Source organism: Hungatella sp., from assembly GCF_046966825.1.
The window spans coordinates 1-57,671 of record NZ_JBKVCZ010000001.1 but is presented as its reverse complement, the minus strand read 5'-3'; the positions used below and the strand labels follow the sequence as shown (position 1 = coordinate 57,671).

55 protein-coding genes and 1 pseudogene (1 of these 56 running past the window's edge) are annotated in these 57,671 nt (G+C 47.5%); 11 read left to right on the top strand and 45 right to left on the bottom strand.

Going from position 1 to position 57,671, the window contains the following annotated elements:
• The 20 genes from ACLTD4_RS00280 to ACLTD4_RS00185 form a co-directional block, all read right to left on the bottom strand.
• Positions 1–63: the 5' portion of a phage holin family protein gene (locus tag ACLTD4_RS00280; RefSeq protein WP_117621905.1), read on the bottom strand. Its footprint begins 426 nt before the window's first position; 63 of the gene's 489 nt are visible here — the first part of the coding sequence; the start codon lies at positions 61–63; its stop codon lies beyond the left edge, outside the window.
• A 51-nt stretch (positions 64–114) separates the two neighbouring features.
• Positions 115–1,173, bottom strand: a complete 1,059-nt coding sequence (locus ACLTD4_RS00275; protein ID WP_117621904.1) for a hypothetical protein — start codon at positions 1,171–1,173, stop codon at positions 115–117.
• A gap of 305 nt (positions 1,174–1,478) precedes the next feature.
• A complete protein-coding gene (locus ACLTD4_RS00270; protein ID WP_117621903.1) occupies positions 1,479–1,859 on the bottom strand; it encodes a hypothetical protein in 381 nt (126 codons plus the stop codon).
• 14 nt (positions 1,860–1,873) lie between these two features.
• Positions 1,874–2,857 carry a hypothetical protein gene (locus ACLTD4_RS00265; RefSeq protein WP_117621902.1) on the bottom strand — a complete coding sequence of 328 codons (984 nt, stop codon included), beginning with the start codon at positions 2,855–2,857 and terminating at the stop codon, positions 1,874–1,876.
• Between the two features lie 4 nt (positions 2,858–2,861).
• Entirely contained in the window at positions 2,862–3,248 is a 387-nt protein-coding gene (locus tag ACLTD4_RS00260; RefSeq protein WP_117621901.1) for a hypothetical protein, read from the bottom strand.
• Between the two features lie 2 nt (positions 3,249–3,250).
• A complete protein-coding gene (locus ACLTD4_RS00255; RefSeq protein WP_117621900.1) occupies positions 3,251–3,865 on the bottom strand; it encodes a putative phage tail protein in 615 nt (204 codons plus the stop codon).
• 48 nt (positions 3,866–3,913) lie between these two features.
• Entirely contained in the window at positions 3,914–6,265 is a 2,352-nt protein-coding gene (locus ACLTD4_RS00250; protein ID WP_412331072.1) for a hypothetical protein, read from the bottom strand.
• A 404-nt stretch (positions 6,266–6,669) separates the two neighbouring features.
• Positions 6,670–7,695, bottom strand: a complete 1,026-nt coding sequence (locus ACLTD4_RS00245) for a baseplate J/gp47 family protein (RefSeq protein ID WP_117621899.1) — start codon at positions 7,693–7,695, stop codon at positions 6,670–6,672.
• Positions 7,695–8,126, bottom strand: a complete 432-nt coding sequence (locus tag ACLTD4_RS00240; protein WP_117621898.1) for a DUF2634 domain-containing protein — start codon at positions 8,124–8,126, stop codon at positions 7,695–7,697. The genes ACLTD4_RS00245 and ACLTD4_RS00240 overlap by 1 nt, the downstream gene beginning before the upstream one ends.
• Position 8,127: 1 nt before the next feature.
• Positions 8,128–8,454: a DUF2577 domain-containing protein gene (locus tag ACLTD4_RS00235; RefSeq protein ID WP_117621897.1), complete on the bottom strand. Its 327-nt coding sequence runs from the start codon at positions 8,452–8,454 to the stop codon at positions 8,128–8,130.
• Positions 8,447–9,403 (bottom strand): hydrolase, encoded by a 957-nt coding sequence (locus tag ACLTD4_RS00230; RefSeq protein WP_117621896.1) that lies wholly within the window; start codon positions 9,401–9,403, stop codon positions 8,447–8,449. Before ACLTD4_RS00230 ends, ACLTD4_RS00235 begins: the two co-directional genes overlap by 8 nt.
• 15 nt (positions 9,404–9,418) lie before the next feature.
• The gene (locus ACLTD4_RS00225; protein ID WP_117621895.1) at positions 9,419–10,090 is read right to left on the bottom strand and encodes a LysM peptidoglycan-binding domain-containing protein; all 672 of its coding nucleotides are present in this window, start codon (positions 10,088–10,090) and stop codon (positions 9,419–9,421) included.
• Positions 10,090–12,531, bottom strand: coding sequence for a tape measure protein (locus ACLTD4_RS00220; protein ID WP_117621894.1), 2,442 nt, complete (start codon positions 12,529–12,531; stop codon positions 10,090–10,092). The genes ACLTD4_RS00225 and ACLTD4_RS00220 overlap by 1 nt, the downstream gene beginning before the upstream one ends.
• A gap of 47 nt (positions 12,532–12,578) precedes the next feature.
• Positions 12,579–12,743 carry a hypothetical protein gene (locus tag ACLTD4_RS00215; RefSeq protein ID WP_181988638.1) on the bottom strand — a complete coding sequence of 55 codons (165 nt, stop codon included), beginning with the start codon at positions 12,741–12,743 and terminating at the stop codon, positions 12,579–12,581.
• A gap of 14 nt (positions 12,744–12,757) precedes the next feature.
• On the bottom strand, positions 12,758–13,186 hold the full coding sequence (locus ACLTD4_RS00210; protein ID WP_117621893.1) for a phage tail assembly chaperone: 429 nt from the start codon (positions 13,184–13,186) through the stop codon (positions 12,758–12,760).
• A 24-nt stretch (positions 13,187–13,210) separates the two neighbouring features.
• Positions 13,211–13,684 (bottom strand): phage tail tube protein, encoded by a 474-nt coding sequence (locus ACLTD4_RS00205; protein WP_117621892.1) that lies wholly within the window; start codon positions 13,682–13,684, stop codon positions 13,211–13,213.
• A 16-nt stretch (positions 13,685–13,700) separates the two neighbouring features.
• A complete protein-coding gene (locus ACLTD4_RS00200) occupies positions 13,701–14,945 on the bottom strand; it encodes a phage tail sheath family protein (protein ID WP_333490848.1) in 1,245 nt (414 codons plus the stop codon).
• Between the two features lie 106 nt (positions 14,946–15,051).
• On the bottom strand, positions 15,052–15,486 hold the full coding sequence (locus tag ACLTD4_RS00195) for a DUF6838 family protein (RefSeq protein WP_117621891.1): 435 nt from the start codon (positions 15,484–15,486) through the stop codon (positions 15,052–15,054).
• Between the two features lie 21 nt (positions 15,487–15,507).
• The gene (locus ACLTD4_RS00190) at positions 15,508–16,440 is read right to left on the bottom strand and encodes a sigma-70 family RNA polymerase sigma factor (RefSeq protein ID WP_117621890.1); all 933 of its coding nucleotides are present in this window, start codon (positions 16,438–16,440) and stop codon (positions 15,508–15,510) included.
• Between the two features lie 176 nt (positions 16,441–16,616).
• Positions 16,617–16,982, bottom strand: a complete 366-nt coding sequence (locus ACLTD4_RS00185; RefSeq protein ID WP_117621889.1) for an RNA polymerase subunit sigma-70 — start codon at positions 16,980–16,982, stop codon at positions 16,617–16,619.
• Between the two features lie 364 nt (positions 16,983–17,346).
• Here ACLTD4_RS00185 and ACLTD4_RS00180 point away from each other — a divergent pair, with 364 nt between their 5' ends.
• Both ACLTD4_RS00180 and ACLTD4_RS00175 read left to right on the top strand, forming a co-directional pair.
• Entirely contained in the window at positions 17,347–17,691 is a 345-nt protein-coding gene (locus tag ACLTD4_RS00180; protein WP_117621888.1) for a helix-turn-helix domain-containing protein, read from the top strand.
• A 2-nt stretch (positions 17,692–17,693) separates the two neighbouring features.
• Positions 17,694–18,362, top strand: coding sequence for an ImmA/IrrE family metallo-endopeptidase (locus tag ACLTD4_RS00175; protein WP_117621887.1), 669 nt, complete (start codon positions 17,694–17,696; stop codon positions 18,360–18,362).
• A 41-nt stretch (positions 18,363–18,403) separates the two neighbouring features.
• Here ACLTD4_RS00175 and ACLTD4_RS00170 read toward each other — a convergent pair whose 3' ends face one another.
• The 8 genes from ACLTD4_RS00170 to ACLTD4_RS00135 all read right to left on the bottom strand — a co-directional run bounded on the left by ACLTD4_RS00170 (position 18,404) and on the right by ACLTD4_RS00135 (position 29,118).
• Positions 18,404–19,549, bottom strand: a complete 1,146-nt coding sequence (locus ACLTD4_RS00170; protein WP_117621886.1) for a glycosyl hydrolase family 18 protein — start codon at positions 19,547–19,549, stop codon at positions 18,404–18,406.
• A 166-nt stretch (positions 19,550–19,715) separates the two neighbouring features.
• The gene (locus ACLTD4_RS00165) at positions 19,716–20,696 is read right to left on the bottom strand and encodes a Gfo/Idh/MocA family protein (RefSeq protein ID WP_117621885.1); all 981 of its coding nucleotides are present in this window, start codon (positions 20,694–20,696) and stop codon (positions 19,716–19,718) included.
• A 6-nt stretch (positions 20,697–20,702) separates the two neighbouring features.
• Positions 20,703–22,763 (bottom strand): beta-galactosidase, encoded by a 2,061-nt coding sequence (locus ACLTD4_RS00160; RefSeq protein ID WP_117621884.1) that lies wholly within the window; start codon positions 22,761–22,763, stop codon positions 20,703–20,705.
• A gap of 55 nt (positions 22,764–22,818) precedes the next feature.
• Positions 22,819–23,640 (bottom strand): carbohydrate ABC transporter permease, encoded by an 822-nt coding sequence (locus ACLTD4_RS00155; RefSeq protein ID WP_110322726.1) that lies wholly within the window; start codon positions 23,638–23,640, stop codon positions 22,819–22,821.
• Positions 23,640–24,554, bottom strand: coding sequence for a carbohydrate ABC transporter permease (locus ACLTD4_RS00150; RefSeq protein WP_025531745.1), 915 nt, complete (start codon positions 24,552–24,554; stop codon positions 23,640–23,642). Before ACLTD4_RS00150 ends, ACLTD4_RS00155 begins: the two co-directional genes overlap by 1 nt.
• Before the next feature lie 29 nt (positions 24,555–24,583).
• Positions 24,584–25,906, bottom strand: coding sequence for an ABC transporter substrate-binding protein (locus ACLTD4_RS00145; protein ID WP_117621883.1), 1,323 nt, complete (start codon positions 25,904–25,906; stop codon positions 24,584–24,586).
• Between the two features lie 31 nt (positions 25,907–25,937).
• Positions 25,938–26,876 carry a glycyl-radical enzyme activating protein gene (locus tag ACLTD4_RS00140; RefSeq protein ID WP_181988639.1) on the bottom strand — a complete coding sequence of 313 codons (939 nt, stop codon included), beginning with the start codon at positions 26,874–26,876 and terminating at the stop codon, positions 25,938–25,940.
• Positions 26,857–29,118 (bottom strand): pyruvate formate lyase family protein, encoded by a 2,262-nt coding sequence (locus ACLTD4_RS00135; protein ID WP_117621881.1) that lies wholly within the window; start codon positions 29,116–29,118, stop codon positions 26,857–26,859. Before ACLTD4_RS00135 ends, ACLTD4_RS00140 begins: the two co-directional genes overlap by 20 nt.
• Positions 29,119–29,562: 444 nt before the next feature.
• Between ACLTD4_RS00135 and ACLTD4_RS00130 the strand changes: the two genes are divergently transcribed.
• On the top strand, positions 29,563–30,426 hold the full coding sequence (locus ACLTD4_RS00130) for a helix-turn-helix domain-containing protein (RefSeq protein WP_055660031.1): 864 nt from the start codon (positions 29,563–29,565) through the stop codon (positions 30,424–30,426).
• Between the two features lie 13 nt (positions 30,427–30,439).
• Here ACLTD4_RS00130 and ACLTD4_RS00125 read toward each other — a convergent pair whose 3' ends face one another.
• Positions 30,440–30,787, bottom strand: a complete 348-nt coding sequence (locus ACLTD4_RS00125) for a helix-turn-helix domain-containing protein (protein WP_002605316.1) — start codon at positions 30,785–30,787, stop codon at positions 30,440–30,442.
• Between the two features lie 166 nt (positions 30,788–30,953).
• On the opposite strand from ACLTD4_RS00125, the gene ACLTD4_RS00120 reads away from it, so the two are divergent.
• Both ACLTD4_RS00120 and ACLTD4_RS00115 read left to right on the top strand, forming a co-directional pair.
• A complete protein-coding gene (locus tag ACLTD4_RS00120) occupies positions 30,954–31,649 on the top strand; it encodes a response regulator transcription factor (protein ID WP_002605317.1) in 696 nt (231 codons plus the stop codon).
• An 8-nt stretch (positions 31,650–31,657) separates the two neighbouring features.
• Positions 31,658–33,937, top strand: coding sequence for a sensor histidine kinase (locus tag ACLTD4_RS00115; protein WP_117621880.1), 2,280 nt, complete (start codon positions 31,658–31,660; stop codon positions 33,935–33,937).
• Positions 33,938–34,052: 115 nt separating this feature from the next.
• Here ACLTD4_RS00115 and ACLTD4_RS00110 read toward each other — a convergent pair whose 3' ends face one another.
• Both ACLTD4_RS00110 and ACLTD4_RS00105 read right to left on the bottom strand, forming a co-directional pair.
• Positions 34,053–35,432: an MATE family efflux transporter gene (locus ACLTD4_RS00110; protein WP_029467027.1), complete on the bottom strand. Its 1,380-nt coding sequence runs from the start codon at positions 35,430–35,432 to the stop codon at positions 34,053–34,055.
• 2 nt (positions 35,433–35,434) lie between these two features.
• On the bottom strand, positions 35,435–36,976 hold the full coding sequence (locus tag ACLTD4_RS00105; protein WP_117621879.1) for a peptidoglycan-binding protein: 1,542 nt from the start codon (positions 36,974–36,976) through the stop codon (positions 35,435–35,437).
• Positions 36,977–37,185: 209 nt separating this feature from the next.
• On the opposite strand from ACLTD4_RS00105, the gene ACLTD4_RS00100 reads away from it, so the two are divergent.
• Together ACLTD4_RS00100 and ACLTD4_RS00095 are read left to right on the top strand one after the other, a co-directional pair.
• Positions 37,186–37,995: a ZIP family metal transporter gene (locus ACLTD4_RS00100; RefSeq protein WP_117621878.1), complete on the top strand. Its 810-nt coding sequence runs from the start codon at positions 37,186–37,188 to the stop codon at positions 37,993–37,995.
• Positions 37,996–38,196: 201 nt separating this feature from the next.
• Positions 38,197–39,012, top strand: coding sequence for a GNAT family N-acetyltransferase (locus ACLTD4_RS00095; RefSeq protein ID WP_117621877.1), 816 nt, complete (start codon positions 38,197–38,199; stop codon positions 39,010–39,012).
• A 119-nt stretch (positions 39,013–39,131) separates the two neighbouring features.
• Here the strand turns inward: ACLTD4_RS00095 and atpC are convergent, their stop codons facing one another.
• From atpC to ACLTD4_RS00045, 10 genes and pseudogenes are all read right to left on the bottom strand, one after another.
• Positions 39,132–39,548, bottom strand: a complete 417-nt coding sequence (gene atpC, locus ACLTD4_RS00090) for an ATP synthase F1 subunit epsilon (protein WP_002605329.1) — start codon at positions 39,546–39,548, stop codon at positions 39,132–39,134.
• A gap of 12 nt (positions 39,549–39,560) precedes the next feature.
• Positions 39,561–40,889, bottom strand: a pseudogene (locus ACLTD4_RS00085) (hypothetical protein).
• Positions 40,890–41,001: 112 nt separating this feature from the next.
• Positions 41,002–41,901 carry an ATP synthase F1 subunit gamma gene (gene atpG / locus ACLTD4_RS00080; RefSeq protein ID WP_055660055.1) on the bottom strand — a complete coding sequence of 300 codons (900 nt, stop codon included), beginning with the start codon at positions 41,899–41,901 and terminating at the stop codon, positions 41,002–41,004.
• 58 nt (positions 41,902–41,959) lie between these two features.
• Positions 41,960–43,477: a F0F1 ATP synthase subunit alpha gene (gene atpA / locus ACLTD4_RS00075; RefSeq protein WP_055660057.1), complete on the bottom strand. Its 1,518-nt coding sequence runs from the start codon at positions 43,475–43,477 to the stop codon at positions 41,960–41,962.
• A gap of 5 nt (positions 43,478–43,482) precedes the next feature.
• Positions 43,483–43,986, bottom strand: a complete 504-nt coding sequence (gene atpH, locus ACLTD4_RS00070; protein WP_002605333.1) for an ATP synthase F1 subunit delta — start codon at positions 43,984–43,986, stop codon at positions 43,483–43,485.
• A complete protein-coding gene (atpF, locus tag ACLTD4_RS00065) occupies positions 43,967–44,467 on the bottom strand; it encodes a F0F1 ATP synthase subunit B (protein ID WP_055660058.1) in 501 nt (166 codons plus the stop codon). Before atpF ends, atpH begins: the two co-directional genes overlap by 20 nt.
• Before the next feature lie 51 nt (positions 44,468–44,518).
• The gene (gene atpE / locus ACLTD4_RS00060; RefSeq protein WP_002605335.1) at positions 44,519–44,737 is read right to left on the bottom strand and encodes an ATP synthase F0 subunit C; all 219 of its coding nucleotides are present in this window, start codon (positions 44,735–44,737) and stop codon (positions 44,519–44,521) included.
• 53 nt (positions 44,738–44,790) lie between these two features.
• A complete protein-coding gene (locus ACLTD4_RS00055) occupies positions 44,791–45,453 on the bottom strand; it encodes a F0F1 ATP synthase subunit A (protein ID WP_002605336.1) in 663 nt (220 codons plus the stop codon).
• 512 nt (positions 45,454–45,965) lie between these two features.
• The gene (locus ACLTD4_RS00050) at positions 45,966–47,174 is read right to left on the bottom strand and encodes an RtcB family protein (protein ID WP_117621876.1); all 1,209 of its coding nucleotides are present in this window, start codon (positions 47,172–47,174) and stop codon (positions 45,966–45,968) included.
• A gap of 9 nt (positions 47,175–47,183) precedes the next feature.
• Positions 47,184–47,351, bottom strand: coding sequence for a hypothetical protein (locus ACLTD4_RS00045; protein ID WP_002605338.1), 168 nt, complete (start codon positions 47,349–47,351; stop codon positions 47,184–47,186).
• 879 nt (positions 47,352–48,230) lie between these two features.
• Between ACLTD4_RS00045 and ACLTD4_RS00040 the strand changes: the two genes are divergently transcribed.
• Positions 48,231–49,034, top strand: a complete 804-nt coding sequence (locus ACLTD4_RS00040) for an alpha/beta hydrolase (protein WP_117621875.1) — start codon at positions 48,231–48,233, stop codon at positions 49,032–49,034.
• 88 nt (positions 49,035–49,122) lie between these two features.
• Here ACLTD4_RS00040 and ACLTD4_RS00035 read toward each other — a convergent pair whose 3' ends face one another.
• Entirely contained in the window at positions 49,123–50,379 is a 1,257-nt protein-coding gene (locus ACLTD4_RS00035) for a metal-dependent hydrolase family protein (protein ID WP_055660065.1), read from the bottom strand.
• Between the two features lie 29 nt (positions 50,380–50,408).
• Complete coding sequence (locus tag ACLTD4_RS00030; RefSeq protein ID WP_055660067.1) at positions 50,409–51,833, bottom strand: APC family permease; 1,425 nt, start codon at positions 51,831–51,833, stop codon at positions 50,409–50,411.
• Positions 51,834–52,012: 179 nt separating this feature from the next.
• Here ACLTD4_RS00030 and ACLTD4_RS00025 point away from each other — a divergent pair, with 179 nt between their 5' ends.
• Both ACLTD4_RS00025 and ACLTD4_RS00020 read left to right on the top strand, forming a co-directional pair.
• Positions 52,013–52,726 (top strand): LytR/AlgR family response regulator transcription factor, encoded by a 714-nt coding sequence (locus ACLTD4_RS00025; RefSeq protein ID WP_117621874.1) that lies wholly within the window; start codon positions 52,013–52,015, stop codon positions 52,724–52,726.
• A complete protein-coding gene (locus ACLTD4_RS00020; protein WP_055660069.1) occupies positions 52,723–54,033 on the top strand; it encodes a sensor histidine kinase in 1,311 nt (436 codons plus the stop codon). The genes ACLTD4_RS00025 and ACLTD4_RS00020 overlap by 4 nt, the downstream gene beginning before the upstream one ends.
• 102 nt (positions 54,034–54,135) lie before the next feature.
• On the opposite strand, the gene ACLTD4_RS00015 is transcribed toward ACLTD4_RS00020, so the two are convergent.
• Together ACLTD4_RS00015 and ACLTD4_RS00010 are read right to left on the bottom strand one after the other, a co-directional pair.
• Positions 54,136–55,383 carry an Nramp family divalent metal transporter gene (locus ACLTD4_RS00015; RefSeq protein ID WP_055660071.1) on the bottom strand — a complete coding sequence of 416 codons (1,248 nt, stop codon included), beginning with the start codon at positions 55,381–55,383 and terminating at the stop codon, positions 54,136–54,138.
• A gap of 127 nt (positions 55,384–55,510) precedes the next feature.
• On the bottom strand, positions 55,511–56,482 hold the full coding sequence (locus ACLTD4_RS00010) for a dihydrodipicolinate synthase family protein (protein ID WP_055660073.1): 972 nt from the start codon (positions 56,480–56,482) through the stop codon (positions 55,511–55,513).
• A gap of 502 nt (positions 56,483–56,984) precedes the next feature.
• On the opposite strand from ACLTD4_RS00010, the gene ACLTD4_RS00005 reads away from it, so the two are divergent.
• Positions 56,985–57,671, top strand: a 687-nt coding sequence (locus tag ACLTD4_RS00005) for a LacI family DNA-binding transcriptional regulator (protein WP_412331071.1), incomplete at its 3' end; no start/stop codon positions are given.

The following is a 57,671-nucleotide window of genomic DNA, read 5'->3' as shown; positions in this document are numbered from 1 at the left end:
GGAAAACCAGGCACCCACAAAAGCCGAGATCCCCTGGACTGCAATTATATATTCCTTTTTCATAGTGATTCCTTTCTATTGAAATAAAATAAGCCGCTTTTGAGCGGCGGTATATTAAGTTAAAAATTCTATTTTTCTTAATGAAATTATATTTGTTTTATAATTTTTTGTATTTATCGAGCCTTGTATGCCAAAAAACCAAAAATCATTTTTATAATTTGGTGAGATGTTTAATTCATATACATAAACTCCGTTCTTATTCCATTCACTATAATGATCGAAATATGGTGAAAATGATGGACGCCCTGTGTTTGAAGCACTATCAAGAATCTGATAGCCATTGTAATAACATGTTTTGGGAAGAAAGCCGCAAATAATTTCAAACCATGAATACGATTCTGATTTATAAAATTTAGGCGAAAATTCTATTCGTACTTTGCTAAAGGGGCCTAAATGAATGGATTTCTTCGATAACATCATGTAATTTTCAGAAGCAGTTTTATAAGCTCTTATATCTATGCTGCCATCATTATAATTTTGTATTGTATACTGTGCCCAGAACCCATTCGCCAATACACCCGAATAAGTTCCCATATTAAAAGACGTTTGCCCTGAGGCCAAATAAGAATAATCCGCCATTGTCCCAACTAAGCCGCCTATATTTGTGCCCTGTCTAATATTTCCTGGCTGTAATCCCGGTAAGTCAGCCTGTATCCAGTTAACACCATTAAGGTAATGTCCATTTCTCACCCCCAAATTGATACAACCACCCCAGGCGCTGATTCCTGTTGCATATGCTCGATCCGTACCAGATACATCTGCATTCTGAAATGCAATATTCGGACCACTTACTTTGCCTCTACCATTGTGGTATCCCTCTGGAACAGCAATTTGGGCATTCAGTCCTACGGAGCCGTTCCAAGCCCCACGCTGTGTTACCGCAGGGCCTGTAACTTTACCCGCACCATTATGGTGACCATCAGGTATAGCAATTGATTCATTCATACCGACATTAGCCGCCCAAGAACCTCTCTCCGGCATACTTCCGGGCGCTGGATCGTCTTCCCCTCGTACCCCTGCAGTATAACCTGACAATACCTGTGCTCTTCCTGCAGTGCAATCTTCCTGATCAATCCCTCCAACACCACCTAATGCTATAATAACTTTTCCCACGTTCTACTCCTTTCTCCTCATAATCAGAATTATAGGTAAGTAAAACTAGAAATTAGAGTTAAAATATCAAAATATTAAACCTTATTTTTGTATTATAAATTAAAATTACTTACTACGATTAGATACTGTAAAGAAAGTTTAAAAATTAAAACCTATAATTCTGATTATCAGAATCTAATATTTTGAGTATCTCCACCTTTTCATCTTTGGACAAATTTCTATATGTATCCAGTATTTTTGCTGAATCCTCGCCGCGTTCCTTTCTTATACGCAAAGCCTCTATAATTATATTTTTTGCAATATTACTAAGCATTGTACACCCCCCCAATCACGTCTGCCATGACGCAGGTAAGATCATCAATTTGTGACTGAATCTGATTTTTTTCCTGAATCTGTTGTAAGCGCTGATGGCTAACAAGAGAATACCATGTCCAACCGTTTTGTATGCGTTCACCTTTTAAGTCTTTTTTATAAATGGGGTCACCTGCTTCATTTAAAACAATATTACCGTTTCGGTCTAGCAAGAACTCATATGTTGGCTCATACCTGTATTTTCTAATACATTCGATACACCAAGTACCAAAAATCTCTTCTCTTGTTTTATCAGTTTCAATTTCATATACATATTGATCTGGCTGTACATCCAACGAGAGAACTTCATAATTTTTATTAGTATATATTTTCATTAACTGACCTCCTATCAGTATCCCATCACAATTACATCATATTGGGTTGATCTTTTATTAACTGGAATTCTTACAACATTATTTGTCCCAAATATCATATTGGGACCATCCATTCGTGCACAAGCACAATAATCTTGGGCATAATTAATAAGAAAATAATTCCCTGAACGGCTATAATACGAATGGTATGCTGTATTTGGTACATATAATGCCTCTGCATGAAGTATTGTACTGAACCCAACATTTACATCTATATATGGATAGCTAATTGTTCTATTATTATAAGACAGAAATCCTAACGAAGTCGATGTGGAATTCACGGTTGCCCTAAATGTCCTTACATTTATATTAGGTACTGTTCCCCAAATACCAAGACATGATTGACCTTGTACCATTTTCTCAGCAGTTAATCCAATAGCATTTGCCACTTCAGAAGGCGTGCGGTAGTTCCAGGCATTATGTCCATCTGATTGATAGTACCCATTAGGAAAATAATAGTAAAGCCCTTGTCCATTCATTCCAGACTCTGGAGCATGAGTTCCCGGTGAAAAACTTGCCATATTACCAGTGCACTTCACACCATTTTTCCAGTATGTATATCCGTTCAGTACTTTAGTATTATCCGCTGACACGTCACCAGTCCATACTACCCACGTATCCCCTTGGACTCCAGCTATATTATATCCGGCTCGGATTTTATCGGCTGAAATTCCAAGGTCACTTCTGAATTTACTGACCGGAACGAACACATAAGGTTTTTCTCCATTTTCATCTGCAACTGAATAGTTGCCCGGTTCCATTCTGATAAAGTAACCACTGTTATTATCCCACCAGGAGATATTTGAATATGTCTGCTGATTCGCAGAAGGAATTAACCCTCTTTGGGGCTCATCACTCCCCGCCCCATAAAACACTTTGTCAGCCAGAACACTATAGGGTACTGCTGTCAACCCGTCAAGATCAGCACCGCCTCCCGGCATTGGTATTACTTTTCCCATCTCATCAACCTCCTTCTGTCAAAATTCGAAAATCTACCGTAGGTTTCTTATATGCCTTAAAGGTTATTTTTCCATTGGCTACTCCGTCCGGATTACACATTAAAAAGCCTGCGGCTCTGTTCCAGGCTTTTACTTGATCTATTGTTGCATTTTCTGGAATATAGACCCCTATTACTTTCATATCATCGACAGCCGTTAAACCAGTACAATTTACAGTTTGAGTATATGGGTACGATCCGCTCCACGCTGCAGCAGTAAGAGTTATAATCCGCCGGGTAACCATTTTTTTTAAAACTCCATCAAGTATATCCATATTATTATTAAAGTCTTCAGGCGTTGCCACATCAGTCTCTTCGGGCTTCTTTAATCCATAATATTGTGTTGTCTGCATCCTTACACTCCTTTCATAACTTTTACTTGTTTCCACGTTTTTGTTTTAAGTTCTCCCCACATCATTGCTTTTAAATCTCCCCAGACTGTATAAGTATACTCAAAACTATAAGACATGTGGGCCGGTTTAACCGCCTCCAGCATCTCAATAAAAGCCTGCATGTTTCGTGGTATTCCCTTAATCCCCACAAAACGCACAACAAAATGATATTTCGTATTATCCTCGATAACCAGCACTTCTCCTCCAGAAAATGCTGCGGCTGTTTCTTCTATCATCTGTTTTGTTGTTGTACTCTGCCCTCGCAGTTTTGCCATGAGGATCTCACGACGCCGTTCGTAAGACAGAGATAAGTTTGTAGTGATCTCATACATCTCCTCCCACAGAACCAGCCCCCAGGTTGCCGTCACAATAAAACACTGGTCAAACAAATTTCTAAAATTATTCTGAAGATATCCAACTTCGTATCCCTCCGCCTGGTAGAGTTCCTTCAATTCCAGAAGCTCTGACAAAAAGGGCGGCGCGTATCTGGCCAAATCCACAAAAAATTCTTCTGTTGGCCGAATATCCTCTGATTCCTGAGCATACTGCACAAGACCATATCTTATCTTACCATACATATTCTAAATCACCTCTTTCCAGACAGTTATATTGCCCACCTTATCATATCAGGCACCTTCCGTAATTATCTGAAAATCTACCATCGGTTTCTTGTATGCCTTAAAGGTTATTTTTCCAGCTGCCACCCCGTTTGGATTACATATAAGATACCCGGCGGCCTTATTCCATGCTTTCACCTGATCCAGAATTGCATTCTCTGGCACATATACCCCAATTACTTTGATATCATCGCCCTCCAATACCCCAGAGACAGTTACTTCCTGGCTAAAAGGATAAGAACTGCTCCATCCTGCTGCCGTTAAAGTCAAAATCCGGTGAGTTCTTTTTATATAGATACCATCATGATTATGGTTCTTTGCCGCTGCATCTGCGATTCCGTATCCGGCCAGTGTTGTAGGATTTATGCCCCCCGTTACATGTCCCTGGACATTAACTGTAACACTTCGATATGTTCCGGCCATAACTCCGGTGTTTGGATGAACATAATTATTAGAGTTGCTGGCAATCCCATTTAACTTTGTTTTATCTGCCGCTGACATCAAACCAGCTGTCGACACAGTGGCAATATCATATGTAGTGTTCGTATCTGCCGCCCAGACCGCAGTGCCATCCGATGACCATTTTAAAAACTGTCCGGAAATTCCTCCAGTAGGAATATGCTTGTTACCTGAAGTAGTCGGGTGTGTATAAACCGTATCAGTAAACTTTGCTCCTGCTGGCACGTCTGCATTTATTGTATGTTTATTTACTGTGGCTGCATTTCCTCCATTGGCTAAACGCGAGTCACTGAGTCTGGCATCATTTCCCTGGCATACAGTCCCCTCAGTGCTCCCAAAGTCCTTATTGAATGCTGATTTCTTGGTAAAGACAGGTTCTGCTCCCAGCTCACCGGCTGTCGGCTTATTCGCCTCCGTATACACCCGATACCAATTTCCCCAATTATTGTAATAGTTTCTCATATACTTTTTGGGATTTGTTATTGCATATTCTGTTACCTCCTGGTATATACCAGCATGCTTACCAACAATCATAAAAAAAGCAGAAGCCGATGGACAATTGTTCAATGTAGCGGACGTTGCATTTGTTGGACAGGAATACAGTCCGGGAGCAGTAATTGTATTTAAATCTGCATTTGCCGTCAAACTATTAACATTTAAGTAATTTGCATAAGAGGCCGTCCCTCCGTTTGCCGGCAACGATGCTGGAAAATCTGTTATTTGTAACTTCGTGTGGGTATGCACAGGCAGCGCAGTAAGTGCACTGTTCCATTTATCCATCAATGCCTGGGTGATCTTATCCAGTACAGTTTTATTGGCATGGGTATGATTCTGGCTCGTATCCACGTCAGCAGCTGTAATATATCCAATATCATTGGCAAACTGTGACAGCTTTGCCGGCATATCCGTAATTTGGCTCTTCGTATGAGTATGTACTGCTGGCGGAAACGAAGAAGGTATATTTTTAATATAGGCATCAGATGCCGAATCTTTTACAGCCCAGTCAGACTGTATATTAACTTCTGCACCGGCTGCGATCCCCGATAATTTTGTTTTTTCGGCCGTCGTATAGTCATTGGCCGACAATCCCTTTCCAGACACCTTGTCAACCTTATTACCAACTGTATTCCAGGCATCCATTAACGTCTGCGTGATCCCATCCAGAATACTTTTATTGGAGTGAGTGTGCTTTTTACTATCCGCATCATTCCAATTCGTTCGCTCCAATACGGTAATATGTTTGATCGTGTCGCTCACATGGGTATATGCCATATTCCAGTTATCTGTCACTGCCTGCGTAATCTTATCAAGAATGGATTTATTGTTGTGGATATATTTCCTGCTGTTCGCATCGTCATAGGCTGCCTTGTCTTCTTTACTAAGAAGACCATCAACGCTATGAGTTGCTTTTGGTATCGCATTCGCTGAAATGGCAATCCATACCGTCCCATTCCATCTATAAGTATAATCCGTATCCTTGACATTAACCGTCCAGCCATCCTCGGGATCCGGATAAACAGCGGCAATATCTGAAAAAGTATCAACCGCCTCTTTCCAGTCAATAGCCGTTTCCAAAGCGCTGAATTTATTATCCACTTCATTGCGGGAGTATTTATCGTCCCAGTTTGGTTTGTTGGCTGCAATCGTATCCCTGATAGACTTCTCTATCGTAACTGCTCGGGCGGTTTCTGACTTAATACTGCTTTGCAGTTCCAGCTCTTTCGTCTCCGCACGTGCCGCTTCTGCAGTGATATGATCCGCATTAGCTTTTTCAGCCGCCTTTGCCCTGGATACCTCTGACTGCATGTTTTCTGTCAGGACTTTCTCTGCCCCTTCCGCTCTGGCGGTTTCTTCCTGCAGGTTTTTCGTCAGTTCCGCCTCTGCTCTTTCTGCCCGGCTCATCTCGTTGGCCAGATCCGCCGCTATCCTTTCCTCTTCCGCCGTCGCACGTTTCTCCTCTGCATTAAGCGCCGTCTGAGTTTCTACAGTCTTTTCCTGTACCAGGTTAATATCTTCTGCTTCTACAGTATCTCCATCGGTCTCATAACTGATATACACCACAGGCGCATCTGAATAAAGGCGGATACTCTTTTTCCATGGCATCAGGCCAGGTGTTGAGAGTACATAGGACTCTATCCTCTTCCCCGTCAGTTTTGGGCCGGTCCATATGGACAGAGTAGCAGTATTGATGTTATCATGGGCCAGCAATGCTTCGTACACACCATCAACTGGCCGTACCTCCTCTTCAATTACATAGATATTTCCATCCACTTTATTCAGTTTCTCTGTAAAACTGCTAACCTCCATTACTGCATCACCTCCAGAATCACGGTTCCAGCAACTGCTATTTCCTTCTCATCCAATTCAATATTCCGCATCTGGCCATTCAGCTTCAACTCTACAAAATCTTCCACCCCCGTCACACCAAGAAGCAAATTACCCGTTCTTGCCAGACTAACATAAGAAATCTCAAATGCACCACTTCGCAGGTAATCTGTAAAATCCCTGAGAAAGAGTTCCTGCACAGTTCCCAGATTTACTCCATTTTGAAGTCTTACCTTTGCGGTCACACTGACACTCTTTTCCACAGCAGAAACCACAGTCACATCTGCACCGATCGGCCGTTTTCCCTCAATATGCTCTTTTACCTGTTCAACCAGCTCTGTTCCGGCAGCCGAACGGTCTGCATCAGCAATCACAACCTTCACAGTACCCGGCCCTAATGCCAGCGGATAAATTTTAGCAGCCCCCACGCCGGGACATTCCATAGTCCAGTTATAGTAATCATATGCATTCCCACTGGTGGAAGGCTTCTGCACCTTAAAAAGAAATCGTTCTCTAAGCGCATCCGTCGTTTCTTCTTCATTTCCTTCAAGAAGTACCTCTGTTAACTCCGCATGTGTGAGGTCTGGAATATAATCAATTGGAATCAGAGTACCCAGAAATCGGTTTCCAATTGCTCCTGGCGTCTCACATTCCATACGGTATATCCTTTCGCTGATCTTTTCTGTTACGGTATAGTTCAGTGTCCCAAGTGAAAATCTTTTACCTGATTCAATATCTATGTTAAACTCCCCTTTTAACACAGCCCTCGTCGCCGGATAAGGAATGATGCCCCACTCCGCGCAGCGCCTGATTAAATTATCCCGGTCTGCAGTCCCGGCGAAAACCTGTTCCAGTGCCCAATCCAACTCTATATACAGATTCTGCATTTCTACGGCTGCAGGCGCCATGGCGTCATAAATAACAGACCCTTCCCTTTTGTCCATGTAATCCGGTACGCGGTCCAGCATCCGATTTAAAATCACTTCATATGTTATATTCTCATACATTAGATTTCCACCTCCTTCTGCGTATCGACTGTTCCAAACTTTGTCTGTACCCGAAATGACACCAGCAGCTTTCTTCCCTTATTGGTAAATGAAAAAGCATCAACGCTTACAATTCTGTCATCCCGCGTCAATGCTTCCCGTATCCTCTTTTTCAATTTCGACTTTGCCACTCCCAGAGACTTTCCAAATAATCCGTTCAATTCCACGCCATAATTCCAGCTATAAATCAGGCAGTCAAACCGTTCCGTATTAAGAATACAGAAAATGGTCTGTTTTACTGCTTCCAACCCATCCAACATTCCAGAAATACGCTTTATCTCTATTCCCTCTGTGTTATCAGAAACACCCATGACGTTTAACCTGTACGTTTTTGAAGGAATCTGTCGAATCTTAAAATCCTGTTTTAGAATATTACCTGTTTCCGGCAGCATGTCACACTCCTTTCTGCCAGCGGTCTACAACAAGATACCGCTGACCGCCCCGTTTCTGAATCAGCAGTACCTCGTCTCCGGCCTCTAACCCATTTTTAACAGAAACATTGACTTCCCCCATTCCAGGAATATCCATTGTCTGTATGTGGTCCGTCAGGTACTGGGGAACTATGAGCTGTGAGGCAGCAAGGAATGCATTTGGCCCCCATCGTATTTCCAGCGGCGCTGTTTTTGTCACAGTCCCCGACACAATATCGCAGGGATCCCCAGCCTCTACCGCTTGCAGGACAATCTTCCTCATGTTATCAATCCATTCTGCATCAGCCATTGATACCTACTCCTCTCAATCTTAAATCCATAGTATGGATTCCCTCATCAATCTTATGAGTCACTGATTCAATCAGCAGATAATTTTTTAATTCCATATCTTTGATATCCAGTAATACGGGGATCAGGCAGCCCGCACGCACCCTGACATCACCAAAGGCATCTTTTATATTCAGGCTCTTTGAGGGCTGATTATAGAATTTCAAATACGTTTCGGCAATGTTTTGACCATCCGCACCGCTGTCAATTGATTCGTCATATTGCAAAATTCCCCATTTATTGATATTTTCGGTGTCTTTTGTCATATAGACTTCTCTTGCATTTGTATTATTATTTTCGCAATACACTCTGATCTGATTGTAGGTGCTGCTGTCAATACTGATTTTAAAGTCATAATCCTGCGCCGTCGTCTCATCAATTACAATATCCAGCTTCATATCTTCCACATTTTTTAGTGTCAGCTTTCCCACATCATCATACAGAACGTAAATCTTTCCAGTACGAATCATGGTTAAGTCGAGAGCATTTAGGATTACATCAAAAAGTGTGCTGTTCTTTTCATTGCGCTCCAGCATCCAGCCGGTGTCCGCCAACTCTCCCGTCTGCAAGTGAAAATCACCTGCGATCATCCGAATTACTTCCCCTGCGGTAAGCCCCGTATAATTATAACTCTTCTTATTTTTCAGATACCGCAGCTGGTCATAAGCCGTTACCTTCACCAGCCCTTCGCTTCCCCAGCCCCGCTCAAAGATGAAGCCGAAGAATACCGGCGTTCCATTTACATCCAGACGAACCGCATTGCCCTCTTCAATCTTAAGCACATCATCAGGAATCAGCGTGAAGGAACATTTCCCCGGCTGTCCCTTCCGCTCCATTTCCCAGCTGATACTCCCACCCACCACTGGTTCGTAAACTGTTCGATCATTCTGGATATATAGATGTACTTCCATCTGTTCCTCCTCCTTCTATAACGGCATAGTGAGAACCCAGCCAGGTTGAATTAAATTGGGATTGCTGATTTTGTCACGGTTGAGATCATAAATCTCCCGCCAACGGTTACCGTTACCCAACCTTTTTTTAGCAATATTCCAGAGACAGTCCCCCTTCTGTACCGTGTACATTTCTGATGCCGGAAGAGTTCCTTCTCTTTTCGGAATTGAGTCTGTAGTCTCTGGAGTATCCTGATCCTCCTTAATCTTAAATTCCATAATCTTAGTTCCGTAGCTTTTATATTCCTTCATGGAAAGTGACACAGTTAGATCCAACCCTTCATTCACATCATCAGAAACACTATAATCCTCTAATGTTACATTGATGTTCGTATCAAAGAAGTCATTCCGGCCCGGACCATCACGAATTACGATGAATTCAAACGGCTCTCTGCTCTCCTTTAATGATTTAAGGTGCTCCAGGAAATCTTCTGCACAATCAATGCTGCCATCCCATACCGCACAGGGATAATTCACCTGGGGGATTACTGCTTCAATGCTGATCTCCGCCAGGCCGGGAGGCCGAACCATGTTGACCTCCTCGCCATTGATCAAAACAGACGTTTTATTCTGGCCCGGATACTTGATCGGGATTTTCTCGGGAGGAATGGGAAGACGCATGTCATCAATATATACTTCATAACCCATTATATATGGCCTCCTTCCGCAGCAGCAGAAAGGAAATCGTTTGTAAATACTGCAAGTGCCTGACCCATATCACTAAAATCCGCCTTTTTCGTAAGCGTATTGCTGTTTTTGACCTCCACCTTTAAATCTGCAAGTGTAAAACGGTTGATAATCTCCTGCTCGGCGGCATCACGCATATATTTCAATTCCTCGTCCATAACGTCCATCGTGTCAGCCATAGCGGCGGTATTAGCGGCAGTACGTCCGGTATTACCTGATATATCAGTATCATATCCTCCGAAGGTATTATCCTGCCCTGCTGTTTTCGCTGCCATATCAGCCTTCACTGATTCTATCTCAGCCTCACGTTTTAATCTGTTCTGATGCATATCATATTCCTGCCAGCGCAAATCCTGCGCCCTGCTTTTTTTAGCAGCCAGATTGGCCTCCTTCTGCGCGGCAAGGCTGGCTGCTCTCTGGCTCTTTCTTGCCTCGGCTTCTAATTGCGCTTCTGTTCCAAATTCTACATGGCCAATTAACTCAATTGATGTTCCTGTAATGCTGTTCACTAAACTTATCAGCTCATTAATACGATCAATTGCGCCGTTTATAAACTCCTGCATAATTAAAAGGCCTGACACTTTCAGATAATCCAAAATATCTAATACCCATATCCGAAACGAGTTAAGTCCCAGAAGCATATCCCCAAGACCATTCTGTATAATTACTCCTGCTGCTGCAATCATAAATTTTAACTTGTCTAACTGTGTTTTAACAGCATTCACACAGATGAGCCAGGCGATTTGTATTCCGCCAACAGATTGTACCCATTTATAAATCATATACACCACTGTTCCTATAATCAAAGCAATCCATGTTAACGGGTTTGCAAGCAATGTGGTCATTAATCCCTTAGCCGCCAAATCAGCAATCAGATTAGCTGCGGCAAAAAAAAGGATTCCTGCAGCGACTCCATAAAATACAGGTGCAATTGCCGACCAGTTTTCACTAATATACGCTGCTCCGTTTCCTATCATCTGAATAACCGGCCAAAATGCCTGCAATAACGAATTTTGAATGGTATTTATAATCTGGCCAAATGTAGCAGGCATAGAATTAAATTTATCGTTTGTCTCCTGTGCCATGTTAAGAAGAGAAGCTTTTACAACCTGGGCAGACACCTCTCCCCTCTCAGCATACTGTCTTAAAGATCCTTCTGCCCACCCCATATTCTGCTCGATCGTCCGGGCTATCCCCGGGGCTGCATTCAGTATCGAATTCAACTCTGCACCGCTCATTGTACCTGCCGCCATTGCATTTGTTAACTGTGACATTGCGCTTGCCTGATCCTGTGCTGAAGCTCCACCGATAACAAACTGCTTATTCGCCTGTTCCATGAAAGCGATCATTTCATCATTACTGCTAAAGGCACTGCCTGCATTGATTCCCATATTGGCTATGGCCGCCGCTGTTTCCATGTAAGGCGCCCTTGACCGCTGCGCGGAGGCAAATATTTTTTGATTCAGCTCCTCTGTAGACTGGGCACCATCGTTCATCATATCCAGACGTGCCGTTGTGCGTGTAACGTCATCTGAAAATGCCATTATTTTTTGAACACTAAAAGACTTTGCAATACTCTTTGCAATATTCTTAATCTTTCCTTCCAGACCGGAAGCTGCACCTGTACCATTTTTAACAGCATTGTTAAATTGATTCTGTGATGCCAGACTATTTCTAATTTCCTTCCCCGCGGAACCTACGGAATCGTCCAGTTGCTTATATGCATTATTTATCTCACCAATATCCATTTTCGACATGGCCTGACTCAAATTATCCTGTGCCCCCTGGACTTTATTTAATTTCCCCCTCAATGCCTCTAATTCATTATTGGTCTGCTCAGTCCTCAAATCAACCGGAATATTATTAAACTGCTGAAGCCGGACATGCAGCGCCTGTATACGGTTTTCTATGGAAGCCATGTCGTTTAACATCCCCGGCGGTGTAACCACCATTCTTCTGGCTTGTTCAGAAATGGTTTGTTGACTTTTATAGAGCTGCCGTGCCACCTGATCTGCCTCCTGAAATTCAGATACAAACCGTGTAGCGCCACTGTTTAAAAAAACAGGCGGAGTGGATACAGGTGACCACGAAGGTTGTTCAGCAGGTGTTGAAGCTGCTGGCCGCATTGGGATCTGCAAAGGGGCCTGCGTTTCCGTTGGTATAGCTGGAGGGATAACGGTTGACGCTGTACGGTCAAGTTCCTTCTGATAACGCACAAGTTCTACCGTTGCCCGGACAATTTCCTGTCGGGCTGAATCCATCATAGCCGTGCCTGACCCCTTATCTATTGTAACCTTGACACGTTCTAACGTGTCCCACATAACAATCAGAGACTGAGTATTACGTTCGCAGTATGAAGACATCCGCTCCAGTGCCTTGATTGATGAGCGTAAATTAGCCATGTATTTACTCCTTTCATTAAAACTATATGGGGCTGTCGCGACAGCTCCTACCTCTTCTTTGCCTTCGCCTTCTTAGCTTCCTCTTTATCATGCTCCAGCTTCAACTCCATTGCTGCTATCACATAAGCCTTTTCATACCGGCTCAATGACAAAAATTCATGAGGCCATTTATGAAGCTTATGGAGGCAATAATAAGCAATGTTTGCTTCCATATCGCCTCCATTGATTAGTTTTTTGCTTCTTCCGCCAGATCGTTCATATCAATATCGAATCCGTTGACCTCCTGAACCTTCGCCAGATAGTCATTGTACTCACCCGGATTCAGCATTTTCTTTAAAAGAGTATCACTTCCCATCACATGATAGGAATCCTGAAGTTCTTTATTAGTAAGATCCGGATACACGGTACAGGCCGCCGCCAGCTTTCCAACGTAAAGGCTGTAATCTGTTTCCGGAACAAACATTCCTTTTTTTCCCTGAACTGGCACCCTTTTTGTACAAGCCTTTTTTAACACTTCATCTTCTTCAGAAGAAATGCCTCTGATTTCCCATTTCACAGGTTTTTTATCCGCCCCCACGAAACGATTTGATACGATACACTTAACATTCTCCACCTTAATGGCATTCTGTGCCAAAAAACAGCTTAATTCACCCATATTCTTTTAACCTCTCTTCCTTTTCTACATTCCCGAAAAACCGCCAAACATCTCCGGCATCTCAAAATCTTCAAATGTAAAGTCCGCTTCTTCGTCCAAATACTCTGCGTCTGCATCAAACTTTGTCAGAATCCCTCCGTCAAGATTGCAGTCTTTCAAAATAACCGTCTGCCGTCCTGCTCCGGAGGTTGGATCCTCATTAGTCACCTGGATATCGAAATAAATATCCTCTCCAGTTTCTTTATAGCGGTACAGAAGCTGACGGAAGATACTGGTATTATAATGAAATGTTGCAGACCCGGTCCCTTTCCATCCGGTTGTTTTATTCCCTTTCCCTGTCTTACCCAGAATCGGGATTTCGGACTTCGTCTTCTCTATCTTGGCCTCCAGATTAATGGCCTGCATAAAATTGTACCGTTTTCCTTCAATTGTAACAAAACACTCTGCAAGTGACGCACTGACCGCATCCTTTGCATTCATCATCGAATTATTTAACATATCCCATCATTCCTTCCTACTGTACTACTACAGTCATATATAACTGGCTCATAGAATTAATTGGTTCCACCGGGAAGTTCACAACCACCGATCGTTTCGTCTGTCCCTTTTCCACCTGGATATCATCGGACTTCACCGCTTCTATAGCACGCCTTCCTGCCATCTGCTTCACATACGTTACAATATCATTCCAGAGACTCACCCGACCGGCTTCATCATTGGGAATCTTCCCCAGATACCGATTATTAAAGATTGCTGCGATATCATTTCCGATCTGATCCAGCACACGGATTGTCTGGTTACTGGAAAAATCATTTCCTTTCTCCGCCGTGTAAGATGTCAATGTGTTAATATCCCGCAAAACGCGGACCTCATCCCCTACTTTATGGAATAACAGTTTTCCAGCTGTAATCCCTTCGGAAAGCTGCGCCTGGGTATATTCTGTCTTTACCGTATACTCCCCGTTATACACCTTGTTTTCAATGGTCTCATTTACAGCACAGGCAGCTTCCGCCCCTGCAGTCCAATAAATCAGTCCGCCCGGATCTTCTTCCGTCTGATTCTCCACAGATATAATCCCTTCATAATCCGCCTGAGAATACTGGTGCATAACTGTCTGGAACTTAATGCCGTTCTCTTCTCTCATACGCTTCGTAAATGCCGCAAACAGCTCCTTCACCTGCTCCCCCGGGGCCGGGCAGCACAGGATCTGGAACGATCGGCTCTCCATCTTTTCCAGGAAACCTGTATAGTCCTGTTCTGTCACGTCTGTGCCATTCGTTCCCCCAGTCAGTGATGTACCCGCAGTTTCTGAAAGTGCTGCATCCGCCTTAAACGTTACATATTCATTATCCTTCAAATCAGCTGCGCTGATAACCGTCTGCTTATCCATCTCCTTACCAAAAAGCAGAGTCTTCACATCATACTGATTCTCATTATCCACATGTTTGGAAATAACGGTCATGAGACTATTTCCCAGAATACCGCTGTACCTTGCAGTACTGTAATTATTCGAAGCTTTCTCTCCTCCGTTTATTCTGCAAAAAATTCCCTTTGTCATGTTCCGGAACAGTTCGCGGACCGGCATCATAGCTGGATCTCCATAAGAATAACCGAAGATATCTCTGCTGTTTTTCTGAAACTCTTCTGCCGTCACCTCAAACACTTCGTTTACCGGCCCCCAGTTGAGAATCATGGGAACCGCCGCCGTTCCTCTTATTCCAATTACAGGCGATGCAGCGCCTGCGTTAACAAAGTTCATATAAGTTCCTGGAAGAACCTTATCCTGTGCTAAAAAACTACCTCCACCTAACATCTCTTCACCTTTCCTTTCATAAATCCGTTTATAGTTTCTTCTGCTCTGTTTTTCATCTGATTTCAATTCCTTCCATTGCTTCTTCCTCACTTTTTTCTCTGATGCCAAATGTGCTAAATTGTAAAGAAAAAGAGAGAAACCTGCCGCCGTTTGCTTCTTCAATGCGGCCATTTTTTCCAGTTCCGTTTAGCTTGAAGCCATGATCCAGAGTAATGATCCACCTCTGTTCCATCAGGATGTCAAGAACCCGGTATATCTCCCTAGACGGCTGCTCGCTTCCTCCAGGAAAATACCTGATATATAGAAAACTGCTTCGATAAACCCCCGCTAACGTCGTATTTTTTTCAGACGTTTCTAAGAAACCCGTGTAAAAACAGGGGGATGAAAGCTCCTGAGCAGCCGCTTCCGTATAAATGTAATACCCCTGTTCCGGCGGAAACAGAATTGAAAGTTGTTCTGCCACCTTATCCACAATTTCGTTGTACATGAAATCTCCCTCCACATTTTACTACAGCCTTTCCCGCCTGTTTCGGTAGCTTTCCAGCCATTCCAGATGCTCCCGTTGTCTCGCTTCCCAGTCTATCTCATAGAGCGCCGCACGTTCTGTTGAGCTCGTCCATGTGGTTTGAAAACGTGCAGATCCATTACCGGAAAGTGCCATACCGTAGATTTCCAAAAAGGGCAGCAGTCTGGCAGCATATTGTGGCTTGCCAAGCTCCTGTAAAGCCTTTCTTTCTATACGGCTGACAGCTTCTCTGGTTATGCCGTAATCAGCTCCTATAGACTCAAGGGAACGCCGCCCCTGATATCTTTTTCGAATCACTTCCGGCTGACTGCCGTCTAAGCGGTCTACACATCCCCATAGAACAGTGCTGATCTGTTCACGTTCCAGCCGGTCCAAAACGTCGTTTTCTAAATCGGCAGGGTCTGCCACAGCTTCGGCTATGGTAGTACCGTCCTCTTCCAGACCATGGATCGGGCTGTCTAAACTCCCCAGTTTTATCAAACATGCATTTTTCTTTATATCTTCCACCTGGTCTGTGTTTAAACCCAAATAAGCGGCTGTCTCCCATTCTAACGGGTTTCTGCCCTCTCGTACAGCAAAATCAGTGCAGAATTTTTCATACTGCCGGACCTTTTCCTGACAATTCACCGGCAGCCTGAGACAGCTTCCGTTCGTCTGAAGATACCGTTTCATATACAGACGAATCCAATACTCCGCGTAGGTAAGGAATTTCACCTTCTGATCCGGATCGTAACCTGCAATAGCCGGATAGAGAGCTAAATACCCCTCCTGCTCTAAATCATCAACCTCACCGCTGCCACGATACTTCCAGGCCATAGCGTGAATAAAGCTGCGTACCTGGCTGTAAAGCGTTTCCATATTGTCATCTGCATTCTCTCCGGCCTTGATTCTAATTACAAGCTGTTCATTGGTCATGATACTGTTCCTCCCTATTTCATAATCATTCAGCCCCCTTCCATATGCAGCGCCCTGCCCGTTACCCAGTACAGCGTCGCACTAGTATAATCATCCAACAGAACATCTGTTCTCAGATCTCCCAGTTCATACTATAGCATTTCTGTTTGGGACATGCGGGACATTGGGGACAAACCTTAATTACTATCCATAAATCTCTGAAACTCTTTTTTTACACTCTCTGCTGTAGCGTTTCGCCCGATCCGGACGGCCACCTCTCTCCATGTCATCTCTTTAAATATTTTGTATCTGACGATCCGCTGCATACGCGAAGGTATCTTATTCATCCAGGCTTCCACTTCAATCATAGTTCTCACTGCCCCTGCCTTACGTTCTTCTAAAATCTTTTCTTCTGTGTCCAGATTCACTAAATTCTGCAGTGGTTCCTTTACCAAATCTGAAATAACAGACTCCCGGCGTCTCCTGGCCTTTTGTATCTCCTCTTCCGTTTCTCTTAAAAGTTCGCAGGCATCCACATAATCAATTAACATATTCTTATTCAATATTTTCCTCCTTCCAGTTAAAGCACTTTTGTCTTCAGGTCTCTCTACTTCTCACTATTAAACGCTTTTTCTTTCTCCCTGATTAATTTTCATTATGCTTGACAGATATATCCTACAGGTGTATATTAATTTTATCGAACGTATGTTCTATTTTTTATAAGAATTTTGCTATCATTCTTATTTTTTTTAAATAATAACGCAATTTTATTACATTTCCCGTTAACGGTATGTTTATTTAGACTATATATCCGTTAACGGAAAATGTCAATACTTTTCCTTTGTATTTTTACCGTTAACTATAGAGTTCTGTTTGACTTTCTCACTTTATGGCGGTAAGATATTTTTATAAGGAGGTATTATTAAGATGGGGCTCGAAAAAATTGCGGAATATAAGAAAAAACTTAATATGACAACATTTGAACTTTCTTACCGTTCTGGTGTACCTTTAGGCACTTTAAATAAAATACTAAGTGGTGCAACGAAGGACCCAAAACTGGAGACATTAAAAGCCATTGCCAGGGTACTTGGATTATCTCTGGATGACTTTGATGATACTAACAAATCAGACAAATTAAACATCGACATAAACGCAGTTCCAACTTATGATGATGTTATTACTGTCTACACCCGCAGCCGGAAAAATTTATCTCAGGAAGAAAAGATGAGACTCGCTCGAATAATACTATCATCAGACGAAGACGGGGAGTAATAATGGATTATGTAAAACTGTATGAAATTATCTTTAAAATCTATACAGATTGCGGAGTTACCGCTTTTCCTATTGATTGTTTTGATATTGTCCGCAGACGCGGCTACCAAATTAAAAAGTATTCTGAACTTGCTCAAAAAAAACGAGAAGCCTGCTTATGTTTAAGCCCCGACTCCTGTATTGTAAAAGATACCTTATATTATCAGGACCAGAACACAGCTGAGCGTATCCGTTTTTCTATCATGCATGAGTTGGGACACGTTTTTCTTCAAACATCGGTTGAGGAGATGGCGGATACCTTCTCAAGCCATATCCTGGCGCCACGTATTGCGATCCATAAAAGCAGATGTCATACTGCCCAACAGATTCATGACACTTTTGCTCTTTCTTATACCGCTTCTAACAAAGCATTACTAGATTATAAAGTGTGGTATGAGAATATTGCCCATACCACACGTATGCCATCGCCCCCCGAAAAACAGTTGGAATTATTGCTCTTTTCCGAAAAAAACAATACACCGGCAGCCGAAGATCCCTTTACCGACGATAATATAATTTATACACCTGATCCCATAACAATATATCAGGATATTCAGCGTGCTTTAATGGCGGGTTTACCTTTGACGGAAGAATATAAACGTTTGTTAAATCAGTATCGCAATATGAAGTAGTTATAACCCCTTGAACTGATTTTCCAATTACAGCCATAGAATCACAGTATCCCCTCTTTAATCTCAAACATATCGGCGAGCAGCAGCCAGTTTGCCCGGAAATAGTTCATGATCTGCCAGTAGCCGACGCCTGATAAGTCCAATTCTTTTATCAGATCAAACTTGGCCTTCAGGCTTCGAACGTCTTCAAACCATACCTCATGCTGAACGCCAGACTGCCAGTACCGGAAATACGGCGTCATTGCCGTCTCATCAAACTGGATGGGAACGCCGTGATCGATGGCGATTCCGATAGCCTGAAGGTTATTGATTGTCTCCGCCTTTGTCACCCCCTGCTCGTAGGGAAGCGGCCAGTCATAGCCGTAGTTGGGGATTCCCAGACTGATCTTTTCCGCCGGTATTTCCGTCAGGGCGTACTCTGCCACGCGTCTGACCATATTGATCGGAGCCACGGCCATGGGCGGGCCATATGTGTATCCCCATTCATACGTCATCAGCAGAACCCGGTTGGCCGCCTCTCCGAGCAGGCGGTAATCGATTCCTTCGTAGAGCAGCCCTCTCTGGTCTCTGGCCGTCTTGGGAGCCAGTGCAACGCTCACCTGATAGCCGAACAGATTCATCACCTGTCTCACCAGCTTTACAAATTCTGCATATTTTACCCGGTCCTCCGCCAGCACGTATTCAAAATCTATATCAACTCCGCCGTAGCCTTTCTGCGTCATCGTACGCCCCAGCTCCCAGATAAGATTTTTCTGAACATCGGGGTTATTTACCAGTGCTGTCACAAGATTATTGTTGAATTTTCCGTCCTCACCCAGAGGCGTCAGCGTCAGGACGGGCCGCACGCCGTTTGCCGACGCCACATTTACCATCCAGCTGTCGTCAGCCATGGGCGGAATCAGGTCCCCATCCGTCGTAAATCCATAGGAGAAGACAGATAGATCCGTCAGATAAGGAAGCGTCCAGTCCAAAGTATCCGGGTTAATAAATGGATACGCGTAGCCGTTTACGTGCAGAGGGCTCTTCATTTTTCCGTTTCTTTCATTATCTAGTAAAAGCGCCTGACCCACGGCCAGGCGATATGGATATGCAATCTGATTGTCCCACAGAAGCGTACTCACGGGAATTCCGGCTTCTGCGGCTATGGAATCTACATTATCTCCGCTTTTTACAACATATATCTGCATGTCAGCATCCTTTTATCTGTATTACTACAATATATGCCGCAGAGAGGAAACACGTTATCCTGTGATCCCGTTGTTTTTATTTAACAAAAAAGCTGCCGTTCCACAGACGATCCCCCGTCCGCTTTTGCAGCAGCTTTCAAGCTATATACATTACTTTTTATATTTGTTACTTATGCCATTTCGTTCTATAAACACTTCCCTCTGCCGAACTCCGGTAGGCTGCCCGTATAATCTGAAGCGTATGCTCGGAATCCTCCAGTGTCGACAACGGTTTTCCCGTACCATCCAGGCAGTCCAGAAATGCCTGCGCCTGATTAACAAATGTCTGGTCGTACGGCTCTGCGTCACAGAGTCTTTCCCCATTTACATAGAGTGCATCCGTCAAGTGCATCTCCCCATCGGTCCCCAGAATTCGTATCCCGTTTAACTGGTCTGCCGCTTCAGATGCCCAACTCTCCGTGATGACGCAGAGCGAGCCATCCGTCATCTGCATATTGAGCTGAGCGGTATCTTCGCCATCCAGATCCAGCAAACGCAGATTAGCCGTAAACGCCTGAAGCCGCGCCGGCACGCCCAGAAGATACAGCATCTGGTAAATCAGGTGGTGTCCGCTGTCGATTAACGCACCTCCGCAGGACAGCTCCTTCTGCCTTCTCCAGTTCTCTGTTCCCGAGGTATCCAGAAGCTGCGCCGAGAAGAAAGAGGATTGGAGTATTGTTCCCAACGCCTTCTCGTCAAGCAGCTTTTTCATCTGCGATAGGGGCCTCCGGTACATAAAATTATGTCCTGGAAAAAGCATGACCCGGTTCTGTTCGATGGCTCGCCTGACTCGTTGATACTGTTCAGTCTCCCCTACCACGGGCTTTTCCACCAGCATGGAGACCCCGGCGCCAGCGGCTTTTAATATTTCCTGATAGTGGCAGGCAGTCACGCTGCAGAGAACCACCGCATCCAGTTCTCCCTTTTCTAGCATTTCATCCATACTGGCAAACGGGATAATCTGGTGTTCCTCACAGATGGCATGCAGTTTTTCCATATTGGAATAGGTACACATGCCCACAATCTCCGCTTTCTTCTGCGCCTTGAACGCAGCCAAATGTTTCATCGCAATAAACCCGGTACCTACGATCCCTATTCGTTTTCCCATCTATGGTTACTCTCCTGTATCTAATATTAACAGCACTCCGTCATATCCGGGGACCTCCAGGCTCCACTCCTTCCCTGTCCGTCCCCTGGCAAAGAGAGGTCTGCTCTCCGGTGTCTGGTTTACAGCTGCCATAACCGGTCCGTTCTCCGTCTGGAGCAGTCTGACGATCAGCTCCGGTGCCTCCAGTACGGATAACAGAGAATAGCCTTCCGCTTTGAACTGCTTTTGTATAAATTCAGCCGCTGCGCGGCTCCCCGCATCCTTTACTGCTGCCCCTGGAAATGTTCCGGTCCACCGAATTTCCCCTTTTCCATATTCCACCTCAGCCACAGCAGGAGTTCCGTCTTCAAACCAGCCGGTCACTTTCCCCCTGGCTGCCTTCATCGTCTGCCTGTAATACAGGCCTTCACACAGGACAGCGCCCTCTTTATCCATCACCGGAATCTCTCCATCTCCAGCGTACAGAGATATCTCCTCCGCCCCAAAAGCGGCTTCCAGCATGGGACACGGAGAGTTTGAGCCACCCACAGATATTTCCCCCATCTCAGAATAGAGGCCTGCGGCCGCCTCCAGAACCACCCGGCCGCCCATTCCGGCAAACTTAAGTATTCTGCTCTGCTCTTCGTCAGACAGGGAAAGCGCCATGGGAACATACAGAACCCGCAGGCCCTCTTCCCACGCGGATTCCATATAGTCGCCATGGACAAATCTCACAGGTATTCCCCCTTCGGCGCAGGACTTAAAGACACCATAGATACTGTGTGCATATTTCTCTTCCTGGGCGCCTGCTGCAAAGAGCAGTAAGTCCGCATTTCTGGAGAGGTAGATGCCGTTTATGGCCGGAACCGGCCTGCTTCGGTCCAGCTCATACGCTTCGAAGAGCTTGGCGCAGCGGCCCGCTTCCAGACTTCTCTCCGTGTTTTCTCCGTTAAAGCCTGTCAGGCCAAATCCGGGAGATTCCATTCCCGCAGGCTCCGGAGCGTACTGCCAGTACACTACGCCTTTCCCCCCAGCCGCGATAGTATTCCAGTTCCAGATACGGATATCCTCTCTCTTCGGAACCTTATGAGCCAGAAATCCCGGTACGCCGGCCCCGCCCTGAAGCTCTGCCTGGTAGAAATCCTTTTCCCGGGAGGCCGCGCAAATTATTTCTGACTGAAGCAGATGAGAAAGATCGTAGTCTCGCTTCGTCTCTCCCATCAGCCACTTCGGAAAGCTGGACAGCCCGAACACGTCCACCTCGCGGGCGAGCAGGAATTCATCGGACAGTTCTATCCCCAGCGCGCCGTTACTGGAAGCCCCCATATAATCCGCGCTGGCACTGTGGGTCTGAATCAGCTTGCCTGGTGCGCCGCGTCTCGCCGCTTCCACACGCCGTTTCAGCCATTCGGCCAGATTGTATAACCAGAACCGCCTCCAGTCCATCATATCCGTATATGTTCCGAACCGCGGCGGAGGAACAATCTCCTCCCAGTCGGAATACCGACGAAACCATGCCTCATTTAGACGCTCCAGCGATCCATACCTGACCTTCAGCCAGTCCCGGAACGCCCGTTTCGACGCTCTGCAGGCACAGAGAAGCTCACTCTTATAATCGAACATCGGCTCCAGGTGCGGTTCATTCCACACATCAAGGATGATCACACTGCTGTTGTCACGGTAATGCTCCGCAGTACGGAAGATGAAATTACACACCAGATCCGAAACTTCCGGATTATCCATACAGAGTCCCGGCCATCCCCCTGTCGGAAGGTTCGCAGGGCCGCGCATGGTAATTTTCTTTCCTTCCACAGTCTCGTACAGACAGTCCGGGTGTGCCTCATACAGCCAGTACGGCGCCCCTTCCGGTATCGTATTAATAATCACCTTCAGACCGTTCTTTCCGGCAAGCTCTGTCAGCCTGTCCAGATCATCAAACACAAAATGATCCGGTTTCCGCTCAATATCGTTCCATACCGCCCAAAGCTTTACCACATGAAATCCCAGCTGCTTCATATTTAAAAAATCGCGCTCCCAACACGTCCGGTCCGGGAATGGCGGCCTGTAATACTGCGCTCCAAAATACACGTCCTATACCTCCATCGTTCATTCTTTCTTTGTTGTAATATCAGATATTTTATATTTATCCCTTGACCGCACCGGCTGTCAGCCCGCTGACGAGATACTTCTGAAGGAAGAAGCCCGCGATAATAATCGGTACCATGACAATGGTAGCCGCCGCGCTGGACTGTCCCCAGTCTACCGAAATCGCCCCTACGAACCTGGATACACCGACCGTAAGCGTATACGTGTGGAGATTTGTGTACTGCATGGAAAACAGCAGTTCGTTCCAGGAATACTGCATGACCAGTAAAAGTGCGGATCCGATCGCCGGTGAGAGAAGCGGAAATACAATCTTCCAGAATACCTGCATTCTCGTACAGCCGTCCAGCTTTCCCGCCTCAAATAAGTCTCCCGGAATATCCCGGATAAATCCGAGCACCAGCCAGGCCACAAACGGCGCGTTTACCGACACATGGGCCAGTATGGGCCCTACATAAGTCCCCAGAAGATGCACCTTGTCCAGAATAATATAGAGAGGAATCATTATGGTGATCGTCGGCACCAGCTTGGAAAACAGCAGAAACGTGGAAATGCGGTTCCCCCAGTTGGATTTCATGATTGCCAGCCCATATGCCGCGAGGCTTCCCAGCACAATACTGATAACCGTTGTCGACATGGCAATGATAAACGAGTTGCCAAAATACGACAGGAAGTTCCCCTGCTTAAGGATCTTCACATAATGCTGAAGGGTCGGGGGAAAGAAAAACTGCGGCGGCATTTTCCTGATCAACAGCGTTGGCTTAAAGGAATTGCTCACTATCATATAGATCGGGAAGACTACCGTAAGCACCACAAGCAGGCCAAACAGTACTTTTCCGCATACAATCGCTGATTTTTTCATTACTGCTGTCCCTCCTTATGCGCTTTTGCATTATAACGGATAAAGATAATGCCAAATACCAGAAAAGAAAGAATCATGCTGGCATTGGATATCGTCATCGCGTATCCCATATCAAAGGTATCAAACCCAATCTTATACGCATAGAGGCTGAGCGACATGGTGGAGTTATTCGGACCGCCGCCGGTCAATGCATAGATGATATCAAACACCTTGATGGCATCCACTCCGTTAAACAGGAGGATGACCATATAAACCGGAATCAGGCCCGGAAGGGATATATGAAAAAATTTTTGAATAAATCCGGCTCCGTCCATTTCCGCCGCCTCATAATACTCACCCGGTATGCTGAGCAGACCGGAGCTGAGCACCACGATAACAAAGGGAATGACCTGCCAGCAGTGCGCAATAACCGCGCAAAGCATGGCTGTGGATGTTCCCGCAAGACCCGGGAACTGTTTGGAAGTGATTCCAAACAGCCCCAGAACCCAGTAGATGAGTCCGCCGTTGATATTAAACATGTATTTCCAGATCAGACCGATGATAATGGGCGAGACCAGGAGCGGCATGGTGCAGATGGGACGGAGAATACTCTTTAACCGGCCCGTAAGGCTCTGAAGCCACACTGCGATCACCGTACCGAGTATTAAATCCCCGGCAATGGCGGCGGCTGTGAAATACAGCGTATTCCCGACCGCTTTTAAGAAAACCTTGTCTTTAAACAGCCTGACATAATTGCTGATGCTTATGAAATCCTCTTTGAGATCAATACTGCCCATATGATAGTTGTAAAAACTCATGAACACGCCGTACAAAAGAGGAATGAACATCACCACAAACACCACCAGAATACTGGGCAGAAGAAGGAGGACGGGCAGTAAATCCCCTTGTTCCAGTATATTTCTTCTCCGTTTCATTGTTACTTTACCTCCCATCCCCTTTATCACTACCTGCCAAACTGATACTCTTTGCAGGACTCGTTATAAGACTTGATTAACGCAGCCGAATCGGTGTCCGGATCAGTGGCAATCTTTGATAAGACTGCCTGTAAGCCGGTCAGCATGGTGGAGGAATCTCCTGCCGTAGGCAGAATCCTCGCGTGTGCAAGGGCCTCTGTGACTGCAGGCAGATACGGAATTTTTTCCAGTACTTCCTGGTCTTCGGCCAGCTCCGGCAGCGCGGAGATTGATCCGTTTGCCAGAGACGCTGACTTTTCCTGTTCCGGGCTCGTCAGCCATACGGCCGCCTGGAATGCTTCATCCGGATTTTCACTGTTTGCCGCTACAGACCATCCCCAGAAATTGGCGGTTCCCACATAATCCTTGTCTCCGACTCCGGGCATACCGGCGAATTTTACGGTTTCAGCTACTGCCGACTGCTCCGGATCTAAGTATGCAGAGCAGTTACCGGACAGGCTGATGCTGATAGGAGCCACGCCATCCTTCATTGCCTGCCCCACGTCGTCCACGTGCCACGTCGAAGCTCCGTCCATAGCATACTTACAGAGTTCCTGCCAGATGGTAATCGCCTGTGCTGCCTCATCACTTCCCAGGTCAGCCTTGCCATCCTTTATAAACTCTCCGCCGCAGGAGTAGAGAATCGCACCGAATAAATCGACTGCCGCCTGTCCCTGCATGGCCGGGATTGCAATTCCGGTTCCCTCATTTTCCTTAAACCATTTGGCGCATGCAATCAGCTCGTCAAAGGTCTTCGGAACCTCTCCGCCGTACCGCTGCATGGCAGTCTCGTCATATGCCAGGATGGACGTCTGCGTAAATGTCGGAAGCGACATGATTTTTCCATCTACTGTCATAGTGTCCAGGAGGCTCTGGTTATACATGCTTAAATCCACATTATATTTTTCAATGTAGTCATTTAAAGGAAGAAGCCAGCCATTCGATGCGTAATCCGGGCACCATACTTCTGCTACATAGATCAGGTCGTAGTCTCCCCCTCCGCTCTTCTGCATACTGAGCGTTTCCTTTTCCTTTAACTTATCGTACGCCACATCGTCAATCACAATCTCAGAAGCCGTATACCCCTTTACAAGCTCCTTCTGATCATCAGACTGTCCTCCGGACCATCTGGTCGCTACCAGCTCCACATTGGAGGCGGCCTGCGTCGTCTCCTTTCCACTCTGAACGGACTCTGCCTGTTCCTGAGCCTGTTCCTGCGTTGCAGTTGTCTCTTTGTTTTCCATCTTGCCTCCACAGGCCGTAAGACTCAATCCCAGCACCACTGCCATCCCCAAACTCAATACCTTCTTCATATCTGTTGCTCCCTTCCTCGCACATTTTGTGCTATTTGTTTTTAAAATAATTGATAAACGCAGGCAGCCCCAAGCCTTTCAGTGCGGCCAGCCATGCCTTTTTCTCATCTTCTGTCGCGTCAGGCTGTTTACCCAGCCCCTGTACAATGGCGGCCTGTACCGCCTTGGAGGCTCCCATGCCGTGATACGGCATGATTTCAAATGCCTCAATTCCCGGCTGACGGCGGTAGAGCTTCGCCAATTCGCCGAAAAAGGTCTCCGTATCATTTATCCCCGGGATCAGCGGAACCCGGATTACCACATGACACTCCTTTTCAAGAAGAATATCCAGATTTCGGTATATTTCCTCCGCCCTGACACCGGTTAAGTTTGGATACGCCGCCCTCTCCCCTTTCAGATCAAACAGGAATAAGTCCGTGAGAGGAATGACCGTATTTAACAGTTCAGCGGCACAGAAGCCTGATGTCTCCAGACACGTATGAATGCCCTCATCCCTGGCCGCCTGCAACAGTTCCCTCAGAAAATACGGCTGGAATAACGGTTCTCCTCCGGAAATGGTGATTCCGCCAGGTCCCGGTTTCTCATAAAACGTCCTGTCCTTCTTTACTTCGGCGATTACCTCTTCCGCGGTCACAGTTCTGCCGATTTTCTCCAGCGCCCCATAACAGCAGACCTCCGTACATGCGCCGCATCTGGTGCATGCCTCTCGCTCAAACCGATGCATTCCTGTTACAATCCGGTGCGCCTTCTGAGGACAGACCTCCGCGCACGCGCCGCATCCCGAGCATTTGCTTTCATTGTATGAGATGGTATCCCTTTTCTCGTAGGATTCCGGGTTATGACACCAGATACAGCGAAGCGGGCAGCCCTTTAAAAACACAGTGGTACGAATTCCAGGACCGTCATCCAGGCAGAAATGCTGCAAATCAAATATTTTCCCCATTTTTTTCTCAATAGCTGGCCCGTTCATAGATCTCCTTCTGAACATCCTTTTCCAGCATGACGAATCTGGCCGAAAAACCGCCTACCCTCACGATCAGATCGCCGTACTCCTCGGGGCGTTCCATCGCATTTTTCAAATCATCCTTTCCTATTACGGTAATCATCGCCTGGCATCCGCCTCTGTCAAAGTAATCTTTCATGGCGGCAATCACCTTATCCTCTGATCGCTCCAACAGCTCCTTCGTGAAGCGGAAATTCTGTACCATCCCGGCGTGATTTATGTGAGAGGGCTTCAGCAGGCTGTTAATCATGGAGGTCAATCCCTTCGTCTCTACCACCGATTCCGGGTTATTGGCGTTGGCTGTCGCGCACCCGGACTTTCTGCCGTTTGGTGTAGCTCCCACCCATCTCGCCAGCGTAGTATTCTGTGCATTATTTATGTAAACTGGCAAGTAACTCTTTAATCCGACCCGGTCTGCCTGAGCCTTTGCCGTCTCATTAAAAAAGTCCTGCAATTCTACGAAAAATGCATCCGCTTCCTCATGATCCACGCCGTATTTCGGAGCTTCCAGCATCATTTTTCTGGCAGCCGGATAGTCAGAAAAGTTATCGGCAAGCGCCTCCATCATCTCTTCCGCTGTCATCCGTTTTTCATCGAAGATCAGTTTTTTAACCGCACACAGACTGTCTGCCGCATCGACCGCGCCATAGAACTCCAGCGTTCCCGCCAGGTACTCGCAGCCTCCCTCAAAAAGGGCTTTTCCCTTTTGGATACAGCCGTCATAAAGAACGGATGCCATCAGAAATGGGTGCCTGGCGCCGGTAATCTCATATTCATACGCCTCAAACTCTGCCTGAGCCTCTATATAATATTTCGCATGTTCCTGATAGTAACGGTAAAACTCCTCGAAACTCCCGCATTCGGAAAGCTTCGGCGTCCTGGGACCGATTGTCCAGCCCCCCACCGGGTCCCATCCTCCGTTTACGGCCAGTTCCATGATTTTTGCAGCGTTGAGAGATCCGCTCGGCGTTGCCACACTGTAGTGCTCAAACTCATATTCTCCGCATCCAAGCATGATATAGTGTTCGGCCATCTCCCTCGACACACCGTACGTACTCATAACTCCCGGCACGATCACGTCGTCATTATAGAGAAGCGGGTATGTTCTTCCCTCCTCAATACAGCGAATCGCGGCCTTCATCACCGATTCGGGCGTGTCTTTATGAAACCGGAGTGTGAACTGCGGAAGAACCTCTTTTACGGTCCTGCACGCCTCAATAGCCAGCAGGCTGTAACGGTCCCCCGTCTCCGGATTGCGCCGGCCATATCCGCCTACGATCACGCGGCCGTCTGTCTCACAATCCAGATGGTCAACCAGCTGAAAGAAGTTTTGGGTAATCTTAAGTGCTTCCTCCTCGGTCAGAATCCCATTGTCTATGTCATGGCAGTAAAGGTCACCAAAGAACACATCACATCTTCCAATATCAATGATAGGCGTCATAAGGCAGTACATCCATACCAGCTGGACCGCCTCCAGATAGGACTCCGGCTTCCTTCGCTGATTCTGGAAGAGCGCCTCCTTAAGCTTCAGCAGCTCTTCTTTCCGTTTTCCCTCTGCTCTTTCGGCCATTTCACCGGCCTGCTCCTCGTAGTAATTAAGCATCTCTTTCAGGAGATCAAACATCTCGATAGAAGCCGCCAGAAACTGAATCTGTTCTTCCTCCAGTCCGCTCCTCTCCATTGATGCCGACAGTTCCTCCACCATCCCCGGAATTCCCTTAAGCACCAGCTTGTCAAAATCCAGGTAACAGCCCGCCATTCGGAGAATTGGGCAGGCCGGCATGGGAAGCTTATCCCACTGGTCAGATATCAGAGCCTTTTTTAAGTGTTCCGGCATGTGCTCCATCACATAGCGGTCCGTGTTTTCCTTTTTCCAGAATACCAGCATATCATTTAAGTCTTCACGATATTTCAGGCTTCCGGCTCCGTTCTCCAGCTCCTTTACCACCTCGTCCTCGTGGATATAGAATCCGAAGCCCCCGGTCTGATGCTGGATTCCGAATCCTACCGGTCCGAATTCATGGCGCCCCGCCAGAACATCCTGCTCCTCAATCGGGTGGAGGATGGCTGGATACATGGCCTTCATACACTCTGCTTCAATCTTATATTTATTCCCCCGCCACTGCTTCAGGATCCTTCGGTACGCCTTCGTAAATGCAATTTCCACTTCCAGATTTGTTCTGGGGCTGGCCACCTTAAAATGATTCATAACTGCCTCCTTCATTGTAATAAATTATCCATTTTCTTCCATCTCTTGTTTTTTGAGCGCACTTGACAGACCGTGTATTTCCCTCCGGTATTCTTAGAAAGAAACGCACTTTTTATAGACATTTTATTTATTTCCCTTGTTTTCAAGTAATTTTGATAGCATAAATGTACCATAAAAAAAGGGCGCTGTCTTGTCTTGCCTTTCCCTATTTATTGTGCTATATTGACATATATAGAAACCGTAAGAATGACCTCCCCATGACAGAATAAAGAGTGCGCATCCTGCCCGGAGGGCTTTTTATGTAATAGGAGCAATTTCCTGTTACATAAAAAAAGCCCTGCGCATACCGCGAAGGCCTATATCTCATAATGATCTCTTATTATACTGTTTCCAACATCAGAAAACGCAGACTGGTAATCCAGAAGACACGAAAGGAGCCGAGAGATGAAAATTGAATTTTACAGAGAGCAGGACTGGCTCTTCTCAGGCGAAGACGGGATCTGCACAAAAATCGCATTTCAGGATGCCGACACCCGTTCCCATAACCATAATTATTATGAATTCTTCCTGGTAGGCGCGGGAAGCGCCACACATCACATCAATGACAAGAAAAAGATAGTAAACACCGGAGCCTTAGTCTTCATCCGCCCAAAGGACGTACACAGCTTCCAGAATCCGTCTTCCGATTTCTGTTTTTATAATCTGCTCGTTTCCAGAGGCACCATGGACTCGTGTTTTTCTTTTCTTGGTACCGGATGCAACGCGGACCAGCTGATGGAGAACGAGATGCCTCCCTTCCGCCAGCTTCTCCCTGCGGAATTAAACAACTTACTGCCCTCCTTCGAGCAGCTGGCCATTGCGCACGAACTCAACATCGTCCGGTTTAATACCCTTTTGAGGGCCGCCACCGTCAATCTCCTTACCAGCTATTTTCTTTCCTATAACTTAAAGCTGTCCCACGACATTCCGACGTGGCTGGGGCTTCTTGCGCTGGAGATGCAGAAACAGCAGAATTACCAGGAAGGCTTAAACGCCCTCTACCGCATCTCTCAGAAGAGTCCTGAATACCTGTGCCGGGTCTTTAAAAAGCATTTAAATAAGACGCCGACTGAATTTATCAATGACATCCGCATCGCCAATGCAAAACTTGCTCTTGAATATACCAACCGGTCCATTTTACAGATCTGTGAGGAGGTCGGGTTTGACAACACCAGCCACTTCTACCATCTGTTTAAAAAGGATACCGGGTTATCGCCCAAAGCATTCAGGGAGCTGTCCAGTGAAGTCAGTGTGTCCCAGGCTCCCTGACCGCCGCCAGGCATTATTTCCCGCTTTTTTTCTTATGCTTTGCCATAAATTCGTTTCCCGCCAGCCGGATCCCCATTTCCAGCCACATTTTCTTATCATCCGGAGTCAGGCAATCCCCGATCTCTCTCGGATCCATGTCGGCGAAATTAAAATCACAGGACTGTTCCGAACGCTCCATTAAATAATCGGCCGTAACGCCGAAGTAGTCGGCAATCCGGCAAAGCAGCTCCGATGAGATATCTGGAATCGGCTGTGATTCTATCTTACTGACGGTCTGCTGACTGACTCCCAGTAAATCTCCCAATAATGCCTGGGGAATTTTTTTCTGTCTCCTCAAACTATAGATTCTGTTTTTTCCCATTGTATCAATCCTTTTTCTTTTTATTGTAGCGGAAAGACTCCTGCTATATTACTTATATAATTTGTACTTTTCACTTTTTATAAATGTTTTGTCCCTGATTCTTCAGAAAAAAGTAATGTGAATTTTATCCTGCCCGTTGTATAATAATGGAAAAGGAGGTTTTGACATGCAGAGTATATTAGTTTGTGATGATGATAAACAGATTGTGGAAGCCATAGATATCTATTTGACCGGAGAAGGTTTTAATGTGATAAAAGCATATGACGGCTATGAAGCCCTGGATCTGCTGGAGAATAATCAGGTGGATTTAATGATCGTGGATGTGATGATGCCGGGTCTGGACGGAATCAGAACCACGTTAAAGGTTCGGGAGACCAGCAGCATTCCTATTATCATCCTGTCCGCAAAGTCAGAAGACACCGATAAGATTCTGGGACTCAACATCGGCGCGGATGACTACATTACAAAGCCGTTCAATCCCCTGGAGCTGGTCGCAAGAGTCAAATCCCAGCTGCGCCGCTATACCCAGCTGGGCAATATGAACCAGCAGACTGCCGGCCAGGTATATAAATGCGGCGGTCTGGCAATTAATGATGATAACAAGGAAGTTACCGTTGATGGGGAACTCATCAAGCTGACTCCCATTGAATATAACATTCTGCTGCTCCTCGTTAAAAATGCCGGAAAGGTGTTCTCCATTGACGAGATCTATGAGCAGATCTGGAATGAAGAGGCCATCGGTGCGGATAATACTGTAGCCGTTCACATCCGCCATATCCGTGAGAAAATCGAGATCAATCCGCGGGAGCCCCGCTATTTAAAGGTAGTCTGGGGTGTCGGCTACAAGATTGAAAAGCAATAGGAGAGCATATGAAAAGAAAAAAGGAACATGCAGTCCTGCTGCACATTCTTTTTGTCATCCTGGTGGTGACGGGCATCAGCATCATGTACAACAATCCTCACTACGGAGAAGGCATCAGCTGGCTTACCAACGAGACGTATGAGGATACGCCGGAGTTTATCCGGCAGTTCAAGACGGACATTGACGATATTTTCAACTACATCAAATATAAAGAGGTATTTGAATCAAACGGAAAGCTGGCTTATGACAAGCCTGTCGTCCGTGTGACCACCGGTCCCGGGGAAGTAAGAGAATATACCGTTGATGAGATGGTGCGTATGGCCAAGTCCATGGGCTATTATCTGAATGAAAAGTTTAAGGTGGATGGCCGCTACACACCGGAAGAAGGTGAACAGGACATCCGGGTGGACTGGCGTTCCTACGATCCCGACCATCAGGATTCCGAGCCGGGAGAATCTTATACCACCATGGCCGAACTGGCAAAAGAAGTGCTGGCCCATGTAGGGAATTACTATGCGTTTCACTATAAGTTTATTCAGAATCCCAGCAACTTGAAATTCCGGGTATCTTTTAAGGGAGATTCGGAAGCTCCCAAGCTGTATAACAACACCGTGATCGATAATCCGGAGGAGTTAAAGGCGCTGGGCCGTTATATCTACGTAACCGGCGAATCCCTGTATGTCGATACCAATTTGAACACAACACTGAAGACCATATCGGCCCAGCTGGAGAAGTCCAACCCTTACAACAACAGCAATTACTATATGGTTGTGGCTGTAAATACGGCGTATCCCGTCCAGGATTCCTACTCTGAAGCGGCCAAATCCTATGACCATATGCGCCTGCTCTTTATCATCGGCCTTGTGTCCCTGATTATTGGAATTCTGGGATCCGCTGCAAGCCTGTATTTCATGGTGAGTATGACGGGCCATCAGAATTCCGAACACGACGCGGTTGTTCTGGGAAGAATCGACCGGATCGCCACGGAGACCTGCCTGATTCTGTTTGTTGCAGCCGCCATGTGCGCCCTGTTTCTGGGAGAACACGTCGGCTACAAGGTTATCCATTTATTCCTGTCGGAAGACCGCTGGTATTACGGGGAACTGGCTGCGCGCATGGTGATTCTCTATGCGGTCGGCATGGTCGCAGCATTCAGCATGATCCGCCGCTATAAGGCGGGAACGCTCTGGACGGGCAGTCTGACGAGCCGTATCTACGTGAATATCAGTCTCTATATCAAAAACCACCGGTTTACGACCCGGCTGGCTTTAGGCTACAGCTGTTATTTTATTTTTAACTGTGTCATTATCGCGACCGGCGCGTTCGTCTATTTCACCTATGACAGCATGGAATCCCGGATTTTAACGGGCATTCTCGTCCTTGCGCTTCTCTGTATGGACTCATGGGTTTTCCATCAGCTGTATAAGAACGCCTGGGAGACGGACCAGATTAATGAAGCGCTGTTAAAGATCTCCCACGGAGACACCAAATACAAGATCAATGCAGAAGAGTTTGACGGAAAAGAGCGGGAACTGGCTGAGAACATCAACCATATCAGCCGGGGACTGGATACTGCGCTGCAGGAAAAGGTACGCAGTGAACGCCTGAAGGCGGACCTCATAACCAATGTCTCCCACGACATTAAGACGCCGCTTACGTCCATTATCAACTATGTAGATTTAATCAAACGGGAACACCTTCAGGACCCGAAGATTCAGGGTTATTTAGAGGTTCTGGAACAGAAGTCCCAGAGGCTTAAGACTCTGACCGAGGATCTTGTCGAAGCCTCCAAGGCCAGTTCCGGGAATTTAAAGATCGAGCTGACCAATATCGACTTTGTTGAGCTGATCTATCAGACCAACGGGGAATTTGAAGAAAAATTCCTGGTCCGCCATCTGGAACTGGTATCCAGCTTCCCCGAGGAAACCGTTATTATTCAGGCCGACGGCCGCCATCTGTGGCGTGTCCTGGAAAACCTTTATAACAATGCGTTCAAGTATGCGATGGAGCACAGCCGCGTATACGTTGATGTCATCGCAGGGGACAGTCAGGTACTCTTCACCATAAAGAATGTGTCAGAGAATCCTCTGAACATCAAGGGTGATGAACTGACGGAGCGTTTCGTCCGGGGTGACGTGGCTCGAACCACGGAAGGAAGCGGGCTGGGCCTGTCGATCGCCAAGAGCCTTACGGAGCTTCTCGGAGGGAAATTTACTATCTACATCGATGGAGATTTATTTAAAGTGCAGCTGGCATTTCCCCGGCAGAATGGCAAGGGGAATTCATAATAAAGGAATTCATAATAAGGGAATCCACGATAAGGGAATTCGTAATTAAGGAATAAAAAACAGGAATATTCGCTGGCGTCCTATCGAAAGACGGCGCGCAAATATTCCTGTTTTTTCATTTTCCGGAGATCAGATGAACCCGGCTCCATTTTCCTGTCAGATACCGCATAAATGAGATGATATAGTTTGCCGCCCATCCCATGGGAACCGCGTACCATACCGCCTGTACTCCGATAATCGGGGCAAATACCGCCGCCACGATCACACGGATCGCCAGATTCACAAGGTTGGCAATCGTAAACACCACCACATCTCCCGCGCCCCGCAGCAGACCGTCTGTCGTCGCCTTCAGGCCGATAAACACGAAGAAGAAGGAGATAAACCGCACATACGCCATACCGGTCTGGAAAGCGGTCTCAGCGCTTCCCTCGTTTAGGAACCCGCGTATGAAGAGATCCCCCCACAGCTGCATGATTATGCAGATGACCACTGCAAAGAATCCGACCATGGCATAGCAGTAGCGATACCCCTGCTTCACCCGGTCCGGCCGCCCGGCTCCGATGTTCTGTGCAGTAAAGGTCGACATGGCATTGCCGATGGCAAGCATGGGTACGATGCAGATCGACTCGATCCTCGTACCCGCGGCAAATCCGGCCATGACCGCGGAACCGAAGACGTTCACCACCGACTGTACCAAAAGCATCCCGATATGGACGATCGACTGCTGAAGCGTGGAAGGGATCGCCACCCGCATCATATTGATCATCATCTTCATGTCGTAAAAATGAAACGCCTCCGTCACTTCATACGCCTTCAGGCGCTTCAGCAATATGGTGAAGGAGATCACCGCCGACAGCCCCTGAGCCATCAGCGTCGCCACCGCAACGCCTGCGACTCCCTGATGGAACCGGATTACGAAGAGCAGATCCAGCACAATATTCAGAAGCGACGAAAAGATCAGGAGATAGAGCGGCGTTCTGGAATCGCCCAGCGACTGGAATATAGCCGCCTGTACGTTGTACATGAACAGGAACGGAAGTCCCACAAAGTAAATGCTTAAATACACGGAGGCATCGGCAAATACGTTTTCCGGGGTGTTCATCCACGCCAGGATCGGCTCGTTAAACAGAAATCCCAGCGTGCCGAGAAGTACGCTCAGCGTCAGGAAGTTGATCAGTGTCGTAGAGATCGCCGTCTTCATATTCCCCAGCTGCTTCGCGCCCAGGAACTGGGACACTACCACGGAGCTTCCAATGCCTCCGCCGATGGCGATGGCAATAAAGACATTGGTAATGGAATAGGAAGCGCCGACAGATGCCAGCGCCTCCTCACTTACGAACCGGCCTACAACGACCGAATCCATAATATTATAAAACTGTTGAAATAAATTGCCCAGAATCATCGGCAGAGCGAACAGAAGCAACGCACTGCCCGGTGAATCGGTTATCATGTTTACTGCTTTTCTCTCTTTTTTCATACCCTTATTTTGAACCATTCCTATCCGAATATACGCCATCCGCAGATAAAGTTATTTCTCCACCAGCTGCTCAGGGCACGTTCTACGACACGTCCGTTACTTGAAGATGCATCAACCACCTTGCCGCCGCCTGCCACGATTCCCACATGGCCGCTTACGACGATGATATCGCCCGCCTGGAGACTGTTGAAATTCGTAATCTTCGTGTATTTTCCTACGCTTCGCCATCCGGCCGAGGTCAGATAGCTCTGCCGTACTCCCGCCTGATTCAGACAGTAATAGATGAAGCCGGAGCAGTCAAACGCGTTCGGCCCTTTTGCACCATAGACGTATGGACAGCCCAGCTTGGATCTGGCGATGGACAGCAGACCGCTGACGCCGGAGCCGCCTTTTACCGTTCCGCCCTTGGAACCGCCGCTACCACCGGATGAACCGCCTGAACCCGCCTTCTTTACGCTGCTTCCCGTTAGTTTATTCATCGTCTGACGGCCTACAGAACCGTCTGCTGTAAGGCCATTGTTGCTCTGGAAGGACTTCACCGCCTTTTCCGTCACTTCACCGTAATAGCCGGTAACATTGGCCGAAGATAAATAGCCGTATTTATTTAGCAGCTGCTGGATCCGGGTAACGGTCTCTCCCTGTTCCCCCAGCATCAGGCCGTTGGCCTGCGCCTCGGCACTGTTTAAGGCCACACGGGTGGATGGCCCGAGATAACCGTCAACCACCAGGTCGTTTCGCGCCTGGAACTGTTTGACCGCTGCCGCCGTATCATCGCCATACGCGCCGTCCGGTGTGGTCGTTAAATATCCCAGCTCCTTCAGCCGCGTCTGGCATGCAAGCACCACATCGCTCTTCTCTCCATAGGAAAGAAAATTCGGCTTGATCTCATCACTGTATAGAAGGTTAATCGTCTGCCGGCCCACCTTGCCATCCACATTCAGTCCGTTGACCTCCTGAAGCTTGATGACTGCGGCCTCCGTATCGTCCCCAAAGTGTCCGGTCACCAGATCTCCGGTAGCCAGATATCCCAGTTCGTAAAGGCGGTTCTGAATCCGCCTGATATCGTCACCATCAACATCCTTCGAAACCGCGTAGTACTTGGCGGAAGGAGCCATGATTGCCTTCAGCGTCTCCGGGCCGACAATACCATCCTGCGCCAGCTGATTCTGCCGTTGAAAAGTCTTGACCGCAGATTCGGTCATATTTCCAAAATACTGAGTCGGTTCATCATTGTCCATAAATCCAAGATCCATCAGCCGCTGCTGAAGGCTTGCTATAATGGGATGCTCCACGCCGTTTCGGATATACTCCGGAACGGGATTCTCATCCAGAACCGGAAGATCCGGCAGTACCGGCATCGGCTCCTCACCGATTGTCAGGATCTTTACCGGCTCGGGATTCTTCTCAGTCTCCAGCTCGATCGAGATGGAAGAGGGCTCGGGCGCCTCTGTCTCCTGCCCTGCGTCATTCTTTTTTCCGCAGCCTCCCAAAACCGCCGCGACAGCTGCGGCCAGAAGTACTTTATGTATAAAAGGTGTGTACCATCGTGCTTTTTTATTCATAAATCGGTATTCCTTTCCTTTTGTCGAATCAGGTCTATTTTAGCACATTTATAGGGAAAAAGGGAAGGAAATTTATCTCATACGGCTGAATAGTTGGAACAGTTCTGCCTTTACTTTCGTATCCTCCCTCCATTGCACAGTCGGCAGTCATATGGTATACTGAATAGGGTTAGAAATTGCTAACTCAGAAACTGAAAGGAGGTTTTATTATGGGAACATCTTTATTATGGGCGGCCGGCGGGACTGGCTTTACATTTTTAATGACCACGCTGGGCGCGTCTGTAGTTTTTTTCTTTCGCAAAGAAGTCAATGCATCTGTACAGAGAATTTTTCTGGGATTCGCAGCCGGAGTTATGGTGGCGGCTTCCGTATGGTCACTGCTGATTCCTGCCATTGAGGAAGCTTCCTTAAACGGTGGTATCGGCTGGATACCTGCCGCCGGAGGCTTTTTACTGGGCGTGTTCTTCCTGATCGCCCTCGATACCTATCTCCCCCACCTTCACCCGGACTGCAGTAATCCGGGCTGCAACGAGGCGGAGGGCGTGTCCTCCAGCTGGAAACGGACCACCCTGTTAGTCATGGCGGTTACGCTTCACAACATACCGGAGGGCATGGCGGTCGGCCTGTCCTTCGCATTGGCCGCACAGCATGGCAACGATCCGGCGCTCTACACCGCGGCCATGGCTCTCGCCATCGGTATCGGTATTCAGAATTTCCCGGAAGGTGCGGCAATCTCCCTTCCATTGCGCCAGGAAGGTCTTTCCACCGGTAAGGCATTCTTCCGCGGCAGTATGTCAGGTATCGTAGAACCCATCTTCGGTATCCTCACGGTGCTGGTGGCAGGCGCCATCGAGCCTCTGATGCCCTGGCTGCTCTCCTTTGCCGCAGGCGCCATGCTCTATGTCGTAGTGGAAGAACTGATTCCCGAAGCTCATTTAGGTGAACACTCCAACGCCGGTACACTGGGCGTTATGGGGGGATTTGTCATTATGATGATACTGGATGTGGCACTTGGGTGATAACATTTATGAGATGATATTTATACGATGTTGTTTATATGAAAAGAAGCGAAACGGTTTTTGTTATGGACCGTTTCGCTTCTTTTTACTTACCTTCTTTCGTAAATCCTGCCACTTGGAAATTTTTTCCTTCTCTGCTATACTGATACCATCACGTTCTGTTTGCATCTGACATTCAGTCTGAGGAGGGAGAATTTATTTATGAAAAAACTTACTGCTTCACATTTTAACGACGCCATGGCTTATGCCCTTCTGGAACCGGAATTCAACCTCTTCCTGATCGGGGATTTGGAAAACTACGGTCTGGAGTCGGAAAACGTCTCCGTATACACGGCCGACACCTGGACAGGGGGAACACTCCCCTACGTTATTCTGGATTACAGGAACAATTTCCTGTTCTACAGCCATACCGCAGATTACAATAAAGCTGAAGTCGCCGGATTTCTCTCCGGATTCCAGATGCGCAATTTAAGCGGGAAGCGGGAACTGATTGAGCCTCTGATACCGCTTTTAAAGGGTCTTGAGCTGGTTCCCACGTATCTGGCAAGGCTTGACCGGCCGGCCAGCCCCGATGATCCCGCTTTTCCAGCAAGACGCCTTGTCCCTGATGATATTGATGCTATCTACGCACTGTTAAAACAGATCGATGAATTCTTCTCCATGCGGAGTAAGACGGAGGCTGAAAACCAGGAAGATATCTTAAGTTCCATGGCCAACGAAGGCCGGATGTACGGGGTCTTTGAAGATGGGACGCTTGCAGCCGTAGCCGGAACCTCAGCCGAAAACTCCATGTCGGCCATGGTCGTCAGCGTTGCGACTCTGCCCGAATACAGAGGCCGCGGATACGCCACCCGGCTGGTAAACCGTTTATGCCGGGACTGTCTGGCGGACGGCATGAGATTCCTCTGCCTCTTCTATGATAACCCGGAGGCCGGCACCATCTACCGCAAGATCGGTTTTAAGGAACTGGGGCAATATGCTATGGTAAGAAGTATTAAAAGTATTGATCCCCATTGAGAAATAAGAGAAGATGCATGCCGCCCGGCTGCTGCCGGGTATAGAAAAAGCTTCCGCAAAAGCACCGCCCGTCAAACATTACGTTTGCCCGGTGCCTTTGCAGAAGCTTTCTCTATTTATTAAATCTCATACTTATGCTTCAGCCTCAGCCTCGCCAGCGACCTCGCCAGCGACGCCTCGAAATGCGAATGTTCCTGGATGCTCTTACTCTGTCTGAGCTGCTCCTCGGCCCTCTCCCTGGCCTCCTCGGCACGCCTCTCGTCAATATCCTCAGGACGTTCCGCAGTATCCACCAGAAGGGTGACACGGTTGTTGATAATCTGTACAAAACCATCGCCTACCACGCCGTTAATCCATTCGCCGCTTTCATTCATCAGTCTCATCTCGCCGATCGTAACTGCAATTACCATGTCCTCATGGTGCGGCAGAACCTCTTTTTCTCCGTCTAACAGGGGGATGATGAGCTTCTGGCACGGTCCCTTGAAGAACACCTTGTCAGTTGCAATGATCTGCAGAAAAAATGTATTTGCGCTCACAGGCCCTCACCTCTATCTGCCTTCCTCGGCTCCTAATGTCTTCGCCTTCTCGATTACCTCGTCGATCGTTCCCACGTTAAAGAACGCCGCCTCCGGATACTGGTCCATCTCACCTTCTACGATGGCCTTAAAGCCGCGCACCGTCTCCTTCAAAGGAACGTACTTTCCGGCAACGCCGGTGAAGTTCTCCGCCACGGAGAATGGCTGTGATAAGAATTTCTGGATCTTTCTGGCACGGTTTACTGTGGTCTTATCCTCATCGCCCAGCTCCTCCATTCCGAGGATTGCGATGATGTCCTGAAGCTCTCTGTATTTCTGAAGTGTCTCCTGAACCATTCTGGCCACCTCATAGTGTTCCTCGCCTACCACATCCGGTTCCAAAATACGGGAGTTGGATTCCAGCGGATCAACCGCCGGGTAAATACCCTGTTCCACGATCTTTCTCGAAAGAACCGTCGTCGCATCCAGATGGGCAAAGGTGGTCGCCGGAGCCGGATCCGTCAAGTCATCGGCCGGCACGTAAACCGCCTGAACCGAAGTAACAGAACCGTTCTTGGTGGAGGTAATTCTTTCCTGTAACTCGCCCATTTCCGTGGCCAGTGTCGGCAGCCAACAGCGGACGGCATACGTCCGAGCAGCGCGGACACCTCGGAACCGGCCTGAACGAAACGGAAGATGTTGTCGATGAACAGCAGCACGTTTTTATGCTCCTGATCACGGAAGTATTCCGCCATGGTAAGTCCCGTCTCCGCTACACGCATACGGGCTCCCGGCGGCTCATTCATCTGACCGAATACCAGGGCCGTTTTCTCGATAACGCCGGACTCTCCCATCTCGGTCCATAAGTCATTTCCTTCACGGGAACGCTCTCCAACACCGGTAAAGATGGAATATCCGCCATGCTCTGTCGCAATGTTATGAATCAGCTCCTGAATGAGGACCGTCTTACCTACACCGGCGCCTCCAAACAGACCGATCTTTCCACCCTTTGCATAGGGGGCCAGAAGGTCAATAACCTTGATTCCCGTCTCCAGGATCTCCGCTACCGGGCTCTGTTCCTCAAATGACGGCGGATCCCTGTGGATGACCCATTTCTCGCCTTCCTTTAACGGTTCGCCGTTGTCAATCGTCTCACCCAGGACGTTAAAAAGGCGTCCCAGTGTCTGCTCGCCGACAGGAACCCTGATTCCCGAACCGGTGGCCGTTACTTCCATATCTCTGCAGAGTCCTTCGCTGGAAGCAAGCATAATGCAGCGAACGGTATTATTTCCCAGATGCTGGGAAACTTCCATTACGCAGCGTTTTCCGTCATTATCTACCTCAAGGGCGTCCTTAATGCACGGCAGCTCCACGCCTTCCTCGAACTCTACGTCTACAACAGGCCCTAAAACCTGCACGATTTTTCCTTTATTCATAATCTGTTTCTCACAGTTGTGAGGACTCCTCCTCTCTGTTATTTTTTCTTCTTCTTTTTTTGGGCCTTGGCTCCGCTGATTACCTCGGTGATCTCCTGGGTAATGGCAGCCTGGCGGACCCGGTTATAGGTGATTGCCAGTTCATCCAGCATATCCTGCGCACTCTTCGTGGCAGCCTGCATGGCCATCATTCTGGAATTCTGCTCGCTGGAGTAGGATTCCACCAGACCGCCATAGATAAATCCGGCTATATAGTTAGGTACGATGGCATCGATCACCGCCTTGGGCGATGGCTTCATCGTGATTTCCTCCAGATGGATGTCGATCGGTATGCCCTGGGGCACGCTGAAATTAGACTTCGGAAGCGGTAAAAGCTGCGTAATCTCGGCCTCCATCTTCATTGCATTGACCATTCTGGTGTAAATCATGTATACCTCATCCAGTTTCCCGGACAGGAAATAATCCACGATTTTCTCCTCAATGATCCTCGCCCGGCTCATATTCGGGTTTTGCACCGTATACCGGAAATCCTGTTCTACCGGAATCCCCTTTCTCACAAAATACTGCTGGCCCAGCTCACCGACCACGAACAGCATGGGATTTCCTCCCTTGTCGATCTGTTCCTGTACCAGCTTGAATACGTTGTGATTGTATGCGCCCGCAAGGCCTTTGTCCGCGGTTACCACGATATACCCGATCTTCTTGTCTTCCGGCTTAATCTGCGGCCTCGTATCGAAATAAGGGTCCTCTATCTCCGGTGTATGCCTGACAATTCGGGAAATGGTCCTCTGGAGCGCATAGAAATAGGGTTCTGTATCGGTTAAGTTTTTTCTGGCCTTTTTAAGCTTTGACGAGGAAATCGTATACATCGCATTCGTAATCTTCATCGTACTCCTGATACTGTTCATCCTGCTTTGTATCTCTCTCGCATTTGCCATATCTTACACCTGCTTCTGTTTATTTGTTTCAGTCCACATTTCGAGTTTGCAGATCAACTCAAAATGACGCCATCGTGTTCTGTTTAAATTCTTTCACGCCGTCTAAAATGCTCTGCTTCAGCTCGTCGGAAAGAACTTTCTTCTCCTCGATCTCCTTCACAATTTCCGGATGCTTCTGCTCAAAGAATGCCAGCATTTCCTTCTGGAAACCCTTGATCTTTGACACTTCCACATCGAGAAGAAGCCGGTTATTAGCGGCTACCAGGCTGATGACCTGATCGTGTAAGCTCATCGGATGGCAGAGCGGCTGCTTTAACATCTCTGTCAGTCCCTTGCCATACTGGATCATCTCCTTCGTCGCCGGATCGAGGTCCGAACTGAACTGGGTAAATACTTCCATCTCACGGCACTGGGCCAGGTCGATACGAAGGCTTCCTGCCGCCTTCTTCATGGCCTTTGTCTGAGCTGCGCCGCCGACACGGGATACGGAAAGTCCCACGTTGACCGCAGGTCTCATACCGGAGAAGAATAAGTCACTCTCCAGGAATATCTGTCCGTCCGTGATGGAGATAACGTTTGTCGGAATATATGCCGAAACATCTCCGGCCTGTGTCTCAATAATCGGCAGCGCCGTAATGGAACCGCCGCCCTTTTCCTCACTCAGTCTGCTGGATCTCTCCAGAAGCCTGGAATGCAGATAGAACACGTCGCCCGGATATGCCTCACGTCCCGGGGAACGCTCAAGGAGTAAAGACAGCGCACGGTAAGCAACCGCATGTTTCGACAAATCGTCGTAAACGATCAGCACATCTTTTCCCTGATACATGAAGTACTCTGCCAGCGCCGTTCCGGAATAGGGAGCGATATACTGAAGCGGAGCCGGTTCACTGGCTGTCGAGGACAGAACGATGGTATAATCCATGGCTCCATACTGGCTTAATGTATTGACCATCTTCGCAACGGTGGAAGCCTTCTGGCCTACCGCCACGTAGATGCAGATCGTATCTTTGCCCTTCTGATTTAAAATGGCATCGATGGCAATCGAGGTTTTACCGGTCTGACGGTCGCCGATGATCAGCTCACGCTGGCCGCGGCCGATGGGGAACATGGAGTCAATTGCCAGGATTCCCGTCTCCATAGGCACCGAAACGCTCTTTCTGTCAATGATACCAGGCGCCTCATTCTCGATCGGGCGGTAATCGTCGGACTTGATGTCACCTTTCCCGTCGATTGCTGCACCCAATGCGTTGACAACTCTTCCTATATAAGCGTCGCCAACCGGGATACCGGCACGTTTCTTTGTTCTCGTAACCTTGCATCCCTCTTTAATCTCTCTATCTGAACCAAACAGGATACAACCGATGTCGTCCCGTCTGATATCCTGTACCATACCTTTTACACCGTTATCAAAGATAACGATCTCGCCGTACATGGCGTGGTCAATTCCATAAATCGTCGCGATTCCGTCACCGATTCCGATGACCGTGCCGACCTCCTGGTCTCTTGCATGTACGTCATAATCTTCAATCTCGCTTCTTAAGATGGAGATAATCTCATCTGAATTGATTGAACCCACGCTTCTCACCTCCGCATCAATATTTGCTCTAACTGTTTCATACGTCCTTTTATACTCCAGTCTGTCTCCATATCGCCGGTGCGGATCACAAATCCTCCGCCCAGACTGGAATCCTTAACAAGGCGGAGTTCCACATCCTGTTTCTGGTATTTCTTCATCAGCATCTGCTTAATTTTCTTAAGCTGCTCTGCGTCCGGCTCCGTCACATAATACAACGTTGCTCGCAGACTGCCTTCCTGTTCGCATGCATAGGCATGGTACGCTTCGAATACATCTTCGACCTCGCCCATGTCCTGATGTCCACAGAGCACCTTAAGAAAATTCCTCAGCTCTGCTGGAAATACCCGGTCAATGACGCGGTTTTTTTCGCTTTTTTTCACCACAGGGCTTACGAGGGCTTCCTTAAGCTGGGGAACCTCGCGAAACAGCACCTCCGCTTCTTCCACCATTTCCTTTGGAACCTTCAATTCGTAAAGCACCTGTCCGTAATTATTTGCTGCCTGCGTCATGAGAATCACCTGCTTCTGCTATATACTGGTCGTAGAGTGCCTGGTTCTTCCTATCGTCCATCTCGCCCTGCACAACCTTTGCCGCTGCTGCAAGTACCAGACCTGCAATCTGCGCTTCCGCTTCCCTCATTGCCTTTTCCTGGTCCGCATTCGCCGTCTTGTGGGCATTTTCGATAATTCTGTCCGCCTGCTCTCCGGCTTCTTTTATCATGCGCTCCTGTACAGTCTTCGCCTCTGCCTTTGCCTCTTCCACAAGCTTCTTTCCTTCTTCCGCCGACGCCGCCAGCTTCTCTTCATACCGGCTTTTAAGCTCGGACGCCTGGGACTCGGATGCCCTCGCATTTGTGATGCTTTGATCCACCATAGCCTGGCGTTTATTCATGATATCCATCACCGGTTTAATCAGGAAATGCTTGAGCAGAAGATACAGGACGATGACATTGACGATGTTCCACACAAGGTTAAAATCCAAACGTAACATCGAATTCGCCTGCCTTTCTATCTATATTCTTAACTTTCCGTCTGTCAGGCATTATTTTAAGAATAAGATGATTAACAGAGCGATAACGAAACCGTAAATAGCAGTTGCCTCTGCAAGAGCACAACCAAGTAATAAAGCCTTGCTGATCTTGCCTTCTGCCTCAGGCTGTCTTGCGATTGCGTCTACTGCCTTTGAAGTTGCCAGACCAATACCTACACCTGCACCTACACCTGTTAAAACTGCGATACCTGCACCAATAGCTGTTAACATAATAAATATCTCCTTTTCTCTTTTTAATTGTTTTGATTACTCCAACACTTTGGTTACTCCACTGCTTCTTTGATAAAGAGGGCAGTTAAGAATACGAATACATACGCCTGAATGAGTCCGTCAAAGATGTCAAAATACATGCTGAACGGAATCGGTATGATTGGCGCTACGAGCTGCTTAATCAGCTCCATGACTACAAACGAACCAAGCACGTTGCCAAAAAGACGCATACATAAAGACAACGGTTTAATAAAGATTTCCAGAATATTGATCGGAGCGATAATCGCTACCGGTTCTGCAAAGCTTTTTACCCATCCCTTAAGTCCCTTCTTATGGAAGCCCGCATATTCAATCAATACGATGCTCATAAGGGCAAGTGCCGCAGTCGCATTCAAGTCCTTGGTTGGTGGTTTGAAGCCGATTAAACCGATCAGATTCGCAACGCCGATGTAGATGGCTATGGATATCAGATACGGGATATATCTGCGCCCTTCTTCTCCAACCAGATCATCAAAGAATTTGTAAATGCCGCCGATTGCCACTTCCAGCGCCAGCTGCTTCTTCCCAGGATTCTCCACCTTTAAATTTCTCACCAGGCAGATGGAAAGTATGGTCAGCACCGCCATGATAATCCACGACACCACTACGGATTCAGCGATAGGAATTCCACCAAATACCGGAATGGTAAATACCGTTTCGCAGTTAAGTTCTTCCATTAACCTCTCTGCTAAATCCTCCGTAATGCTCACTTCCTTTCTTCAAGACTCTCTAATACTATTATAATACTTGTACTGATATTTGTACATTAAGTATACCGTGTATCATACTTGCATCTGCAACAATTGTCAACTTTTCCGCCGCTTCTTAACAAATCGTTAATGAGACTAATTGTTTGAACATTTGGAACAATTTTCCCGGAGTTATTTCTGAAATTCTTATTAAATTTTTAAGGAAAATATGAAGGAATTATGAACTTTATTAATTTGAACCCTAATTTTCTTAATTTTATACCAAAAATCATTTCAGTATTTTGTGAATTTTGACCGTGTTTTTTTTGTGTTTTTTATTTCCATCGTCATTACTACCTAAACGTTAAGTTAATATTCTGCAAATGATAGATAAAAAGGCTATCCCCATGGGACAGCCTATTATTTTGACCATCAAAACTTACAAATGGCTCATCTATGTTTTTTATAATATTTCCGAAAAACTCTTCCTATTAAATAGCTTATTCACCTGCTTTGAAGTTATAAATTGGTTTTATCACCTGAAGAATTTTTACCGTGGAATCGATGTACTTCACAATATCATCCATGGCCTTGTAAGCCATGGGACACTCGTCCAGAGTTTCTGCGCCCACCGATGTCGTATAGATTCCCTTCATCTCCTGTTCGAACTCTGCCACTGTAAACGCCTTTTTCGCCGCTCTCCGGCTCATCAGACGACCAGCGCCGTGAGGCGCGGACCAGTTCCACTCCTCATTGCCCTTTCCCACACAGATCAGGCTCCCTTCCTTCATGTTGATGGGGATGAGAAGTTTTTCTCCATTTCGTGCGGATACGGCTCCTTTTCTCAGAATCATGGCTTTCGTATCGATGTAGTTATGAATCGTCGTAAAGCTTTCCTCCACAGTCAGGCCCATTCCGCTTACAATCTCATCCATCATGGCCTTTCTGTTTAAAAGGGCGAAGTGCTGGACCAGCTTCATATCGTGAATGTAGTCCTCCATCTGCTGACCGCTTACGTACGCCAGCTCCCTGGGAACCGTGGTCTCACCGGACGCATGCAGCGCCTTGACAGCTGCCTCAATCTCTCCCTGCCGCCCCTGGGCCTTGTACGATTCGATCATCTGATTAATGGTTTCACGTGACGGCTCCTTTAAGCTCTTATACGCCAGATTCTGATAAAAACCGGCCGTCTCCAGCCCCAGATGACGGCTTCCCGAATGGATAACAAGATAAATATTACCGTCCTCATCCTGATCCGCCTCTATAAAGTGATTGCCGCCCCCAAGGGTGCCCATGCTTTTCTCCGCGCGTTCCAGATTGACAGCGCCTTGCTCCAGGCATTTAAGCTCCGTTAAATCAACCTCACCGTAATAGGGATGGGTCTTCTCCCTCACCAGGAACCCGGCCGGAATCCGCTCCTGAATCAGCGTGTCCAGCCTCTTTAGGTCGAGCCGGCGCTCCCGGATACGGACTGTCTCCATCCCGCATCCGATATCCACCCCAACGAGATTCGGCACCACCCTGTCATGGATCGTCATGGTCGTACCGATCGTACAGCCGGCGCCGGCGTGGACATCCGGCATAATCCGGATTCTGGCGTCCGCCGCGAATTCCATGTCGCATAACTGTTTAATCTGCTGGAGCGCCATATCTTCTACCACATCGGTATAGACAATGGCCTCATTGAATTTACCTTTTACCGTTTTCATTCGTTTCCTCTATGCCCTCTTTCCCGTTACCACCTTGCTTTTTTTACCGATTTTAACGCCCGATGCTTTATACTGGCTGCATCCGGCGCAGCATCCCTTTTTATCTGCATGAAGCCCTCTGGCGCATATGCCAAAGCCCATATAGTAAAGACATACTTCTTCTTTGACCTGTCTCATTGTAATCCCTCCTGAAATTTATATATTAATCTGTTTTTTATGAATATAGATGAATAAAGAGTCCGGCGATCCGGACTCTCGCACCGGAACGCGGCCGCTAAAGCGGCCATATTTCCTTAGCGCGAAGTGCGCATACCCGATAAAGCGGGGTACGCTGTCCCCCGAAGGTTTTTGTTTCGTAGGACGAATTTTCTATGAAACAAAAAAAGAGCCTTCCGGCTCTCCCAACGTCTTTAAATATTTCTGTCCTTATCTCGTTCTCTGATCCTGCCGCTAAAATCCAGTTATTTTAGGCAGCCGGATATCAAATACTTCCTGTAATCCCTATGCTCCCGCCTGGATTTTTGTAGAGTTCACTAAGGACTCTTCACATTCCTCCGGTTGGACATCAGGTGATTTCTTCGCCTCCTATTGGCGAACGATCAGGATGGACCATTTTAAGACTAAGCCTGTCGGCTGTCGGTTGAAACCGTATGATATCATCTGTATGCAGCTGTATTATATTTTGTGACTGTATAAACTGGTTTTGTATAAAGAATGAATAGCCGCGTCTCATCGCAGGTCCTCCTTTCTCTTTTCTTTCGATTACAGTATTCCTCACCATTATGGCTCTTCGAATACTCTATCATGGAAGGTTATGGAATGCAAGGGTATGACTGGAAGTGTAAGGATTATGTAAGGATTCCTATTACAGTTCAACATTCAGAAGCAGACTCCCCCACTTCTGAATGTTGAAGCCTCCAGCGGATGTGCAGAGCGCCCCAGTGTATTTTGTCATGCGCCCGGAATTGGAATGAGGTCTTTCACGAACCTGACATTTATGGTATGATGGATGCATAGCAAAAACAGAATTTTCAACTAATATTAAGGAGGTTTCTTATGGGAGAAATGATTTCTTCATTTGACGGAACAAAGCTTTACTTTAACAGAGAAGTGCCGGAACAGGCAAGAGCCGCTGCCGTTATTGTACATGGACTCTGCGAGCACCAGGGGCGGTACGATTATCTCGCAGATCTTTTCCATCAGGCAGGCATCGCTACATACAGGTTCGACCACAGGGGGCATGGCCGTTCCGAAGGGGAGCGCACGTATTATGAAGACTTTAACGAACTTCTGGATGATACCAATGTAATCGTGGACATGGCTATTGCAGAAAATCCCGATCTGCCGGTCTTCTTAATTGGCCACAGTATGGGTGGGTTTACCGTTGCGCTATACGGCGCAAAGTATCCGGATAAGAAGCTGCGCGGCCTGATCACCAGCGGCGCTCTGACGAAGGACAACGGCGGCCTGATTACCGGCGTTCCGAAGGACTTGGATCCGCACACCCTGCTTCCCAATGAGCTGGGCGCAGGCGTCTGCTCCGTAGCCGAGGTCGTAGACTGGTACGGAAAGGATCCCTATAACACAAAGACCTTTACCACAGGCCTGTGCTACGCCATCTGCGGCGGTCTCGACTGGTTTAACGGCGCTGTCAAGGACTTTACCTATCCGGTCCTCATGCTTCACGGAGAAAAAGACGGACTTGTAAGTGTAAAAGATACTTATGATTTCTTTGCTGCGGCACCGTCCAAAGATAAACAGATGAAAATTTACGGCGGACTCTTCCATGAGATCTTTAATGAATACTGCCGGGATGAAGTAATCGGAGATGCGGTCCACTGGATCGAGAAGAGAATTTAAGGCAGGGCAGCCCTCTAACAGCAAAAGCCCGCAGAATACGGTGCCGCACACGCGGCCGCCGTAATCTGCGGGCTCTCTGTTTCTGTATTTAGTGGCGTTTTACGAAACGTCCTTCTTTCATGATAACCTTCATGTTCTCCACGCAGATATTTCTGATATTCTCCAGCGGGTTGCCGTCGATAACCAGTAAATCAGCGCTCTTGCCTTCTTCCAGAGTACCCGTTACGTCTGCAACCTTCAGCATCTCAGCGCCTACCTTGGTAGCGGCAACGATGGTATCCATCTCGCTGATGCCTGCGCATTCTACGAAGGAGTACATCTCGCCCATGGCGGTATAGCCGTATGGTGTCAGGCTGGAGCAGAAGGAGTCGGAACCGATGGTTAAGCCGATACCCTTGTCTTTTGCTCTTCTAAGGTTTGCGTAAACACGGTTAAGTTCCTTTTCAACCACATCCTTGCCCGGGAACTTGTCATGGATTTCCGGTACGTATGTCGGCGGATACGTCTTGAACCACTCATGTAAGAACTGAATCGTCGGGCAGAAGTAGATGCCTTTTTCCGCCATGATATCGAGACACTCGTCATTTAAAGCCTGGCCATGGATGATCAGATGAACGCCGGCCTTTGCACAGTCTAATGCGCCGCCAAAGCCTTCACAGTGAGCCCATACCGGGATTCCTACCATATTGCATTCGTCTACAACTGCCTGGATTTCCTCCATGCAGTAATGCTGATCCAGCTTCTGATCCCAGCGCCAGATTCCGCCGCCGGTTGCCCAGATCTTGATGGCGTCCGGGTTGTCACGCAGCCTTCTTCTCACTGCTTTTCTTAAATCCCACGGTCCGTCGATACGCTCAGCCCACGGATGGCCTAAATCGTTATGCTCTTTTAAGAGCTTATGGGAATCGCCATGGCCTGCTGTACGGCAGAATCCAAGTCCTGTACCGACAACACGCGGTCCTTCCATGATTCCGGCTTCCACCATATCACGGATTGCAAGTCCGTTACGTCCGATCTCACCAACGGTGGTAAGACCTGTCTCCAGACATTCATGCGCCTGCTGAACAGCTACAACTGCCTTCTGCTCAACGCTCTCCAGTACCCAGTCACTGTCATCATCCGTTAAGTTACCGGAGAAATGCAGATGTGTATCAATTAAACCAGGCATAATTGTCTTTCCTGAAACATCTACGATTTCATACTCCGTACCAAATTCTTTTCCAGCACCCGCATAGGCGACTTTTCCGTCTTTTACCAGAACCAGGGAATCCTTAATTGGCTCTGCACCGGTACCATCGATCAGCAGTCCGCCGACAAATGCGGTATCTTTTAATTCTTTCTTCATGATAAAACCTCCTTTAATTTTTAGATATATTATTTTTTCTGTGAAAACATTTTTAAGATGAGGCCAACTACCAGCCAGCCTGCTACGATCAGCCATTCTACCGGCTTTAAGGCCGCCGGGCTCATCGGGATAACCATTAATGCAATAATGATGGAACCGGCCAGACAGGCGGCTCCGATTCCCAGCTTACCGCCGGGTACTTTATACGGTCTTGGAAGATCCGGTTCCGTCGTTCTCATACGAAGACAGGCGAAACTCACCATGGTGCAGGAGAAAATAAATGCCAGCGCGGATACATTGGTCAGCGGGACCAGCATTTTCTTGCCCAGGAACGGTCCGACTATAGTTAAGCATGCAAGAAGTATGTTGGCCATTTTCGGCGCGCCGCTTTTCGGATCAATTTCAGCAAATTTCTCCGGAAGCTGACCCTTTCGTCCCATGGCCAGCATGATTCGGCTGGTGGCGCCATAGAAGGAGTTCATCGGTCCCATCGGCCCCAGGGTTGCGATTACCAGCATGATGACATACAGGAACATGTTGATGTCTCTTAAGCAGGCCAGAGCCGGCACGGAGCTCTTTACAAAATCGGACCACGGAATAATGGTTCCGAAGGAATAGATACAGATCATATAGAAGCCGCCGGCAGCCAAAAGCGCCATGCTGATTACCTTGCCGAATTTATTCCAGTCAAGGCCTTCCGCCGCTTCCTCCGCCTGCTGCGGAATCGTATCAAATCCCGCATAGAAGAACGGTGTCATGACAAGGACGGATACAATTCCGGCAAACATGTTTGTTGCGCTCGTAGAGGAACCGGCACCATCCACCTGTCCGAAAGCAGGTAAAATATTGTGCGGACCGCCTTTTACAAAGGATATAGCCATGGCCAGAAGCATGCCGCCCAGCAGCGCCTTTGTTAAGAACGCCTGCAGCTTGGCAGCGGAGCTCGCACCCTTAAAGTTTAAGAAGATTACGTAGCACGCAAAGCCCAGAGCGATGATTGTCGGGAACAGATACACATCGGCCCCCATAATCGTATAGAGCTTTACGGAGCGAAGAAACGGCAGCATATCGCCGAACATATCAGAAACCAGTGTGGAGATTGCGATTGCCTCCCACGGACACAGGATTCCGTTTCCAAGTGCCAGGAACCAGCCCGTTATGTATGAAACGTTTTTGCCGAAGGTTCTGTCCACGTACTCGACGATACCTCCGGATATCGGTATTGCCGCCGTCAGTTCCCCGAACACTGCGCCAATCGGAAGCAGAAATAACGCGCCGATGAAAAATGCAATCATTGCAGCGATCGGACCGCCGCCGATAATCATCCAGTCACCAACCAAGAGCACCCAGCCCGTCCCGATGATCGCGCCGAAACCTATTGTGAAGTAGTTCCAGATGGATAGGGTTTTCTGCATACCCGTTCCTTCCGGAGCTGTCTGTTTGGAACCAGCCATAGAATTAATTCCCCCTTTTATTTGGTATATGTGTCACTTGACAAATGCCATTTTAACTCTTATGATTTTATAGTCAATTATCTGTGCAGAAAAGACATTTTTCATGTCAGAAACGGCACCTGATTTAGCTATTTTTAATCTGTCCGCATCGGCGGATGGATTCGGAAAGGGGAAGCCTTATGTATAAAGTTGCAATATGTGATGACAATCCGGCAGACTTGCAGTTAATAACGGATTATCTGACAGAACCTGAATTTCACTATCCGCTGGAGCTGTCCTCCTTCCACGACGGAGTAGAGCTGGCGCAGGCATATAAAAAGGAAGGACAGTTCGACTTAATCATCCTCGATATGATGATGGACCGGTTAAATGGGATCGAAACTGCCCTGAAGATACGGAAAGTGGATCAGAATGTGGCCATTCTCATCGTGACGGCAACTGTGGAATACGCCATCGAGGGCTATAAGATTAATGCGGCCCGTTACATCGTCAAGCCGGTATCAAAGCCGGAATTTCAGAAAATTACAAAGAATATATTCGCCTCCATCGATAAAAAGAGGGGGGCTTATTACCGTTTTCCCAGCAAGAGCGGGACTACCGTCATATCCATGGAAGATATCTTCTATTTTGAATCGGATATCCGGTCTATCCACATCTCCTCCAGACAGGGCGACTATACCTTTACCGGACGGATCAGTGCCGTCGAGGAGCAGACGGAAGGCCATGGCTTTCTCAGGGTCCATAAGAGCTTTATCGTGAACCTGAAGCACGTTCACAACATTTTTAAGGATTCCGTAACGCTGGATAACGGAGAGGTGATTCCCTTAAGCCACCACCGCCACAGAGAAGTAAATCAGAAATTTTTAGATTATATGGAGGAGCAGATCATATGACGGTCTATTACCAGCTGCTGCTAGACACGATTCTGTCATGTGCCGAGACACTGATTCTGTTTCAGATGTACCGCGCCTTCTTAAGGCGCAACTCCCGCCCCAATAAATACTATTACCTGGGGCTTTTTTCGTATTTCGTTTTTCAGCTTGTCACGTATGCCGGCCGCTGGCCGCTGTTTTCCGCGTGGACCTACTATCTTTTGTTTACGCTTCTGCTGGCCTGCCTCTTTTTCGCGGATGCGCTTCAGATTAAGATCCTCGTGACGTACCTCTTTGTCACCCTGCATTACTCATGCAAGCTGGCCTGTTCCACATTTTTCATGGCGCTAAAGCACGCGGATCTGCCGTCGGTCCCTTCCAATCTGATTCAGAGCCCACTGTCACAGATTGCGGCCTGCGTCGTATTTATCCTGTTTACCTGGCTGTTCATCTACTTCCGAAGCATGCGCCGCCACAATAAATACAACCTGTATTCCGCCATCACCTACTTAGCGCCGGCCGGAATCCTCTTTATCGTCATACATCAGTTTTATCTGCGGACCATCAACCAGACCGCGCCGTTTTATTTATCGGAATCCGGGATTCTCATGTGTACGTCCTTCGCGCTGTTCTATCTGATCGACAAGACCGAGATGATCGACGAGGCAAGTGAGCGGAGTCTGATGGCGTCCAAGCTTCTGGAGCATCAGAAAGATTATTACAAGAGTGTGGAAAAGTCCCAGCACGAGGTCGCGGCCATGCGCCACGATCTGAAAAACCATCTGCACTGCATCGCATCCTTCATCGAACTGGAGCAGTATCAGGATGCGCTTCATTACATCGACGAGATTTACACCGATTCCAGACACCTGTCTTCCACGGTCAACATTGGGAACAATTTGATCAGCATCCTGCTGAACGATGCCAAAGAACGGGCCTCCCTGAACAACATCCGCATGACAGTAAATGTCATGGTTCCGCCGGACTTACCGATCGACAACGTGGACTTATGCATTATTCTGGGAAACTTACTGGACAACGCCCAGGAAGCCTGCTGCCGCATGGAGGGAGACACGAAGGACCGCTTCATTGACGTGGAAATCCTGTTTAAGAAGTCCTTTCTTATTATTAAGGTCACAAACTCTTATAACGGCCAGTACATCCTGAAGGAAAACCAGTATGAAAGTGTTAAAAAAGGCCAGCATTTCTGTGGAATCGGACTCTCCAACGTTCGCACGACGGTGGAAAAGTACGACGGAGAGATGAAGGTCACCCCGAACGAAAAGGAGTTTGTCGTTACGGTCATGTTAATGCTGCTGGGTACCTAAAAAACCAGGGCAGAGAAAACAATTTTCCTGAAACAAGAATTGTTTTTTCTGCCCTGGTTTTCTATTATAGATTCCCGTCATCCCACAGGCTGCCTCTCACGATTACAGAAAGAACATCTTCCAGAGAGCGGAGCCTGTCATGATCAGGGCGAAGGCGTAGCTGATCACCATACAGATCTGAAGTACCCGCGGAGTCTTTAATCCGGCATTAACGTCTTTGCGGAAGATCAGCCGGCAGACGAAGAATCCGCCAAACGGCGTAGCGATCGCAGTTGCAATATTGGCAATGAAGATCAGCTGAGTGGGGGAACCGCCGTAGCTGTAACAGACGACTGCCGCAAAAGCGATGCAAAGAAGGCAGCCCCAGCGGATAAACTTCGTCTCCAGCCCCACCGGCTTATCGATTCCGGCGGCAAGCAGCACCATACCACGCTGTGTATTTCCAAGCAGTGAGGAAAACCCTGCTGCAAGCAGCGCAATGCCCATAACGACCGGCGCGGCTTTGCCTAAAAATGGAATCAGCAGATCGCCCAGCTGGGCCGGAGCCTTAATTGCTGTTCCTGTCGGATGCAGTACTATCGCACCGACTAAAACTATCGCCCCTGATATCAGGATGACAGCGGCCACATGGGCGATGGCGTCAGCAAGCATGATTCCGTTGAACAAATCTTCTTTTTTCCACTTCTTTTCAACGCCCAGATACGTTCCGTAAATGCCCGCTGTGATGGCCGCATTGGTGCTTATGTAGGCCAGCGCCGTAGTAAGGCTGCCATCCGCGATCTTCCAGTGGGTGAGCCCCCTGCCAAGCTCTCCCCATGCCGGTCCGCCCGTGGCCGCAAGCGTGGCATAAAAGCAGATGATCATTCCCAGAATACACAGCGTGATCAGTTTTTCCACCTTGGAATAAACCCCTTTGGTAAAATAACACACCAGAATAATAGCTATCATTATAAGAGAGCCCAACTTCCAGTTCATTCCGAAGATGAGGTTCATACCGGCTCCCGATCCTGTGATATTCCCCATGGTAAAGAACAGGCACGAGAAAAATGTGGCCATGCCAACAATCACTGCCGCCCCCTTTCCATAATAATGCCGTATTGCATGGATCACCGGCATTCCCGTAAGCATAGAGAGCCGATATGTCGTGAGCATAAATGTGATTCCCATAAATGCAATGGGAATCACCAGCCATATCATGGAATACCCATAGTTGGAGCCCAGCATTGCAGATGTCGTTATGTTTCCGGGTCCGATTACGACCCCCGCCAGAATAATACCCGGACCAATACGTTTTAACAGTTCCAGAATTGATGCTTTTTTGACTTTTGTCTGGTCAAATTCTTCCCCCATATTCTCACCTCTCCTGATAAAAGGCGGTGTCGGCTGCCTCCGGCACCGCCTTTTTATAATCCTTTCGATTCTCTGATTTTACATTTGGATTTTATTACTGGATTTCATTACTGGATTTCATTATTGATTACTGAAACTGGCTCATGTCCACTTTTTCCATGCCGCTGTTCTTAAGTCCCAGCGCGATCCAGTCCTTCTCTTCCTGGTTCAGGGGAAGCACAGGCTTACGCATTAAGCCGCTGGAGAATATGCCGCGCTGTACGAGAGCCTCTTTCAGCCGTGCATGGGCCTCGCCGGATGGCTGGCCGCCGCCGTAAATAGCCTGTGAAATGTGATAGATCCGGTCTGACCAGTCCTGGGCCTCTTTTAATGTGTGCTTTTCCGGATTGGCGAATACCTCGCGGGCCGGGCAGATGATCTCCGGTACACAGCCTGCAAAGCCGATTAAGGCGCCGTCCATTCCCGGGAACCAGCTGACACAGAGTGTCTCATCATGGCATGTAATCAGAGAGATATCCGGGCACTCCTGACGAAGGAGGCGAACGTCATGCTCATAGATGGAGGTGACACGGGTTCCCATCTTGATACATTTTACGTGGTCGATTTCTTTACACATTTTAATCAGTGTCTCAACCGGATAAAACGCCTTGCTGGTGGCCGGATAGAGGTGAATGATGATATCGATATCCGCGCCCTCTGCCACGTCCTTCACATACTCAAACGGTGCGTCCGCATGCATGCCAAAGCGCAGCCACATGTGAGGAGGCATCAGCAGGATTCCGTCCGCTCCGGCTTCCTTTGCTTCCTTTGCCATCTCAATGGATTCTATGGTGTTCTCGCAGTTGATTCCGGAGATGATCGTCATAATATCGCCGCATTCCTCGCTGCAGATTTCAACCACACGCTTCCGCTCCGCACGGGAAAGCCCTGTGATCTCACCTGTATGGCCGTTGCACACCAGTCCCTGGATTCCCTTATTATAGAAAGTCTTCATCCAACGGAGGTAAGCACGGAACTCCGGTTCATTGATTGTATAGTCGTCATTTAAAGGTACGGATACTGCCGGGAAAACTGTTTTAAAATTTTTTACTTTTGCCATAATTTTAATCTCCTTCTTATTTTATAAGCCTGATCTGTTTGATTCAATCTGCCTTACTTAATCTGTTTTTCCAATCTGTTTATTCAATTTGAATGTCATCTGACACAGCGGTCTGCCCCGAAATCTACTTCACCATCGCGCGCTGGTGTTTCAGCTTCGTTTATGCAATCGTTTGTATGTCTGTAGCTCCTTTATACCATACCGCAATGCGGCGGTCAATAGATATGGCCCGACCTGCAATTTATTGCATACAGCCTACAAATATTTGTATAAAGTATAGTATATTTTGTTTATATCCATAGTTTTTGTGCAATATTACCGTCATTTTAATAAATTGAAACGTGTTACGCTTAAGAAAAGAAGGTTTCGATCTTCCCCCGTAATTCTTTCGTATTTCTCCTGCATTTTGCTTGTAATCCGCTTTAATCTGTACTATATTGTTATTATAGGCAAACGATTGTATATAATGTTCTGCAAAAATAAATGGAAAAGGATTGATCATATGGCTACTTTAAAAGATGTTGCAAGACTGGCATGTGTCGATGTAAGCACGGTTTCCCGGGCGCTGAACAATACTTCCTATGTCCATCCGGATACAAAGGCCCGAATTTTCGCAGCCGTGAAGGAATTAAGCTATCAGCCCAACGTTCTTGCCCAGGGACTGCGTCAGGGAAAACGCCATACCATCGGTGTCGTCGTTCCCCGTCTTCATTTGACGCTGTTCGCCGATATTACCCAGAGTATCGAATCGGAATCGCGAAAGCTGGGATATGCGACGCTCATCTGTCACACGGAGGATGACCCGGTCATCGAGAAAGAGTGTTTAAACCGCCTGCGCAATGGTTTCGTGGATGGCATTATCATAGCCGGTACAGGGCGTAACGGCCACCTCCTGCGGGATATCCACGCCGGAGGCATTGCGGTGACCCAGATCGTCCGGAAGCAGGAAGGCAGCATCAGCAGCGTCATTGCCGATTACGACGCCTGCGGCTACGACACCGTCAGATACCTCTATTCCAGGGGCTGCCGGGAAATCGGCCTGATCAACGGCACCACAAGCCTTGCGCCCTACCGGGAGCGCTATAACGGCTATCACCGGGCCATGGAAGAGCTGGGGCTGACAGAAACCTGCGCCACCTCTCCGATGCCGGGCAACAATTTTGAATACGGGTATCAGTGTATAGAAGAT

Bases quoted from the DNA above. Each gene is read 5' to 3' on its own strand.
- ACLTD4_RS00270 (WP_117621903.1), bottom strand. From the start codon at position 1,859: ATGAAAATATATACTAATAAAAATTATGAAGTTCTCTCGTTGGATGTA.
- ACLTD4_RS00265 (WP_117621902.1), bottom strand. From the start codon at position 2,857: ATGGGAAAAGTAATACCAATGCCGGGAGGCGGTGCTGATCTTGACGGG.
- ACLTD4_RS00260 (WP_117621901.1), bottom strand. From the start codon at position 3,248: ATGCAGACAACACAATATTATGGATTAAAGAAGCCCGAAGAGACTGAT.
- ACLTD4_RS00255 (WP_117621900.1), bottom strand. From the start codon at position 3,865: ATGTATGGTAAGATAAGATATGGTCTTGTGCAGTATGCTCAGGAATCA.
- ACLTD4_RS00250 (WP_412331072.1), bottom strand. From the start codon at position 6,265: ATGAGCCGGGCAGAAAGAGCAGAGGCGGAACTGACGAAAAACCTGCAG.
- ACLTD4_RS00245 (WP_117621899.1), bottom strand. From the start codon at position 7,695: ATGTATGAGAATATAACATATGAAGTGATTTTAAATCGGATGCTGGAC.
- ACLTD4_RS00240 (WP_117621898.1), bottom strand. From the start codon at position 8,126: ATGCTGCCGGAAACAGGTAATATTCTAAAACAGGATTTTAAGATTCGA.
- ACLTD4_RS00235 (WP_117621897.1), bottom strand. From the start codon at position 8,454: ATGGCTGATGCAGAATGGATTGATAACATGAGGAAGATTGTCCTGCAA.
- ACLTD4_RS00230 (WP_117621896.1), bottom strand. From the start codon at position 9,403: ATGGAAGTACATCTATATATCCAGAATGATCGAACAGTTTACGAACCA.
- ACLTD4_RS00225 (WP_117621895.1), bottom strand. From the start codon at position 10,090: ATGGGTTATGAAGTATATATTGATGACATGCGTCTTCCCATTCCTCCC.
- ACLTD4_RS00220 (WP_117621894.1), bottom strand. From the start codon at position 12,531: ATGGCTAATTTACGCTCATCAATCAAGGCACTGGAGCGGATGTCTTCA.
- ACLTD4_RS00215 (WP_181988638.1), bottom strand. From the start codon at position 12,743: ATGGAAGCAAACATTGCTTATTATTGCCTCCATAAGCTTCATAAATGG.
- ACLTD4_RS00210 (WP_117621893.1), bottom strand. From the start codon at position 13,186: ATGGGTGAATTAAGCTGTTTTTTGGCACAGAATGCCATTAAGGTGGAG.
- ACLTD4_RS00205 (WP_117621892.1), bottom strand. From the start codon at position 13,684: ATGTTAAATAATTCGATGATGAATGCAAAGGATGCGGTCAGTGCGTCA.
- ACLTD4_RS00200 (WP_333490848.1), bottom strand. From the start codon at position 14,945: ATGAACTTTGTTAACGCAGGCGCTGCATCGCCTGTAATTGGAATAAGA.
- ACLTD4_RS00195 (WP_117621891.1), bottom strand. From the start codon at position 15,486: ATGTACAACGAAATTGTGGATAAGGTGGCAGAACAACTTTCAATTCTG.
- ACLTD4_RS00190 (WP_117621890.1), bottom strand. From the start codon at position 16,440: ATGACCAATGAACAGCTTGTAATTAGAATCAAGGCCGGAGAGAATGCA.
- ACLTD4_RS00180 (WP_117621888.1), top strand. From the start codon at position 17,347: ATGGGGCTCGAAAAAATTGCGGAATATAAGAAAAAACTTAATATGACA.
- ACLTD4_RS00175 (WP_117621887.1), top strand. From the start codon at position 17,694: ATGGATTATGTAAAACTGTATGAAATTATCTTTAAAATCTATACAGAT.
- ACLTD4_RS00170 (WP_117621886.1), bottom strand. From the start codon at position 19,549: ATGCAGATATATGTTGTAAAAAGCGGAGATAATGTAGATTCCATAGCC.
- ACLTD4_RS00165 (WP_117621885.1), bottom strand. From the start codon at position 20,696: ATGGGAAAACGAATAGGGATCGTAGGTACCGGGTTTATTGCGATGAAA.
- ACLTD4_RS00155 (WP_110322726.1), bottom strand. From the start codon at position 23,640: ATGAAAAAATCAGCGATTGTATGCGGAAAAGTACTGTTTGGCCTGCTT.
- ACLTD4_RS00150 (WP_025531745.1), bottom strand. From the start codon at position 24,554: ATGAAACGGAGAAGAAATATACTGGAACAAGGGGATTTACTGCCCGTC.
- ACLTD4_RS00145 (WP_117621883.1), bottom strand. From the start codon at position 25,906: ATGAAGAAGGTATTGAGTTTGGGGATGGCAGTGGTGCTGGGATTGAGT.
- ACLTD4_RS00140 (WP_181988639.1), bottom strand. From the start codon at position 26,876: ATGAACGGGCCAGCTATTGAGAAAAAAATGGGGAAAATATTTGATTTG.
- ACLTD4_RS00135 (WP_117621881.1), bottom strand. From the start codon at position 29,118: ATGAATCATTTTAAGGTGGCCAGCCCCAGAACAAATCTGGAAGTGGAA.
- ACLTD4_RS00130 (WP_055660031.1), top strand. From the start codon at position 29,563: ATGAAAATTGAATTTTACAGAGAGCAGGACTGGCTCTTCTCAGGCGAA.
- ACLTD4_RS00125 (WP_002605316.1), bottom strand. From the start codon at position 30,787: ATGGGAAAAAACAGAATCTATAGTTTGAGGAGACAGAAAAAAATTCCC.
- ACLTD4_RS00120 (WP_002605317.1), top strand. From the start codon at position 30,954: ATGCAGAGTATATTAGTTTGTGATGATGATAAACAGATTGTGGAAGCC.
- ACLTD4_RS00115 (WP_117621880.1), top strand. From the start codon at position 31,658: ATGAAAAGAAAAAAGGAACATGCAGTCCTGCTGCACATTCTTTTTGTC.
- ACLTD4_RS00110 (WP_029467027.1), bottom strand. From the start codon at position 35,432: ATGGTTCAAAATAAGGGTATGAAAAAAGAGAGAAAAGCAGTAAACATG.
- ACLTD4_RS00105 (WP_117621879.1), bottom strand. From the start codon at position 36,976: ATGAATAAAAAAGCACGATGGTACACACCTTTTATACATAAAGTACTT.
- ACLTD4_RS00100 (WP_117621878.1), top strand. From the start codon at position 37,186: ATGGGAACATCTTTATTATGGGCGGCCGGCGGGACTGGCTTTACATTT.
- ACLTD4_RS00095 (WP_117621877.1), top strand. From the start codon at position 38,197: ATGAAAAAACTTACTGCTTCACATTTTAACGACGCCATGGCTTATGCC.
- atpG (WP_055660055.1), bottom strand. From the start codon at position 41,901: ATGGCAAATGCGAGAGAGATACAAAGCAGGATGAACAGTATCAGGAGT.
- atpH (WP_002605333.1), bottom strand. From the start codon at position 43,986: ATGACGCAGGCAGCAAATAATTACGGACAGGTGCTTTACGAATTGAAG.
- atpF (WP_055660058.1), bottom strand. From the start codon at position 44,467: ATGTTACGTTTGGATTTTAACCTTGTGTGGAACATCGTCAATGTCATC.
- atpE (WP_002605335.1), bottom strand. From the start codon at position 44,737: ATGTTAACAGCTATTGGTGCAGGTATCGCAGTTTTAACAGGTGTAGGT.
- ACLTD4_RS00055 (WP_002605336.1), bottom strand. From the start codon at position 45,453: ATGGAAGAACTTAACTGCGAAACGGTATTTACCATTCCGGTATTTGGT.
- ACLTD4_RS00050 (WP_117621876.1), bottom strand. From the start codon at position 47,174: ATGAAAACGGTAAAAGGTAAATTCAATGAGGCCATTGTCTATACCGAT.
- ACLTD4_RS00045 (WP_002605338.1), bottom strand. From the start codon at position 47,351: ATGAGACAGGTCAAAGAAGAAGTATGTCTTTACTATATGGGCTTTGGC.
- ACLTD4_RS00040 (WP_117621875.1), top strand. From the start codon at position 48,231: ATGGGAGAAATGATTTCTTCATTTGACGGAACAAAGCTTTACTTTAAC.
- ACLTD4_RS00035 (WP_055660065.1), bottom strand. From the start codon at position 50,379: ATGAAGAAAGAATTAAAAGATACCGCATTTGTCGGCGGACTGCTGATC.
- ACLTD4_RS00030 (WP_055660067.1), bottom strand. From the start codon at position 51,833: ATGGCTGGTTCCAAACAGACAGCTCCGGAAGGAACGGGTATGCAGAAA.
- ACLTD4_RS00025 (WP_117621874.1), top strand. From the start codon at position 52,013: ATGTATAAAGTTGCAATATGTGATGACAATCCGGCAGACTTGCAGTTA.
- ACLTD4_RS00020 (WP_055660069.1), top strand. From the start codon at position 52,723: ATGACGGTCTATTACCAGCTGCTGCTAGACACGATTCTGTCATGTGCC.
- ACLTD4_RS00015 (WP_055660071.1), bottom strand. From the start codon at position 55,383: ATGGGGGAAGAATTTGACCAGACAAAAGTCAAAAAAGCATCAATTCTG.
- ACLTD4_RS00010 (WP_055660073.1), bottom strand. From the start codon at position 56,482: ATGGCAAAAGTAAAAAATTTTAAAACAGTTTTCCCGGCAGTATCCGTA.